This is a genomic window from Kitasatospora sp. UYEF31, from assembly GCF_057291755.1.
The window spans coordinates 1-54371 of the sequence record NZ_JBXAWK010000046.1 but is presented as its reverse complement, the minus strand read 5'-3'; the positions used below and the strand labels follow the sequence as shown (position 1 = coordinate 54371).

General features: G+C 68.6%; 44 protein-coding genes. 26 read left to right on the top strand and 18 right to left on the bottom strand.

The genetic code is table 11. The features are described 5' to 3' along the window. Nucleotides 1-267: 267 nt before the first annotated feature. On the bottom strand, nucleotides 268-1515 hold the full coding sequence (locus AC0Z36_RS21620) for a L,D-transpeptidase (protein ID WP_485464643.1): 1248 nt from the start codon (nucleotides 1513-1515) through the stop codon (nucleotides 268-270). Between the two features lie 238 nt (nucleotides 1516-1753). Continuing rightward, nucleotides 1754-2176, bottom strand: a complete 423-nt coding sequence (locus AC0Z36_RS21615) for an SDR family oxidoreductase (protein ID WP_485464642.1) — start codon at nucleotides 2174-2176, stop codon at nucleotides 1754-1756. 646 nt (nucleotides 2177-2822) lie between these two features. On the opposite strand from AC0Z36_RS21615, the gene AC0Z36_RS21610 reads away from it, so the two are divergent. The 3 genes from AC0Z36_RS21610 (at nucleotide 2823) to AC0Z36_RS21600 (ending at nucleotide 6680) form a co-directional block, all read left to right on the top strand. Further along, nucleotides 2823-3164 carry a hypothetical protein gene (locus AC0Z36_RS21610; protein ID WP_485464641.1) on the top strand — a complete coding sequence of 114 codons (342 nt, stop codon included), beginning with the start codon at nucleotides 2823-2825 and terminating at the stop codon, nucleotides 3162-3164. Nucleotides 3165-3470: 306 nt separating this feature from the next. Next, the gene (gene glgX / locus AC0Z36_RS21605) at nucleotides 3471-5627 is read left to right on the top strand and encodes a glycogen debranching protein GlgX (RefSeq protein ID WP_485464640.1); all 2157 of its coding nucleotides are present in this window, start codon (nucleotides 3471-3473) and stop codon (nucleotides 5625-5627) included. Nucleotides 5628-5867: 240 nt separating this feature from the next. Continuing rightward, the gene (locus tag AC0Z36_RS21600) at nucleotides 5868-6680 is read left to right on the top strand and encodes a tyrosine-protein phosphatase (RefSeq protein WP_485464639.1); all 813 of its coding nucleotides are present in this window, start codon (nucleotides 5868-5870) and stop codon (nucleotides 6678-6680) included. A gap of 67 nt (nucleotides 6681-6747) precedes the next feature. Here the strand turns inward: AC0Z36_RS21600 and AC0Z36_RS21595 are convergent, their stop codons facing one another. Next, a complete protein-coding gene (locus AC0Z36_RS21595; RefSeq protein WP_485464638.1) occupies nucleotides 6748-7284 on the bottom strand; it encodes a hypothetical protein in 537 nt (178 codons plus the stop codon). Between the two features lie 238 nt (nucleotides 7285-7522). Between AC0Z36_RS21595 and AC0Z36_RS21590 the strand changes: the two genes are divergently transcribed. After that, the gene (locus AC0Z36_RS21590) at nucleotides 7523-9055 is read left to right on the top strand and encodes a M28 family peptidase (protein WP_485464637.1); all 1533 of its coding nucleotides are present in this window, start codon (nucleotides 7523-7525) and stop codon (nucleotides 9053-9055) included. A gap of 124 nt (nucleotides 9056-9179) precedes the next feature. Then, a complete protein-coding gene (locus AC0Z36_RS21585) occupies nucleotides 9180-10757 on the top strand; it encodes a M28 family peptidase (RefSeq protein WP_485464636.1) in 1578 nt (525 codons plus the stop codon). A gap of 90 nt (nucleotides 10758-10847) precedes the next feature. On the opposite strand, the gene glgP is transcribed toward AC0Z36_RS21585, so the two are convergent. Next, the gene (gene glgP / locus AC0Z36_RS21580) at nucleotides 10848-13460 is read right to left on the bottom strand and encodes an alpha-glucan family phosphorylase (protein WP_485464635.1); all 2613 of its coding nucleotides are present in this window, start codon (nucleotides 13458-13460) and stop codon (nucleotides 10848-10850) included. A 375-nt stretch (nucleotides 13461-13835) separates the two neighbouring features. On the opposite strand from glgP, the gene AC0Z36_RS21575 reads away from it, so the two are divergent. The 8 genes from AC0Z36_RS21575 (at nucleotide 13836) to AC0Z36_RS21540 (ending at nucleotide 23156) form a co-directional block, all read left to right on the top strand. Next, the gene (locus AC0Z36_RS21575) at nucleotides 13836-15821 is read left to right on the top strand and encodes an alpha-1,4-glucan--maltose-1-phosphate maltosyltransferase (protein WP_485464645.1); all 1986 of its coding nucleotides are present in this window, start codon (nucleotides 13836-13838) and stop codon (nucleotides 15819-15821) included. Beyond that, nucleotides 15818-17527, top strand: a complete 1710-nt coding sequence (gene treS / locus AC0Z36_RS21570; RefSeq protein ID WP_485464634.1) for a maltose alpha-D-glucosyltransferase — start codon at nucleotides 15818-15820, stop codon at nucleotides 17525-17527. The genes AC0Z36_RS21575 and treS overlap by 4 nt, the downstream gene beginning before the upstream one ends. Further along, complete coding sequence (locus AC0Z36_RS21565) at nucleotides 17524-19131, top strand: maltokinase N-terminal cap-like domain-containing protein (protein ID WP_485464633.1); 1608 nt, start codon at nucleotides 17524-17526, stop codon at nucleotides 19129-19131. The genes treS and AC0Z36_RS21565 overlap by 4 nt, the downstream gene beginning before the upstream one ends. A gap of 35 nt (nucleotides 19132-19166) precedes the next feature. Further along, nucleotides 19167-21533 carry a 1,4-alpha-glucan branching protein GlgB gene (glgB, locus tag AC0Z36_RS21560; protein WP_485464632.1) on the top strand — a complete coding sequence of 789 codons (2367 nt, stop codon included), beginning with the start codon at nucleotides 19167-19169 and terminating at the stop codon, nucleotides 21531-21533. 165 nt (nucleotides 21534-21698) lie between these two features. Beyond that, on the top strand, nucleotides 21699-21989 hold the full coding sequence (locus tag AC0Z36_RS21555) for a type II toxin-antitoxin system Phd/YefM family antitoxin (protein ID WP_485464631.1): 291 nt from the start codon (nucleotides 21699-21701) through the stop codon (nucleotides 21987-21989). After that, nucleotides 21986-22270, top strand: coding sequence for a type II toxin-antitoxin system RelE family toxin (locus AC0Z36_RS21550; protein WP_485464630.1), 285 nt, complete (start codon nucleotides 21986-21988; stop codon nucleotides 22268-22270). Before AC0Z36_RS21555 ends, AC0Z36_RS21550 begins: the two co-directional genes overlap by 4 nt. Beyond that, on the top strand, nucleotides 22267-22443 hold the full coding sequence (locus tag AC0Z36_RS21545; protein WP_485464629.1) for a hypothetical protein: 177 nt from the start codon (nucleotides 22267-22269) through the stop codon (nucleotides 22441-22443). The genes AC0Z36_RS21550 and AC0Z36_RS21545 overlap by 4 nt, the downstream gene beginning before the upstream one ends. A 122-nt stretch (nucleotides 22444-22565) precedes the next feature. Next, complete coding sequence (locus AC0Z36_RS21540) at nucleotides 22566-23156, top strand: Uma2 family endonuclease (protein WP_485464628.1); 591 nt, start codon at nucleotides 22566-22568, stop codon at nucleotides 23154-23156. 305 nt (nucleotides 23157-23461) lie between these two features. On the opposite strand, the gene AC0Z36_RS21535 is transcribed toward AC0Z36_RS21540, so the two are convergent. The 4 genes from AC0Z36_RS21535 to AC0Z36_RS21520 all read right to left on the bottom strand — a co-directional run bounded on the left by AC0Z36_RS21535 (nucleotide 23462) and on the right by AC0Z36_RS21520 (nucleotide 28204). Then, on the bottom strand, nucleotides 23462-25501 hold the full coding sequence (locus tag AC0Z36_RS21535; protein WP_485464627.1) for a DUF6114 domain-containing protein: 2040 nt from the start codon (nucleotides 25499-25501) through the stop codon (nucleotides 23462-23464). Nucleotides 25502-25606: 105 nt separating this feature from the next. Further along, on the bottom strand, nucleotides 25607-26323 hold the full coding sequence (locus AC0Z36_RS21530; RefSeq protein WP_485464626.1) for a DUF6230 family protein: 717 nt from the start codon (nucleotides 26321-26323) through the stop codon (nucleotides 25607-25609). A gap of 575 nt (nucleotides 26324-26898) precedes the next feature. Then, nucleotides 26899-27138, bottom strand: coding sequence for a ribbon-helix-helix domain-containing protein (locus tag AC0Z36_RS21525; protein WP_485464625.1), 240 nt, complete (start codon nucleotides 27136-27138; stop codon nucleotides 26899-26901). A 112-nt stretch (nucleotides 27139-27250) separates the two neighbouring features. Continuing rightward, nucleotides 27251-28204 carry a tetratricopeptide repeat protein gene (locus AC0Z36_RS21520; protein ID WP_485464624.1) on the bottom strand — a complete coding sequence of 318 codons (954 nt, stop codon included), beginning with the start codon at nucleotides 28202-28204 and terminating at the stop codon, nucleotides 27251-27253. Nucleotides 28205-28702: 498 nt separating this feature from the next. On the opposite strand from AC0Z36_RS21520, the gene AC0Z36_RS21515 reads away from it, so the two are divergent. Continuing rightward, complete coding sequence (locus AC0Z36_RS21515; protein WP_485464644.1) at nucleotides 28703-29371, top strand: TetR/AcrR family transcriptional regulator; 669 nt, start codon at nucleotides 28703-28705, stop codon at nucleotides 29369-29371. 143 nt (nucleotides 29372-29514) lie between these two features. On the opposite strand, the gene AC0Z36_RS21510 is transcribed toward AC0Z36_RS21515, so the two are convergent. From AC0Z36_RS21510 to AC0Z36_RS21490, 5 genes are all read right to left on the bottom strand, one after another. Continuing rightward, complete coding sequence (locus AC0Z36_RS21510) at nucleotides 29515-29835, bottom strand: DUF3817 domain-containing protein (protein ID WP_485464623.1); 321 nt, start codon at nucleotides 29833-29835, stop codon at nucleotides 29515-29517. A gap of 38 nt (nucleotides 29836-29873) precedes the next feature. Beyond that, on the bottom strand, nucleotides 29874-30212 hold the full coding sequence (locus tag AC0Z36_RS21505) for a DUF3817 domain-containing protein (protein WP_485464622.1): 339 nt from the start codon (nucleotides 30210-30212) through the stop codon (nucleotides 29874-29876). Between the two features lie 76 nt (nucleotides 30213-30288). Continuing rightward, a complete protein-coding gene (locus AC0Z36_RS21500) occupies nucleotides 30289-30855 on the bottom strand; it encodes a MarR family winged helix-turn-helix transcriptional regulator (RefSeq protein ID WP_485464621.1) in 567 nt (188 codons plus the stop codon). Nucleotides 30856-31119: 264 nt separating this feature from the next. Further along, nucleotides 31120-31413 carry an MTH1187 family thiamine-binding protein gene (locus tag AC0Z36_RS21495; RefSeq protein WP_485464620.1) on the bottom strand — a complete coding sequence of 98 codons (294 nt, stop codon included), beginning with the start codon at nucleotides 31411-31413 and terminating at the stop codon, nucleotides 31120-31122. Between the two features lie 19 nt (nucleotides 31414-31432). Further along, nucleotides 31433-32137, bottom strand: a complete 705-nt coding sequence (locus tag AC0Z36_RS21490; protein ID WP_485464619.1) for an alpha/beta fold hydrolase — start codon at nucleotides 32135-32137, stop codon at nucleotides 31433-31435. 179 nt (nucleotides 32138-32316) lie between these two features. Between AC0Z36_RS21490 and AC0Z36_RS21485 the strand changes: the two genes are divergently transcribed. Then, the gene (locus tag AC0Z36_RS21485) at nucleotides 32317-32802 is read left to right on the top strand and encodes a MarR family winged helix-turn-helix transcriptional regulator (RefSeq protein ID WP_485464618.1); all 486 of its coding nucleotides are present in this window, start codon (nucleotides 32317-32319) and stop codon (nucleotides 32800-32802) included. 64 nt (nucleotides 32803-32866) lie between these two features. On the opposite strand, the gene AC0Z36_RS21480 is transcribed toward AC0Z36_RS21485, so the two are convergent. From AC0Z36_RS21480 to AC0Z36_RS21470, 3 genes are all read right to left on the bottom strand, one after another. Next, complete coding sequence (locus tag AC0Z36_RS21480) at nucleotides 32867-33844, bottom strand: tyrosine-protein phosphatase (protein WP_485464617.1); 978 nt, start codon at nucleotides 33842-33844, stop codon at nucleotides 32867-32869. A gap of 345 nt (nucleotides 33845-34189) precedes the next feature. Further along, complete coding sequence (gene meaB, locus AC0Z36_RS21475) at nucleotides 34190-35194, bottom strand: methylmalonyl Co-A mutase-associated GTPase MeaB (RefSeq protein ID WP_485464616.1); 1005 nt, start codon at nucleotides 35192-35194, stop codon at nucleotides 34190-34192. Nucleotides 35195-35262: 68 nt separating this feature from the next. Then, a complete protein-coding gene (locus tag AC0Z36_RS21470; protein WP_485464615.1) occupies nucleotides 35263-36453 on the bottom strand; it encodes an acetyl-CoA C-acetyltransferase in 1191 nt (396 codons plus the stop codon). 221 nt (nucleotides 36454-36674) lie between these two features. Between AC0Z36_RS21470 and mce the strand changes: the two genes are divergently transcribed. The 5 genes from mce to AC0Z36_RS21445 all read left to right on the top strand — a co-directional run bounded on the left by mce (nucleotide 36675) and on the right by AC0Z36_RS21445 (nucleotide 44834). Then, entirely contained in the window at nucleotides 36675-37175 is a 501-nt protein-coding gene (mce, locus tag AC0Z36_RS21465) for a methylmalonyl-CoA epimerase (RefSeq protein WP_485464614.1), read from the top strand. 323 nt (nucleotides 37176-37498) lie between these two features. Then, entirely contained in the window at nucleotides 37499-38836 is a 1338-nt protein-coding gene (ccrA, locus tag AC0Z36_RS21460; protein ID WP_485464613.1) for a crotonyl-CoA carboxylase/reductase, read from the top strand. 269 nt (nucleotides 38837-39105) lie between these two features. Beyond that, nucleotides 39106-43308 (top strand): hypothetical protein, encoded by a 4203-nt coding sequence (locus AC0Z36_RS21455; RefSeq protein WP_485464612.1) that lies wholly within the window; start codon nucleotides 39106-39108, stop codon nucleotides 43306-43308. Between the two features lie 111 nt (nucleotides 43309-43419). Further along, nucleotides 43420-44364 carry a cellulose-binding protein gene (locus AC0Z36_RS21450; protein WP_485464611.1) on the top strand — a complete coding sequence of 315 codons (945 nt, stop codon included), beginning with the start codon at nucleotides 43420-43422 and terminating at the stop codon, nucleotides 44362-44364. Between the two features lie 212 nt (nucleotides 44365-44576). Next, a complete protein-coding gene (locus AC0Z36_RS21445; protein ID WP_485464610.1) occupies nucleotides 44577-44834 on the top strand; it encodes an AI-2E family transporter in 258 nt (85 codons plus the stop codon). A 90-nt stretch (nucleotides 44835-44924) separates the two neighbouring features. Here AC0Z36_RS21445 and AC0Z36_RS21440 read toward each other — a convergent pair whose 3' ends face one another. Then, nucleotides 44925-45611, bottom strand: coding sequence for an ester cyclase (locus AC0Z36_RS21440; protein ID WP_485464609.1), 687 nt, complete (start codon nucleotides 45609-45611; stop codon nucleotides 44925-44927). 502 nt (nucleotides 45612-46113) lie between these two features. Here AC0Z36_RS21440 and AC0Z36_RS21435 point away from each other — a divergent pair. The 6 genes from AC0Z36_RS21435 (at nucleotide 46114) to AC0Z36_RS21410 (ending at nucleotide 51295) form a co-directional block, all read left to right on the top strand. After that, on the top strand, nucleotides 46114-47175 hold the full coding sequence (locus tag AC0Z36_RS21435; protein WP_485464608.1) for an ABC transporter ATP-binding protein: 1062 nt from the start codon (nucleotides 46114-46116) through the stop codon (nucleotides 47173-47175). Between the two features lies 1 nt (nucleotide 47176). Further along, a complete protein-coding gene (locus AC0Z36_RS21430) occupies nucleotides 47177-48037 on the top strand; it encodes an ABC transporter permease (protein ID WP_485464607.1) in 861 nt (286 codons plus the stop codon). 352 nt (nucleotides 48038-48389) lie between these two features. Continuing rightward, nucleotides 48390-49823, top strand: a complete 1434-nt coding sequence (locus AC0Z36_RS21425; RefSeq protein WP_485464606.1) for a sensor histidine kinase — start codon at nucleotides 48390-48392, stop codon at nucleotides 49821-49823. Then, nucleotides 49820-50341, top strand: a complete 522-nt coding sequence (locus AC0Z36_RS21420) for a roadblock/LC7 domain-containing protein (protein WP_485464605.1) — start codon at nucleotides 49820-49822, stop codon at nucleotides 50339-50341. The genes AC0Z36_RS21425 and AC0Z36_RS21420 overlap by 4 nt, the downstream gene beginning before the upstream one ends. Then, complete coding sequence (locus tag AC0Z36_RS21415) at nucleotides 50338-50679, top strand: DUF742 domain-containing protein (protein ID WP_485464604.1); 342 nt, start codon at nucleotides 50338-50340, stop codon at nucleotides 50677-50679. The genes AC0Z36_RS21420 and AC0Z36_RS21415 overlap by 4 nt, the downstream gene beginning before the upstream one ends. Then, a complete protein-coding gene (locus tag AC0Z36_RS21410; RefSeq protein WP_485464603.1) occupies nucleotides 50660-51295 on the top strand; it encodes a GTP-binding protein in 636 nt (211 codons plus the stop codon). The genes AC0Z36_RS21415 and AC0Z36_RS21410 overlap by 20 nt, the downstream gene beginning before the upstream one ends. Nucleotides 51296-51327: 32 nt before the next feature. Here the strand turns inward: AC0Z36_RS21410 and AC0Z36_RS21405 are convergent, their stop codons facing one another. Then, complete coding sequence (locus tag AC0Z36_RS21405) at nucleotides 51328-54066, bottom strand: ATP-binding protein (RefSeq protein WP_485464602.1); 2739 nt, start codon at nucleotides 54064-54066, stop codon at nucleotides 51328-51330. Nucleotides 54067-54371: the final 305 nt, after the last annotated feature.

The following is a 54371-nucleotide window of genomic DNA, read 5'->3' as shown; positions in this document are numbered from 1 at the left end:
CCGAGCGCGCCCGGAGGGCGCGGCCTGACCGGGCGACGCGCGGGCGCCGAACAGCCCCGGAGCGAAGCGACGGGGATGTGAGGAAGACGCCCGCGAGGCGAAGGCGCGCAGCGTCCCGAGCGCGCCCGGAGGGCGCGGCCTGACCGGGCGACGCGCGGGCGCCGAACAGCCCCGGAGCGAAGCGACGGGGATGTGAGGAAGACGCCCGCGCTTGGAGCCCGGCATAAGCACAGCCCGCGCTTGGAGCCCGGCATAAGCACAGCCCGGCTAAGAAACAGCCGTCCACTGGTCCCACGTGAGGTTCCAGTCACCGAAGCCGTTGTCGGAGCTCACCACGCGCTCCTTAGTGTTGACCACCTCGACGATGTCACCGGGGTTCGCCGCGTTGTCGTAGAACCACTTCGCGTTGTCCGGGGTCATCGAGATGCAGCCGTGACTGGCGTTCTGGCTGCCGAACACAGTCGTCGGGGACCAGTAGTTGCCGTGCACGAACGTGCCGGACGTGGTGATGCGGACCGCCCACGGCACGTCGTCGATGTCGTACTCGCTGCCCAGGCCCACGGTCTGCGAGTTCATCCGGGTCTTGGGGTACTTCTCCTGGACGACCATCTTGCCGCCCCAGGTTGAGTACTTCGGGTCCTCACCGGTGGTCACCGGGATCGTCTTGACCAGCGCGTCGTTCTTGTAGACCTTCATCGTGTGCGCTTTGGCGTCCACGACGGTGACGTTCTTGGCGTCGGCGACCTTGAAGTTGAAGGTCTTGTACTGGGTGGACATCGCGCCGCCACCCAGGTCCGTGCCGCGCAGGTTGAGGCCCACCTTCACCGTGCTGCCGGTCTTCCAGTACCCCTTGGGCCGGTAGTCGACCCGTTGGTTGCCGAACCAGTGCCACACTCCCGGCTGCGCCGGGGTGGCTTCGACGGTGAGCGCCTTGACCACGGCGTCCTTGTTCTTCACCGGCGCGTCGAACCTTATGGACACGGGCTGTCCTACGCCGACGGTCTGGTTGTCGTTCGGGAAGAAGCTCGCGGTGATCTTCTTGTCCGGGGAGAGCGTGGCGAACTTCGCCACCGCGGTGGTGGGGGCGTTGGCCTCGTTCACCGCGACGGCTGTGACGGTGTACTTCCCGCCCAGGCTGAACGGCTGCTTCGGCTTCCACGTCTTGCCGTCGCCGTCGAGCGTGCCGTCGACCGCCTCATTGCCGGCGTTGACCACCTTGACCTCGGTGATCTTGCCGCCCCGGACCACGACGTTGACCGGCGCGAGCACGTCCACGCCGGTCGCGCCGTCCGCCGGGGTGAGCGTGACCTCGGCGGGGTCCGGCTGCTTCGGGCCGCTTCCGGCACCTCCGCCGCCGGGAGTGCCGCTGCCGCCCACCGTCCCGCCCTTGGCGTCGTCCTTGCCACCGTCGGAACTACAGGAGGTGACCAGGAGGAGGGCGCCGAGCATCAGCACCAACAGTGCGCGCCATCGCTTTCCCGGTCGTTTACGGCGCAGCATCCGTCCTCCGGACATGGGTAGGCTCCCCTTCGAAGATGATCTAAGAACTCTTGGGGCACACGGCGGTCGGCCGCACACTCAGTGGACGTCCCAGCAGGTCACGCGGTTCCCGGCGCACTTTGCCGAAAAGATGTCCGACAGTGATCCGACAGCACGTCAAAACCATTGTCCCGTACCGCATTTCCCAATATGCCCGTGGTAGGGCCATCTGTGCGGCGCGCTTACCCGGTAAGGGCGGTCAGCAGACGGGCAGTCAGCGTCGGCGGTCGGCTTCCAGGAGCGCTGCCAGTACGCCCGGGTCTGCGATCGGGTCTGCGTTTTCCGCACACCCGTCGACGACGATCAGTTCACAGGACCCGGGATCGGGGTGGGCCGCTCCCGGCGGCAGCACGGTGACGATCCGGCGCAGCCCCGTGTCCTCGGCAGCTTCGAGCAGCCACTGCCAGGTGTCGGCGGGGTCGTCGAGGTGGATGACGGTGTACGCGCCCTCCAGGACCGCGCCCAGGCGCAGCGGGTCGGAGAGGTCGCCGACCGCGACGGGCACGCCGAGTTCCCGTAGCGGGGCGGCGCCGGCCGGGGTGCGCACGGTAGCGCGGACTTCGTGCCCCTGACCGACGAGGGCGAGTACGGCTGACCTGCCGAGCGGCTGGTCGGCTCCGGTGACGACGACGGGCATACGGCCCACCCTACGGGGCTTGCACCGGTTGGCGGGAGCGCGGTTTTCCGTGCGCCGGGTACCCCCTGTTGCCGTAGTCCGGCACACCTGTCCGGGTGTACGGCCTTACTCGCGCGGAGCAGCACACACCCTTCTGCGGGGGTGACCGTTATGCAGGGCATAGCCGGATTGCGAATGTTAATCGTTTCTTCGCCTGCATATCAGAACCCTCTCCCAACAGGACGTTTTCTTTCCTCGCCACCCCAACGGGGCAACGTCTCGTAACTCCCGGAAGGGCGCGCACGAAATTCCGCACGCCCCCATCGTTGACTTGTAGTGAAATTCAGCGCTCCCCCATCCGTGATTACTCACCCATTCGATGGACCGAGTAGCCAGAACGGGCGAAATCCCGGGAAACAGCAGGAATCCCGAGCCAAACCCGCAACCGGAAGCAGGGGCGCTCGTTAGGGGGGATAGAGCTTCTGTGTCACTCGCCAGAGCGAAGTAGTCCCTCCGAGTTGGCTTTTTGGTCACCCAGTGCGACATCTTGGTAACACGACGTCGTCAACGCCGACAGCCGGGTGGCCAGCCTGCTGCGGCAACGCACTGCCCACGACCACATCCCGGGTTCCGGCCCGCAACCGGACCCGTTTCGGAGGAAACACCCATGAAGCGCATCATCAGCACGCTCGCCATCGCCCCCCTCACCGCCGGCCTGCTTGTCCTCGCCGGTGGCACCGCGTTCGCCGACAACGAAGCGGGTGCCGCGAACGGCTCCACCGCCTCCTCGGCCTCCTCGACCAACGGCGCGATGAACAGCAACAGCGGAACGGGCCAGGGCAACAACGGCTCCACCCAGCAGACCGCGACCGGCTCGGGCGCCTCGAACCAGTCCAACACCGCCGGCGTGAACAACGACGGTGGCGTCGTGGTCGTCGGTCAGCACAACGACAACACCACCACGAACAACACCTCGTGGAGTGACTACCTGGGCTTCGGCTGGTTCTGATGAACCCACTCGGCGCCCCTTGAGCCGGGGCGCCGGGCCTTCTTCTCCAGTCCCGTCCCGGTATCAGGGCAATTGACCGGGTCGTCGGACAACGGAGTAGCGCAGTAGTGCACGCAGTGATCTGTAGTGCAAGCAACAACCTGAGGCCCGGTCGGCGCCACAAGCGCCGGCCGGGCCGCTGTGTTTCCCGCCCGCTGTCCGCCCGTGTCCGCCGCCCCGCGTTTCCCGCGGCGGGATGCGGGTGCAGCCGTACACAGGCATGGGAACACCCTGTTCACCGGACGCAGGGTGAAAACAGGGGGTTCTATGGGGTGGGATCCGCAGGCGCCGACGGCCTGGCCGGGGCGGCGACTGCCCCTTGGTGCCAGATATGACGGCGCGGGGACGAACTTCGCCCTGTGGGCGGGCGGCGCGCGGGCCGTCGAGCTGTGCCTGTTCGACGAGCGGTCGGCGGAGACCCGGGTCCCACTGCGGGAGCAGACCTTCCAGGTCTGGCACGGATACCTCCCAGGCGTCGAGCCGGGGCAACGGTACGGCTACCGGGTCCACGGGCCGTGGGATCCGTGGCGGGGGGCCCGGTGGAATCCGGCCAAGCTGCTGCTCGACCCGTACGCCCGGGCGATCGACGGGCTGTTCGTCCTGGACGACGCGGTCTTCGGCCACGTCAAAGGGCGGGACGACACTGTCCGCGACGACCGTGACTCCGCTCCGTACGTCCCACGCTCCGTTGTCGTCCATGACGACTTCGACTGGTCGGACGACCGGCGGCCGAAGATCCCGTGGGCCGAGACGGTCATCTACGAGCTGAACATCAAGGGTTTCACCGCGCTGCACCCGAAGATCCCCGCGCACCTGCGCGGCACGTACGCCGGGCTGGCCCACCCCGCGGCGGTCGAACACCTGGTCAGGCTCGGGGTTACTGCGGTCGAGCTGCTGCCCGTCCACGAATTCGTCACCGAGGAGCACCTGCTGCGGGGCCGCGGTTCCAACTACTGGGGCTACAACTCCGTCGGCTACTTCGCCCCGCACGGCGCGTACAGCTCCGCGGGCAGCCGGGGTGGGCAGGTCCACGAGTTCCGGCAGATGGTGCGCGATCTGCACGCGGCCGGGCTCGAAGTGATCCTCGACGTCGTCTACAACCACACCGGCGAAGGGGGCCCGGCCGGGCCGACGCTGTGTTTCCGCGGCATCGACAACGCCGGGTACTACCGCCTCGCCCAGGGCGGGCGCGGCTACCGCGACTACACCGGCTGCGGCAACACCCTCAACGTCCAGCAGCCGCAGGTGCTCCAGCTGATCACCGACTCGCTGCGCTACTGGGTGCTCGAAATGGGTGTGGACGGCTTCCGGTTCGATCTGGCCGCCGCGCTGGCCCGGTCGATGCACGACGTGGACAAGCTGTCCGCCTTCCTGACCGTGATCCAACAGGACCCCGTGCTCAGCAGGGTGAAACTGATCGCCGAGCCCTGGGACATCGGCGAAGGCGGCTACCAGGTGGGGGCGTTCCCCCCGCTGTGGACCGAGTGGAACGACAAATACCGGGACACCGTACGGGACTTCTGGCGCGGCGCGCGGCCCGATGTGCGGGACCTGGCCTACCGGCTCTCGGGTTCCTCCGACCTCTACCAACAGGACGGCCGCCACCCGTACGCCTCGGTCAACTTCGTCACCGCCCATGACGGTTTCACGCTGCGCGACCTGACCACGTATGAGCGCAAGCACAACGAGACCAACGGCGAGGACAACCGGGACGGGACGAACGACAACCGCGCGTGGAACTGCGGCTACGAGGGCGAGACGGTGGATGCGCAGGTCACCGGACTGCGCCGGCGGCAGATCCGCAACATGATGACGACCATGCTGCTGTCCACCGGCGTACCGATGATCACCTCGGGCGATGAGATGGGGCGGACCCAGCGGGGCAACAACAACGCCTACTGCCAGGACAACGAGATCAGCTGGCTGGACTGGTCGGCGCTCGATGATCCGGTGTGGCGGCCGCTGCTCGACCTGACCGCGAAGTTGATCAGACTGCGCCGGTCGCACCCCGTGCTGTGCCGCCGGGCCTTCTTCTCCGGGCGTCCCTCCTTCCCGGACGGGCTGCGCGACCTGGCCTGGTTCACCCCGTCGGGCCGCGAGATGACCGACCGGGACTGGTTCTCGCCCACCGCGACGCTCGGCATGTACCTCTCCGGGCTCGACATCCACCAGCGCGGGCCACGCGGGGAGCGGATCGTCGACGACAGTTTCCTGCTCCTGCTGCACGCCTCGTCGCAGCCGATGCGCTGCACCGTGCCGGGGGAACCGTGGGCACACTCGTACGAGATCGTGCTGGACACCGCGCTGGAGGCGGACCCGCTCGGCCGTTTCGGCGAGAACGTCCCCGGCGGGGGCGCGCTGACGCTTACCGGCAGGTCCGCGATGCTGTTGCGGGTCGAGCACGCGGTTTGGGCGCCGACGTGAGGGATCCGGGGGTCCGGGGGTCGTCCCCCGGCAGACTCTGTGGCGATGCTGTTGCGGGTCGAGCACGCGGTATGGGCGCCGACGTGACCGTGCTCCCAGCTGACGGTGCGCTGAGCAGGGCAGTACTCCTAACTGACCATGCGCCGGAATGAGAACGCCCCCACCTATGTCACTCTGGTAAGAAGCACCTTCCGTACGCATGCGTACGGAAAACCTCGCCGAAACGGAGACCCGGGAACGATGACCACTGCCCCCACCGCGCCTGCCGGTACCGCCACCACTGGTACGTCGCTGCTGGTCACGGCCCCCAACTTCCGGGAAGCCGGCGGCCACGCGACCGCCGACGGGCGTACCGTCCGCACTGGCCTGGTCTACCGCGCCGACAGCCTCGGCACCGTCGACGCCGACGACATGGCCACCCTGATCCGCCTCGGCCTCGGCCTGTCCATCGACCTGCGCTCGGAGACCGAGCGGACCGCCGAGCCCGACGTCCTGCCCGCGGACTGCGACCTGCTTATCGCCGACGTCATGGGCAAGCAGAACGACGAGATGTTCGGCGAGATCTTCGCCGAGCCCACCCAGGCCGGGGCCAAGATCGCCGACGGCGCCGGAAAGCGCCTGATGACCGAGGTCTACCGCCGCTTCATCACCACGGAGATGGCCCGCACCGAATACCGCAAGGTGTTCGCCGCGATGGCCGCCGCCGACCGGCCACTGGTCTTCCACTGCTCGCAGGGCAAGGACCGCACCGGCTGGACCTCCGCCGTGCTGCTCACCCTGCTCGGTGTCCCGCGCGACGTGATCATGGCCGATTACCTGTCGAGCATGGGCTACCTCAAGGCCAAGAACGAGACCATCCTGGAGAAGATCGCCGTCCGCGGCCTCGACCCCGAGGTCCTGCGTCCGATGTTCGACGTGTTCCCGGAGTACCTCACCACCGCTTTCGACACGGCCGAGGAGCACTACGGCTCGGTCGAGGGCTACGTACGCGACGGTCTCGGCATCACGGACGGGCAGATCGCGCAGCTGCGCGCCCGGCTGCTGAGCGACTGAGAACCCGTGTCCTGAACACGTGCCCGCCACCCGGGGGTGACCCGGCTGGCGGGCACGTGCTGTTTTCCTAGATCTTCTTCCAGTCCCGTACGGGCAGCTCCACGGTCATCAGCGGCTGGTCCTTCGCCGCGAGCCGCAACGCGGCCGGTTTTGTCCCCACCGGGATGTCGAACCACAGGTCGTACGTCATCGTGTTCCTCGCGCCCAGGTCCAGACCCGGCAGCTGCCGCTTGATCTGCATGCTCTCGTCGTCCGGCGGCAGTTCCGCGCCGCCGTCGAGCACCAGGCGCTGCGCGGTGTTGTCCACCACCGCCCCCGACAACGAATCGACGTAGGCGCTGAGCCGGATCCGGCAGGCCTGCCCCTTTGCCTCGTGCTCCGCGTGCGTCCCGGTGATGAAGGACCAGCCGCACTGGATCCCGGTCACGTCGAAGACGACCGTGCCGCTGCGCACCGGCTCGGTGTGGACCGCCACCTCGCCTTTGCGGAGCCCTGGGCCGCTGTCGGTTTCCGGCCACAGTGCGGCCGCCGTCCCGGCGGCGATGCCCGCGCCGACGAGTGCCGCGAGCAGGACGGTCACCAGGGTGCCCGGTCTGTCCACCATGTCCGCACGCCTCTCCCCCGCAGTCGGCCGCCCGTTTATGGGACACCTTCGACCTCCCCGCACACAAGCGGTTTCGGTCGTGAGCAGACTTTTGCGTCAACTTGGCGAACACCTGTCCAAGTAACGGCTGTTCAGGCTAGGTTGCCGCGCAGCGCCACTCTCGCCGCATGTGCCCCACCCGTAACCCGGGTACTTCGGCACCTGGTGATTTGCCAGTTTCCTTCCGGAGAGGAACCGTATGCGTACGCCTTCCCGACGCTCGTTGACCGTGGCGGTGACCGGGGCGGCCATCACCGCCCTGCTGTCCACCGGCACCGCCTCGGCGCATCCGCACAACGACGCAACCCTCGGCGACGACCTCGCCAAGAAGGTCACCGCCGAGAACATCAACAAGCATCTGAAGGTCCTCCAGAAGATCGCCGACAAGAACGGCGGCACCCGGATGGCCGGGACGTCGGGCCATGAACGGTCGACGGAGTACGTGTACAACGAGCTGAAGAAGATCCGCGGGCTGAACGTGGAGTACGAGGACTTCCAGTTCCTCTACAGCGTCCCGATCTCCCTCAAGCTGACGACCTCCGTGCCGGATATGCCCAATGTGGCGATCGCGAGCATGACGTACAGCAAGTCCACCCCGGTCGGCGGCATCACCGCGGCACTGGTCCCGGTGCCCGTGAACGCGGCCGGAACCGGCTGTCTCGCCAGCGACAGCTACAAGGGCCTGGACGTCAAGGGCAAGATCGCGCTGGTCAAACGGGGCGGCTGTACGTTCGCGGAGAAGCAGCAGGCCGCCGCGGCGGCGGGTGCCGCCGCCGCGGTCATCTACGACCACACCCCCAACCGCAAGCAGAAGCCGCTGAGCGGCACGCTCGGCGACCCGGCGAACGTGACCATCCCGACCGGCGGCATCACCCTGGAGGCCGGCGAGAAGCTGGCCGCCGCCGCCGCCGCGGGTCCGCTGACGGTCACCCTCGACCTGCGGATGTTCGAGGAGATGCGGACGACGTCCAACGTCGTCGCGGAGACCAAGTTCGGCGACAAGGACAACCAGGTCGTTATCGGCTCGCACCTCGACTCGGTGTTCGAGGGCCCCGGCATCAACGACAACGGCTCGGGCAGCGCCACGCTCCTGGAGACGGCCGTCCAGTTCAGCAAGCTGGAGGACCGCCCGAAGAACCAGCTGAAGTTCATCTGGTTCTCCGGCGAGGAGGAGGGCCTGCTCGGCTCCGAGGCCTACGTCGCGGCCCGGACGCCCGACGAGCGCAAGAAGATCGCCCTGATGATGGACTTCGACATGCTCGCGTCGCCGAACTGGGTCCAGTTCGTCTACGACGGTGACAACTCCGAGCATCTGCCGGGCGGTAACGCCGGGGCTCCCGGGTCCGGTGCCGTCGAGGCTGCGTTCACCGGCTACCTCGCCAAGCGCGGGCTGCCTTTCCGGCCGACGGCTGTGAACAACCGCTCGGACTACGAGGCATTCAACACCGCGGGTATCCCCACCGGCGGCACGAACACCGGGGCCGAGGGCCTGAAGACCGCCGGGGAAGCCGCGGTCTGGGGCGGCAAGGCCGGTGAGCAGTACGACGACTGCTACCACGAGAAGTGCGACGACATCAAGAACATCAACATGACCGCCCTTGAGCAGAGCTCCGACATCGTCGCGTACACCGTCGGGATGTTCGCCAACGACACCAGCAAGGTGAACGGCGACCGCAAGGGCAACCCGGGCCCGCCCCCGGAAACCCCCCTGACGCCCACCGCCACACGCTGAACGCCCGAGCACTCCAGGGCCATATGAAGTCAGCGCCCGCGTACGTCTGAACTCGTGTCAGAAGTACGCGGGCGCTGTCCGTACCGCTGCCAGAAACCTCTTCCCGTCTCCGGAAAGGATCGGTATGCACCTGAAGTCCCGCAAGCGCGTGCTCACCGCCGCGATAGCCGGCATAGCAGCCACCGGGCTGCTCGCCACCGGCACCGCGTCCGCACATCCGCACAACGACGCGACCCTGGGCGACGACGTCGCCCGGCAGGTCACCAATGACAACGTGATGAAGCACCTGCGGGTGCTGCAGAAGATCGCCGACCAGAACGGCGGCAACCGCGTCGCGGGATCGCCGGGACATGAGAAGTCCAGCGAGTACGTCTACAACACGCTCAAGAAGATCCGCGGCATGAACGTCGAGTACGAGGACTTCCAGTTCCGGTACGTCGGCCCGCTGTCCTGGAAACTGAAGACCGACGTCGCCGGACAGGCCGACGTGCCGGTCAACGCCCTGTCGTTCAGCCCGAACACCACAGCCGCCGGAATCACCGGACAGGTCGTACCCGTTCCGCTGGACACCGTGGACGGCACCCACGGCTGCACCGCTGGCGACTACACGAATGTCAGCGTCGCGGGCAAGATCGCGCTGATCAAGCGCGGCGGCTGCTCCTTCGCGCAGAAGCAGCTCAGCGCGTTCGCGGCGGGCGCCGTCGCGGTGGTCATCGACAACAACGCTCCGACGCGGCACAACAACCCGCCGAGCAACACCACCCTGGGCAGTGCGGAGAACGCGAAGATCCCGACCGGGATCATCACCGATGTCACGGGTGCCGCACTCCGGGCCGCGGCGGCGGGCGGCCAGCCGGTCAAGGTGACGCTGGACCTGCGCACCGTGGACGAAATCCGTACGACGTCCAATGTCGTCGCCGAGACCAAGTTCGGCGACAAGGACAACCAGGTCGTCATCGGCTCGCACCTCGACTCGCGGTTCGAAGGCCCCGGCATCAACGACAACGGTTCCGGCAGCGCCACGCTCCTGGAGACGGCCATCCAGTTCAGCAAGCTGGAGGACCGCCCGAAGAACCAGCTGAAGTTCATCTGGTTCTCCGGCGAGGAGGAGGGCCTGCTCGGCTCTGCGGCGTACGTCGCCGCCCGGACGCCGGAGGAGCGCAGGCAGGTCGCGCTCATGATGGACTTCGACATGATGGCCGGCCCGAACTGGGGCATGTTCGTCTACGACGGTGACAACTCGAAGTTCCCGGCGAGTGGTTCGGTCGCGGCCGGGCCGCCCGGATCGGGCGCGGTGGAGAAGATGTTGACCAACGTGCTCGGCAAGCGCAACGTCCCGGTCAAGGAGACGGCGTTCGACGGCCGTTCCGACTACGGTCCTTTCATCGAGTTCGGCATTCCCGCCAGCGGGACCGCGACCGGCGCCGAGGGCATCAAAACCCAGGAAGAAGTCGCCCTGTGGGGTGGTGTCGCCGGTGAGCAGTACGACCCGTGTTACCACGAGAAGTGCGACGACATCACGAACATCGCGCCGTTCCCGCTGGACGTGAACGGTGACGTGATCGGCTACGCGGTGGGCGTGTTCGCCAACGACACCTCGTCGGTGAACGGCGACCGCAAGGGCAATGCGGGTCCGCCGCCGGCTCCGGCCGGTCTGCGGGCCGCCAAGGCTCCGGCCGCGGCCGCGGGCATCGCTTCTTAAGGCTCACAACACCGGCAGACCCTCAACACCGAAGACCGCGTACGGACGGCCCCCGGCAGCGCGCCGGGGGCCGTCCGTGTCTCCGGGCGATCAGCGCAGCGGTGCGAGCGCCGCGACCATCTCCAGCTCTTCCTGCGGAACCGCGATCAGCCCCAACTCCGCGCCGGTGGCCAGCAGTTCATGGGACGGGAGGACCCGTACGGTGTAACCGAAAGGACCCGTGCGGTCGAGCGCCAGCGCGCCTTCGTAGAACCAGCGCCCCTGCCCGTCCTGCCGGACCGGCTTGAGCGGGGCCCGGTCACCCCCGACGATCCGGTCACCCTCGTCCACCCGACCGTGGACCACCTGCACTTCGACGTCCGTGGGCCGCAGCTCGCCGAGGGTGACGTAGACCCTGATGGTCAGCGTGTTGCCGATCTCGGGGGCGTCCCCTATCCCCGCGGACTCGACGTGGTCGACCGCGACCTGCGGCCACGCGGCCCGCAGCATGCCCTTCCACTGGGCCAGCGTGCGCGCGGGCTGGTGGTTGTCACGGGCGAGGGTGCGCGCCGACCGGGCGGCGGGCGCGTAGAGCAGGTTGACGTAGTCCCGGACCATGCGCGAGGCCAGGACCTTCGGGCCCAGCGTCACGAGGGTGTGCTTGACCATCTCCAGCCAGCGGGCGGGGAGTCCTCCATCGCCCGCGCGGTCGTAGAACCGGGCCGCGACATTGTTCTCCACCAGGTCGTACAGCGCCGCCGATTCGAGGTCGTCACGCCGGTCGTCGCTGACGCCCTCCGCCGTCGGGATCGCCCAGCCGTTCGATCCGTCGTACCACTCGTCCCACCAGCCGTCGAGGATCGACAGGTTGAGGCAGCCGTTGAGCGCCGCCTTCATGCCCGAAGTGCCGCACGCCTCAAGGGGCCGCAGGGGGTTGTTCAGCCACACGTCGCACCCGGGGTACAGGTGCTGGGCCATCCCGATGTCGTAGTCCGGCAGGAAGACGATGCGGTGCCGGACGTCCTCCCGGTCGGCGAACCGGACCAGCTCCTGGATCAGTCGCTTGCCGCCCTCGTCGGCGGGGTGCGCCTTGCCTGCGATGACGATCTGGACCGGCCGTTCGGGGTGCAGCAGCATCGACCGCAGCCGGTCCTGGTCGCGCAGCATCAAGGTCAGGCGTTTGTACGAGGGGACCCGGCGCGCGAAGCCGATCGTGAGCACGTCGGGGTCAAGGGCGTTGTCGATCCAGCCCAGTTCGGCGTCACCAGCGCCGCGCTGCCGCCATGAGGCGCGCAGCCGCTGCCGGGCTTCGACGACGAGCTTGGCCCGCAGTGTGCGCCGCAGGGCCCACAGGGCGCCCGGGTCGAGCCGGTCGAGGCCGCCCCACGCCCGCGCCTCGTCGATCCCGTCCACCAGCGCCGGGCCACCGGCGAGCGCGGTGACGTCCGGGTCCACCCACGTGGGGGCGTGCACACCGTTGGTGATCGAGGTGATGGGCACCTCGGCACCGTCGAATCCCGGCCACAGACCGGCGAACATGCCCCGGGAGACCTCCCCGTGCAGCTTGCTCACACCGTTGGCCCGCTGGGCCAGACGCAGGCCCATCAACGCCATGTTGAAGATGTTCGGGTCGCCCTCGGCGTACGTCTCCGCGCCGAGTTTCAGCACCCGGTCCACGGGGACGCCGGGGACCTGGTTGTCCTCGCCGAAGTGCCGCAGCATCAACTGCCGGTCGAACCGGTCGATCCCGGCCGGGACGGGGGTGTGGGTGGTGAACACCGTGCCCGCCCGGGTGGCTTCGAGGGCGCTGTCGAAGTCCAGCTTGTCGCTCTCGGTGAACTCGCGGATCCGTTCCAGGCCGAGGAACCCGGCGTGGCCTTCGTTGGTGTGGAACACCTCGGGGGCCGGGTGTCCGGTGATCGCGCAGAACTCCCGGACGGCCCGCACCCCGCCGACGCCGAGCAGCATCTCCTGGTGCAGCCGGTGCTCCGAAGAGCCGCCGTACAAGCGGTCGGTGACTTCGCGTTCGAGGGGTTCGTTCTCCTCGATGTCGGAGTCGAGCAGGAGCAGCGGGACCCGCCCCACCTGCGCCTTCCAGATGTTGGCGTGCAGTTCGCGGTCGTCGGGCAGGCCGATGGTGATCCGCGCGGGCCGCCCGTCGGCACCGCGGACGTGGGTCAGCGGCATGCCGTCGGGGTCGAGCACGGGGTAGTGCTCCTGCTGCCAGCCGTCGCGGGACAGCGACTGCTTGAAGTAACCGTGCCGGTAGAGCAGGCCGACACCGATGACCGGCACGCCCAGGTCGCTCGCGGCCTTGAGGTGGTCGCCGGCGAGGATGCCCAGACCCCCGCTGTACTGCGGGAGGGCGGCGGTGATGCCGAACTCCGGTGAGAAGTAGGCGATCGCGGTCGGCCGGTCACTCTCGTCAAGCTCCTGGAACCAGCGGGATCCGGTCAGATATTCGGTCAGTTCGTCGGCGGCCAGGTGCAGCCGCAACAGGAAGTCGCGGTCCTGCGCCAGTGCGGCCAGGCGTTCGGTGGGTACGGCGCCCAGGAGGCGCACCGGATCCTGGGCGACCGCCGCCCAGACGACCGGATCGATGGAGGCGAACAAGTCCCTGGTCTCGGCGTGCCAGGACCAGCGGAGGTTCATCGCCAGGTCGCCCAGCGGAGCGAGTGGCGCGGGCAGCACCGTGCGGACGGTGAATCTGCGGATAGCTCTCACGCACTCGACACTAGCCGGAACTCACCGGAACTTGCGACAGTGGATGCGTAGTCCTTGCATGGGTGGCAAAATCTTGCACACGGTCAGGTCCCGTGCCGGACAGGCGAGTTCATCCGTACGGAATGACCTTCCAGCCGTGTCCTGCACCAGATCCTGCTCGTTGGAACACCGTGACACCCATGTCTTTTTCGCAGCACTGGCCCCTTGCGCAGTTGTTTCCCGGCGTGTTGACCATGCACGGTTCTTTCGAACATGGGTAGGAGCGCTGTCATGTCGACACCGATCGGAAAGACGGCCGCACCGAAGCAGTCCGCAACGAAGAGGGCTGTCGCGAAGAAGACGACTACGCCGAAGCGTTCGGAGCGTACAAAGCACATGATCGGTCGGATTCCCATCCTGGACGTCACCCCGCTCGTGGACGGCGGCGCGCGTCCCGTCCGCGCCGTCACCGGGGAGTCCGTCCCCATCGGCGCGACCGTGTTCCGCGAGGGTCACGACGCCGTCAACGCCAATGTCGTCCTGCGGGACTCCCGCGGCAGACAGGGTCCGTGGACGCCGATGCGTCCCGGCGCGCCGGGGACGGACCGCTGGTCGGCGGAGGTCACCCCGACCTCCGAGGGCAAGTGGTCGTACGCGGTGGAGGCCTGGAGCGATCCGGTGGCCACCTGGCGGCACACCGCGGAGATCAAGATCCCGGCGGGCATCGACGTGCCCCTGGTGCTCGAAGAGGGCGCGCAGCTCCTCGAACGCGCCGCGGAGGGCGTGCCGAAGAAGAGCGGCCGGCAGATCGTGCTCGACGCGGTGGACGCGCTGCGCGACACCGTCCGGCCGCCCGCCGCCAGGATGCGCGCCGCGCTGGACAGCGCGGTGACCTACCTCCTCGACAAGTACCCCCTGCGCGAACTGGTCACGTGCAGCGAGCGCTACCCCCTGCGGGTCGAGCGCCAGCGTGCCCTGTTCGGGTCCTGGTACGAATTCTTCCCGCGCTCCGAGGGCGCGGTCATCGACCCCGAGGGGAAGGTGCCGCCGCAGTCGGGCACCTTCAAGACCGCCGCCCAGCGGCTGCCCGCCATCGCGGCGATGGGCTTCGACGTCGTGTACCTGCCGCCGGTCCACCCGATCGGCTACGCCTACCGCAAGGGCCCGAACAACTCCCTGACGGCGGGCCCGTACGACCCCGGCTGCCCGTGGGCGATCGGCTCCCAGGAGGGCGGGCACGACGCGGTCCATCCGGACCTGGGCACGCTGGACGACTTCGACGCGTTCGTGGCCAGGGCGCGCGAGCTGCGACTCGAAGTCGCCCTGGACTTCGCCCTCCAGTGCTCCCCCGACCACCCGTGGGTCGAGAAGCACCCGGAATGGTTCAACCGCCGCGTCGACGGCACGATCGCGTACGCGGAGAACCCGCCGAAGAAGTACCAGGACATCTACCCGGTCGCGTTCGACGCGGACTACCCCGGGATCCTCCGCGAGACGCTGCGGGTCCTGCGGCACTGGATGAAGCACGGCGTGCGGATCTTCCGGGTGGACAACCCGCACACCAAGCCGGTGATGTTCTGGGAGAAGGTCATCGCCGAGATCAACGCCAAGGACCCCGATGTCATCTTCCTGGCCGAGGCGTTCACCCGCCCGGCGATGATGCACACCCTGGGGAAGGCCGGCTTCCAGCAGTCCTACACGTACTTCACCTGGCGTAACGGCAAGGCCGAACTCGAGGAGTACCTCACCGAAATCAGTGGTGAGTCCGCCGCGTACATGCGGCCGAACTTCTTCGTCAACACTCCGGACATCCTGCACGCCTACCTTCAGTACGGCGGGCCCGCGGCCTTCAAGATCCGCGCCGCACTGGCCGGAACGCTGTCGCCGACGTGGGGGGTCTACGCCGGTTTCGAGCTGTACGAGCACGTGCCCGCGAAACCGGGCGGTGAGGAGTACCTCGACTCCGAGAAGTACCAGTACAAACCGAGGGACTGGGCGGCCGCGGAGCGCGAAGGCCGGTCCCTCGCGCCCTACCTCACGACGCTCAACCGGCTGCGTCGGCGCCACCCCGCGCTGCAGCAGCTCCGGAACGTGCATTTCCACCATGTCGACAACGACGCGCTCATCGCGTATTCCAAACGCACGCGTGTCGGAGAGGCCGACGACATCGTTCTCGTGGTGGTGAACCTCGATCCGCAGAACGCGCACGAGGGCACCGTCTCGCTGGACCTGCCTGCGCTGGGGATGGACTGGCAGGACGGCTTCCCGGTACACGACGAAGTTACCGGGGCCGTCTTCCACTGGGGTCAGAAGAACTACGTGCGACTGGACCCCGCCCACGAACCGGCGCATCTCTTCTCGGTGCGGAGGCACTCCCCGTGATCGGCAACGCTGCGTCAGTCAACCAGCCCGTACGCGACACCTTCGAGGACACGCCGCCCCGGGACCGCGATCCCCTGTGGTTCAAGCGCGCCGTCTTCTACGAAGTCCTGGTCCGGTCGTTCCAGGACAGCAACGGCGACGGCACCGGCGACCTCAAGGGCCTGACCCAGAAACTGGACTACCTCCAGTGGCTCGGCGTGGACTGCCTGTGGCTGCCGCCGTTCTTCGCCTCGCCGCTGCGCGACGGCGGTTACGACGTGTCCGACTACACCGCCGTCCTCCCGGAGTTCGGCGACCTCGCCGACTTCGTGGAGTTCACCGACGCCACGCACAAGCGCGGCATGCGGGTGGTGATCGACTTCGTCATGAACCACACCAGCGACCAGCACATGTGGTTCCAGGAGTCGCGCAAGAACCCCGACGGCCCGTACGGCGACTACTACATGTGGGCCGACGACGACAAGAGCTACGACGACGCCCGGATCATCTTCGTCGACACCGAGACGTCCAACTGGACGTACGACCCGGTCCGCAAGCAGTACTTCTTCCACCGCTTCTTCAGCCACCAGCCGGATCTCAACTACGAGAACCCGCGGGTGCAGGAGGAGATGATGGCCGGCCTGCGGTTCTGGCTCGACCTCGGCATCGACGGCTTCCGGCTGGACGCGGTGCCCTACCTGTTCGCGCAGGAGGGCACCAACTGCGAGAACCTCCCCGCCACCCACGAGTTCCTGAAAAGGGTCCGCAAGGAGGTCGACGACCAGTACCCGGACACGGTGCTGCTCGCCGAGGCCAACCAGTGGCCGGAAGACGTCGTCGACTACTTCGGCGACGGCGACGAGTGCCACATGGCATTTCACTTCCCGGTGATGCCGCGCATCTTCATGGCGGTGCGGCGCGAGTCGCGCTACCCGATCTCGGAGATCCTCACCAACACCCCGTCCATCCCCGGCAACTGCCAGTGGGGCATCTTCCTGCGCAACCACGACGAGCTGACGCTCGAAATGGTGACGGACGAAGAGCGCGACTACATGTACGCGGAGTACGCCAAGGACCCCCGGATGCGCGCCAACGTCGGCATCCGCCGGCGGCTCGCCCCGCTACTCGACAACGACCGCAACCAGATCGAGCTCTTCACCGCGCTGCTGCTGTCGCTGCCCGGATCACCCGTCCTGTACTACGGCGACGAGATCGGGATGGGCGACAACATCTGGCTCGGCGACCGGGACGGCGTGCGGACACCCATGCAGTGGACGCCGGACCGGAACGCCGGTTTCTCCACGTGCGACCCGGGCAGGCTCAACCTGCCGGCCATCATGGACCCGGTCTACGGCTACCAGGTCACCAACGTCGAAGCGCAGATGGCGAACGCGAGTTCGCTGCTCCACTGGACCCGCCGGATGATCGAAGTGCGCAAGCAGAACCCGGCGTTCGGGCTCGGCACCTACACCGAGCTGCAGTCCAGCAACCCGAGCGTGCTGGCCTTCTGGCGGGAGTACCAGGACGACATCGTCCTGTGTGTGCACAACTTCTCCCGGTTCGCGCAGCCGACGGAACTTGATCTGCGCCAGTTCGAAACGCACGTACCGGTCGAGCTACTCGGCGGGGTCTCCTTCCCGCCGATCGGCGAACTGCCGTACCTCCTGACCCTCGCGGGACATGGTTTCTACTGGTTCCGCCTCACCCGAGGAGAGAACACGTTGTGACGGAATCCACCCGTCCCCTTCAGCTCGGCCTCGATCTTGATCTCGCGGCCGTCGACACCCTGCTCAGCGACTGGCTGCCACAGCAGAGATGGTTCGCGGGCAAGGGCAGGCCGCTGGAGGGGGTCGAGGTGGCACACGCCGTCGAACTCGTACCGGGTGAGCCGGGGATGGTCCACCTGCTCGCCCGGTCCCGGCACCTGGACGGTACGCGGGAGTTGTACCAACTCCTGCTCGGCATCCGCGCGGAACCACTGGACCGGCTCACTCATGCGACTATCGGCCTGTTAGCGGACGGTCGGGTCCTGTACGACGCCGCCCACGACTCCGAGTTGACCCGCTGGCTGCTGGAACGGTTCCTCGAACAGCGGTCCAAGGAACCGAACAGCGTCGGGACGATAGGTTTCCACCGGCGTCCGGGCACCCGGGTGAGCCCCGGTCTCACCGGCCTGGCCATCGGCGCCGAACAGTCCAACACCTCAATCGTCTTCGGCGACGAGGTGATCCTGAAACTGTTCCGCCGGATCCTCCCCGGCACCAACCCCGACCTCGAAGTCTCCCTCGCCCTGGCCGACGCCGGCTCACAGTTCATCCCGGCGCCGGTGGGGTGGTTCGAGATGCCAGTCTCACTTGCGATGGGCGCGGAGCGTCCCGGAGCGCGTCCGGAGGACGCGGCCCGCCGCGGAGCGGCTGTGGTGCACAGTCCGGCGACGCGTGGACGCCGAGTGGATCCGGAGCGAAGCGACGGGGACATTCGGAAAACGCCCGTGCTTGGAGCCGTCATGACCAGCCAGAACACCACCCTCGGCATGCTCCAGGAGTTCCTGCGCACCGGGACCGACGGCTGGGACCTGGCCAAGGCCTCCGTGCGCGACCTGTACGCCGACGCCGGAGCACTCGGCTACGAGGTCACCGCCTCGGCCGCCGGGGGTGACTTCGCGGCGGAGTCCTACCGGCTCGGCACCGCCACCGCCGAGGTGCACGCCGACCTCGCCCGGTCACTGCCGACCGCACTGGCCGGAGCCGATGAACTGGCTGCTGTGGCCGCCGCCATGACTGAGCGTCTGGCCGACGCGTCGGTCGCCGTCCCGGCCCTGTCACCGTACGCCGACCGGCTGCGGACCGCGTACGCCGATCTCGAAATGCTCGGCCGCGACGGGCAGACCGTGCCCGTGCAGCGCATCCACGGGGACTTCCACCTCGGCCAGGTGATGCGCACGACACGCCGCTGGGTGCTCATCGACTTCGAAGGCGAGCCGTCGAAGCCGCTCAGCGACCGCCGGGCGCTGCACTCGCCGTTGCGCGATGTCGCCGCGATGCTCCGGTCGTTCGACTACGCCGCCCGGCACCTGCTCGCCGACCTCCGGCACGGTCCGGACGACCCGCCCGCCTACCTGGTCCGCCGGGCCGAGGAGTGGGCCGACCGCAACCGCGAGGCGTTCTGCGCCGGTTACGCGAAGGCGGGCGGCGTCGACCCGCGGGCGGAACCCGTACTGCTGCGCGCCTTCGAGACCGACAAGGCGGTGTACGAGGTCGTCTACGAGCACGACAACCGCCCGTCCTGGCTCCCGGTCCCGCTGGACGCCGTCCGCAGGTTGGCCCGCTGACTTTTCCGCACACCCAGCCGAAAGGAGCCCCCGAGGTGACAACCTCGAACAGGAACGGCAAACCGAAGAAGTCCGCTGCACGGAAGACTCCCGCGCGGAAGACCGCAGTACAGCAGGACCCGGTACAGCAGGACCCGGTACAGCAGGACCCGGTACAGCAGGACCCAGCGCAGGAGCCCACCGTACGAAAGGCCGTTCCGCGCGCCCGCACGGCGAAGAAGCCACCCGTCGTGCCGGCCACCACGGCTCCCCTCGATCCCGCGGACCTGAGCCGACTGGTCGGCGGGTCGCACCACGACCCGCACGCCCTGCTCGGCGCGCATCCTGCCGAAGGCGGCGTAGTCGTACGGGTGTTGAAGCCGTGGGCGACCGCTGCGACCGTCCTGGTGGGCGATACGCGGATCCCCCTGGCGCTGGAGTCCGACGGCCTGTTCAGCGGGCTGGTCCCCGGTGAGGAGAAAGTCCCCGACTACCGGCTTGAAATCGCGTACGAGGATTCCAAGGTCGAATCAGACGACCCGTACCGTTTCCTGCCCACGGTCAGCGACTTCGACCAGCACCTGATCGGCGAGGGCCGGCACGAGCGCCTGTGGGACGCGCTCGGCGCGCACGTCCGGTCGATGATCACCTCAAGCGGCCCGGTGACCGGAACGTCCTTCGCGGTCTGGGCGCCCAACGCCCGGGGCGTGCGGGTCATAGGGGACTTCAACTACTGGGACGGCGCGGCGCACCCTATGCGCACGCTCGGGTCAAGTGGCGTGTGGGAACTGTTCGTTCCCGGAGTGGGCGACGGCACGAAGTACAAATACGAGGTCCTCGGCCGCGACGGTGTATGGCGGCAGAAGGCCGACCCGATGGCCTTCGCCACCGAAATCCCGCCGTCCACCGCGTCCCTCGTGCACACCTCCGACTACATCTGGGGCGACGACGAATGGCTGCGCAAGCGGAGTGAGTCCGTGCCGGTCCGCGAAGCCATAAGCGTGTACGAGGTCCACCTCGGTTCGTGGCGACCCGGCCTGTCCTTTGTCGAGCTGGCCGAGCAACTCCCCACGTACGTCAGCGATCTCGGCTTCACCCACGTCGAGTTGCTGCCGGTGGCTGAACACCCGTACGGCGGCTCCTGGGGTTACCAGGTCTCGTCCTACTACGCCCCGACCGCGCGCTTCGGCACCCCCGACGAGTTCAAGCTCCTGGTCGACGCGCTGCACCGGGCCGGGATCGGCGTGATGATCGACTGGGTTCCCGCGCACTTCCCGAAGGACGCGTGGGCGCTGGCCCGCTTCGACGGCACGCCGCTGTACGAGCACCCCGACCCGCGGCGCGGCGAACACCCGGACTGGGGAACACTGGTCTTCGACTACGGGCGTCACGAGGTGCGCAACTTCCTGGTGGCCAACGCGGTGTTCTGGTGCGAGGAGTTCCACATTGACGCGCTGCGGGTCGACGCGGTGGCTTCGATGTTGTATTTGGACTACTCCCGCGAGCACGGCGATTGGGCGCCCAATGAGCACGGCGGCCGGGAGAACCTGGACGCGGTGAAGTTCCTCCAGGAGATGAACGCGACGCTCTACCGCCGGGTCCCGGGCGCGATCACCATCGCCGAGGAGTCGACGGCGTGGGCGGGCGTGACCCAGCCGACCTCAACGGGCGGCCTGGGCTTCGGGTTCAAGTGGAACATGGGCTGGATGCACGACTCGCTGGAGTACATCGCCAACGAGCCGATACACCGTCAGTACCACCACAACGAGATCACGTTCTCACTGATGTACGCGTGGAGCGAGAACTACATACTGCCGATCAGCCACGACGAGGTCGTGCACGGCAAAAAGTCACTGCTGCACAAGATGCCCGGCGACCGCTGGCAGCAGATGGCGAACGTACGGGCCTACCTGGCCTTCATGTGGGCGCACCCCGGTAAGCAACTCCTTTTCATGGGAACGGAGTTCGCCCAGGACTCGGAGTGGTCCGAGGTGCGCGGCCTGGACTGGTGGCTGCTTGAGCACGCCGAACACCAGGGTGTGCAGAAGCTGGTCCGCGACCTGAACGCCGGCTACCGCGCCTCACCCGCACTGTGGGAGTTGGACACCTCCCCGGAGGGCTTCAGCTGGATCGACGGCGGCAACGCGGCCGACAACGTGCTGTCGTTCATCCGGCGCGGGGATTCCACACAGCTGGCGTGCGTGGCGAACTTCTCGCCCGTACTGCGCAGCGGCTTCCGGGTCGGCCTTCCCGCGGTCGGCCGCTGGCGTGAGGCGCTGAACACCGACGCCGAGACGTATGGCGGCTCGAACGCGGGCAACTGCGGCGTAGTGGTGGCGGAGGCTGTGCCGTGGCACGGGCAGCCGGCGTCGGCGGTGCTGACGCTGCCGCCGCTGGGGGTGTTGTGGCTGGTGCCTGAGTGACTCCCGTCGGCGCCCTCGTACGGCAAGTCCGCACGAGGGCGCCGACGCGCTTCAGGGAGCGAGAGCCGCCCAGCTCCACGCTCCGGCCCCAAAACCTTTCGATGACTAGAATTAAGGCAGAATTAGAGCTAGAATAAGGTCATGACTCTTCCTACGATATTGCCTATGGCCGAAGTCAAAGCCAAGTTCTCGGAGTACATCACCGAGGTGCAGACCACCCGTGAGCGCATCGTTCTCACCCGCAACGGGCGTGCGGCCGCGATGTTGATCTCTGTCGAGGACTTCGAGTCGATGCAGGAAACCATCGAGATCCTGTCCGACCCGGAGCAGATGGCCCGCATCCGTGAGGCAGAGGCAGAAGCTGCCCGCGGCGAGTACCACACCCAGGCGGAGATCGACGACCTGCTCGCCGAACGACTGCGTACCTCCCGGGAGAAGAGCGGTAAGAACGCGTGACTGACCAGGGGGGGCTGTACAAGATCGAAGCCCGGCCCGCCGCGCGGCGGGCGCTCACCGAGCGCCTGCCCCAGGCCGTTGCGGTCAGCGCGTGGGAGTTCATTACCGGCGCCCTGGCCCAAGACCCCCACAGAGTCGGCAAGCCGCTGGAAAACGAACTCGCCGGTTACTGGTCCGCCCGACGCGGCGAATACCGCATCATCTACCAGATCAAGGACCACATCGTCACCGTGGTCGTCATCGATATCTCGCACCGCCGCGATATCTACCGCCGCCGGTGAGTGGGGGAGAACGTAATGGGGATGATCCCCAGCAGGTTCCCCTTGAGGCTTTCCGCTCGGACGCGGGCAACTGCGGCGTAGTGGTGGCGGCGGCTGTGCCGTGGCACGGGCAGCTGGCGTCGGCGGTGCTGACGCTGCCGCCGCTGGGGGTGTTGTGGCTGGTGCCTGAGTGAGTGGAACTCCCCGGTGCCGCGCTCCCTTCCGAGTGCGGCACCGGGGAGTTTTGCGCATTTTCAACCCACCACGCCCATACTGGACGCAGACGTATGTATTGGCCGCAGAGGAGGAGCACGCCATGACCGAGGTGCTACCCGACTGGCTCTACCCGGCACCGATAGGGGGCTGGACGGTCGACGACCTCGCCCGTATCCCCCGTGACGCGCCGCGGACAGAGCTCCTGGAGGGGTCCCTCATCATGATGTCGCCGCAGAGCCAGTTCCACTCCCGGGTGATGAGGCGACTGGCCAATGCTTTGGACCTCCAGATGCCGGACGGCGTTATCGTCGAGACCGAGATGGCGGTCCGTCTCTCCCGGAAGAGCGCTCCCGAGCCGGACATCCTCGTCTACCGCGACGACTACGAAGACGAAGAGTCCCTGATCAGTCCGGAAGACGTGCTCCTGGCGATCGAAATCGTCTCGGCGGAGTCCGAGGAGCGCGACCGGATCAGCAAGCCGTTCCGTTACCAGAACGCGGGCATCCCCAATTTCTGGCGCGTTGAGAAGTACAAGGACGACAGCGGGCGGCTCCGGGCCGAGATCCACGTCTTCCGCCTCGATACGGTCACGAGCGTCTATGTGGAGGCACCGGTGGGTGGTGTGCGTGGAGAACTCGCTCTCAGCAGCCCGTTCCCCCTGCGTATCGATGTTGCGGAGCTGTATCCGTGACGGCGGGGAGAAGGCCGCAGCCACCGAGGTCATCGGAGACCGTTGAGATCCTCGCTGACCTCGGGCAGATGACGCGTATCCGCGAGTCACAGGCCGAAGGCACACGCGGGGAGTTCCACTCCCAGGAAGAGGTCTCGGCTCTCCTCATGGAGAGGTCGCGGATTTCCGGGGACGCCGTGTGAGCTGATGGTTTCTGTCCGCGAACACAGCAGTGCCCTCGTGCGGAGTGATCCGTGCGAGGGCACTGTCGTTGTGCGGTTTGCTGCTGGGCTGTGCCTTGCTTGAGCACAACGACTACCCGAAGGCTAGCCGTTGATGAGCGCCTTGTTGATGCCGTAGCCGGGGATGTGCAGCACACCACCGAACTGTCCCCACAGTGTCGCCTCCACATTGGTGAAGAACGCCACGGGCACGTTGGGTGGCTGGAAGCTCGGGGAGAACGTGATGGGGATGATCCCCAGCAGGTTTCCTTTGAGGCTTTCCGCGTACATCGTGGTCTTGGCGCCGGGTGTCTTCCAGATCGAGTCCATGTAGGACTTGCTGCCCTTGTCGGACACGATCTCGACCGGCCTCCCGAACGGATCCTTGACGACCATGCTCAGGTTCCAGATGTCGAGACCGCCCGACACCTCGAACTTCATGACCTTCTTCTCTTCGCCCTTGAGGGTCTTGACTGTCACCACACCCTTGTAGTCCATGCCCGCCATGGCGAGCAGGGACGACTTGAGCTTGAACGGCTCGGCGTTGACGAAGACTCCGCCGTCGCCGGGCTGGATCGTCGGCGGACCTTCCACCGGGCACGGGAAGCGTGGCTTGGCCGAACCCGACTCAGACTTCGAGGCCGAGGCCGAGGCCGACGGTGATGCGGACTTTGACGGCGATGCCGTGGACGTCTTCTCAGTCGACTTCGGGGTGCCGGTGGCCGTGCCCGTAGCCGCGGAGGGTTCCCCCACGGCCTTCGGCGTCCCCTGCGTTGCCGGCGTCTCATCGGCCTTCGGCGTGCCGCTGGTCGCCGTGGCGACCGGCGGTTGGAGCAGCTTCGTGATGTCGGTCAGGCCCTGCTGGATCGGACCGGGAGTCTGAGACTCCATCGTAGGCGTCCCGGATTTCGGATCCGGCTTCAGCACACCCGAAGTCTGTGCCGATCCAGGCGCCGGAACGAAGTTCGGCAGCGGATTCCGCGTCGCACTGTTCGGTGCGGATGCCGAAGATGCCGCCGACGTCGCCGAACTCGGAGTCGCAGTAGCCGACTTCGAGGCGGAAGCCGACGTGGACGGTGAGGCCGAGACACACGGCCCCTCCGCGTACGGAACCGAAGGCATCGGGATGTCCGGCTGCCCGGACCCCGGGGCCGCCGAAGCGAGCCCCACTGTGCCGACCACACCGGCGACAGCCAGCGTGATCGCGGCCAGCGCGCGGCCCGGCGAGGTGCCACCGGAGACTGCGTGCCGCCCCGGCCTGGCCTGGCCGCCACGCTGGACGCCGAAGGTCTGTACGACCGGAGCCGTCAGCTTGGCTCCGGGCGCCCTGTCGGCGCCGAACATCCCATCGGCTTCGGCCGTCCGCTTGGCCAGGAGGTCACCGGACCGGTCAGCCTCACCCTTGGGGCGGGTTTCCGGGCCGGCGTCGAGTTCCCCCAGGCGGCCGTCCTCATGCGCTGTGTCCTGATGCGCTGTGTCCTGATGCGCTGTGTCCTGATGCGCTGTGTCCTGATGCGCTGTGTCCCGCGGCTCGTCCCCAGTCGCCGGGAACTGTCCGGTGTCACCGTTCTGACGCCCGAACAGGTCGCCGAGGCCGGTCTCGCCTTCGCCGCCGTCACCGAAGTGGTCCGGCTCGGGCGGTTGCGATTCGCCGTCGGCATCGGGGTCGTACGCCCAGGCCGTGGCCAGTGCACCACCGATCACCGCGAGGAGTGTGCCGACGAAGAAGCCGCCGAAGGTCGCCGCGATGACGGCCACCAGACCGAGCACCATTGCCGCGACACCGCAGAAGATCCGCAGTGCCGGCTGGAACCACAAGGTCAACCCGAGGCCGATCATCGCCATGGAGATGAAGATCGCGGCGGTTCCGCTGCCGCTCTGGATCCGTACGGTGACCTGACCCGTGCTCAGTTCGTTGTACGGCGCCCACAAGATCGGTACCGCCGCCAGCATGACCAGGAACCCGGCCCAGAACGGCCGCCGCTTGCGCCATTGCTTGAAAGCCGTGCGATTCCGCTTGAATCCGCCCTCAGCGCGCTTCGCCGCCGCGTGGGACTGTCGACCGTCGTCCGCCCGCTGTTCCCCTGTTCCGTCAGCCCCCATCAGCACTTCCGGCTGGGCCGGTATCGGCTGTTCAGCGGTCACCTGTTCTCCCTGATCTTCCCTACCTGCGCTGCTGACTGCCATGGGCGCGGAACGCCCTCGGCCGGGCCGGGCGAACCGTGGTCCGCCCGACCCGGCCGAGACTGCTTACTTCTTCACGCCGCATTCTTCGCCGTTGGGCTCCAACGAGAGGTTGAGGCCCTTCAGGTAGAACTTGTCGGCCTGCGCGGAGTAGGCAACCTGCACGCCGTTGTCCAGGACCATCCGGGTGGACTGCTGGCCGAACATGCCGGGGATGCCCGAGCCGTTCTTCTGCGGTCCCTTGCCGACGGGGTTGACTGCCCCGTTCGGACCAGGCACGGGCTGGCCGTTCGGGCCCAGCTTCACGTTCGGGTCGATGGTGCCGCCCTTCATCAGCGACGCGTCGATACCGATGTCGATGTTCTCGAAGGTCGCGTCACCGCTGAGGGACTCAAGGGCGACGACCAGGTTCTCGGCCTTGGCCGGCTTTCCAGCCTCCTGACCGGCCTTCACCTTGAGGATGATCATCGGCAGACCCAGCATCGACGGCACCTTGACCGACTGACACAGGTTGGTGATCTCCGCGGAGCTGAAGGCTGCGTTCGCGACCGCGTGCGGCTTGCCGTCGATGGTGTACGCGACACTTCCGTACTGGCTGAAGTCCTTGCCGTCGAGCTTGTCCATGCTCATCCGGAAGGTGCCACCGGCCACGGTCATCGAGACCGGCACAGCACCCGAGGCCACACCGGCACCCATCGCGCCGAGCGCGACAACGGCCGGGATCATCACAACGCCGAAGCGCTTCCAACGCGTACCGCCGGAAGCGGTCATTTTCTTGTCCACGGTCCTCCTCAGGGACGGACCTCCGCGCCGGACCCGGGCTGGGGCGCCGGGCGCGCGGGAGGTCGAGACACGCACATGCGGGTCGTGCCTGCCGAGGGGATGGACGCTGGCGAGGATCTTGCACCTGCCGCAGCGTTTCTCCGGAGCGGGCACGGCCCTGGATGGGGATGTCCGCGTTCTCGTTTCGACCCCGGCCGGCTGCCGGGGGAGAAGGGGAATTACGGACCGAGCGGCCCTGATCGTCGTCCAGTCCCGGGCTTCGCACAAGGGCTCTAGTTACTCGCTGGTACGCATGAACTTTCATGCATCCCACACGATGTGACCCGGCGATGACTCAGCGTCCGAATGGGTCAGTTGAGGCGATTCAGTACGTGCGATTTAGCAGGTAATGCCCGTTTCATCCGGACACGCAGCGTGCCGTTCCCACCTTGAGTCAAAAGAAGGCAAAGTTTGCTGGTCATCAGCATGAATCCGGAGACGTGCATCACCTTGTCGACAAGGCGGCACAGGTCGGGATCGCGCCTGAGAACCCACGGAGCGGGGATGGTTCAGATCAGCGACGACGGCGCCAGGAATCAATCCTGCTCGGATCCACCGCGTTCCTCGGCGAGGATCTCGTCCACACGGTTCGCGAACGTTGGGTCACCACTGACGAACGTGGGGATGTCCATCGGCTCGGCCCAACGACGCGCCCGCAAGGCCGCGAGGTGGATGCCCTCCCGGATAATTTCAGCCTCGGAAACGCCGTCGCGCGCGGCGGCTTCCTTGATGACCGCAAGATCAGCAGGGTCGGCGTGGACCATGGTTCGTTTCAAAGCCCTAAAGGTATGCCGCCTGCCTCACACCATGATCTCCAATCTTTGACGCTGGTCGCCCGGAACGCAGAAACGGCCCCCGAAGGAGCCGTTCCCATGAAGCAGTCGTCGCTCAGAACAGCACGCTCGTCAGCGACGCCCGCGCCTTCGCCACCCGCGGGTCGTCCGTACCCGTGACCTCGAAGAGCTCAAGCAGGTGCAGACGCGCCTTCGTGCGATCGTCACCGGCCGTCACCCGGACGGTGTCGATCAGGCGGAGGAAGGCGTCCTCCACGTGACCGCCGATCAGGTCCACGTCGGCGGCCAGGGTCTGGGCGTCGACGTCCTTCGGGCGCTCGGCGGCGTCCGCGCGGACCTTGGTCAAGTCGACGTCCTGCGTACGGATCATCAGCTCGACCTGGGCGAGCGCGAGTTTCGCTTCGGTGTGCGCCGGGTTGTCGGCGAGGACGTTGCGGTACGCCTGCGCGGCACCGTCCAGGTCGCCGGCGTCCAGGGCCTCTTCGGCCGGGGCGAGGAGCGGGTCGCCGGCGGGCTCCTCGTCCTCCGCCGCGGCCTCAGGAACGGCGGCGGCACCGTCCATGACCACGCCGTTCAGGCCGAAGCGCTCCTGGCCGAGCTGGATGATCTGGTCGAGGGTCTGCCGGAGTTCCGGCTCCCCCACCGCGCCCTGGAACAGCGGCGCGGGCTGCCCGGCGAGCACGGCGAAGACCGCCGGGATGCTCTGGATGCCGAACATCTGCACAAGACGGGGGTTGGCATCGGCGTCGACCTTGGCCAGGATGAAGCGCCCGGCGTATTCGACGGCGAGCTTTTCCAGGATCGGGCCGAGCTGCTTGCAGGGCTCGCACCACTCGGCCCAGAAGTCGAGGATGACCGGGGCCTGCTCGGACAGAGCGAAGACTTCGGCCTCGAAGGTTTCTTCGGAGACGTTGATGATCACGTTGACGGCGGTGGCGTCGCCTGCCTCACCGGCAGGGGTCGCGGCGCGTTGGGCGGCCGCCTCGGATGCGGCCTTGACGGCCCCGAGGTCGACGACTCCGCGCATAGACATGTTCCGTGGCTGCATGGGGCTATCTTCCCCCGAACCTCCGCACGCGTGTGCACCGGTTCGGCGGATAGGCAGATACGCCGACAGCGGATCCCCCTGGACGCGCCGGGAACCAACCTCATCCGCCGTCCGCCGGTATGCGGACGCTTGAATGAACAGTTGGTTCCGGGCAGTGGCTTCACAAGGCGCTCTTAGATCCCCATCCAGGCACCGTGATTCGCTACGGCCCGTAGCGTAACTGCAACCACCCATTGAGCGCCACCGCCACCCCTCGTCTCGCAGTACACCGTACGAGCGGGTAACGTGACGCGCCGTACGTGGTGGACCGGAAGATTTTCCGTTGCTGTCCGGACAATCAGGGACAGTTCAGACGTGGTTTCCGGGCATTTTTCGGCGAGTTCGTTCGCTCACGGCTGGACACCGGATCAATGAAGACGGGACGGATCCGTGACGGAGACCACACCCGGGGACCGTGCGCTGGACCTCGCGAACAGCGCACCAGGCCTCATTCCGGGCATCTCGCCAAGCCGGACCTCCGCTGTCCCTCCGACTCCCACCCCGACTCCCGCTGTCTCTCCGGCTCCCGCCCGCCCACAGGGTCGGCCGCGCAGCGTCCGCGCCGACGACGCGATCCTCGTCGCCACCCGCGAGCTCCTGGCTGAGCGCGGTTGGGCGGACCTGACCATGGGCGACGTCGCGGCCCGCGCGAACGTGGCCAAAACCACCCTCTACCGCCGCTGGCCGTCGAAACAGGAACTCGCGATGGCCGCCGTCGCGGACATGCTCGGCGCCCTCGCGCTGCCCGACGAGGGAGACCTGCGCTCCGTCATCGAGTCAGTCGTACGGCAGTTCACCGATCTGCTGACCCGCCCCGAGATGCAGACCGCCCTGATGGGTCTGGTCGCCGACTCGACACGTGATCCCGCGCTGCGCAACCGGGTCAGGGAGACGATCGTGGAGCCGCAGAAGATCCTCGTCGTCCGGGGCCGCGAACGCGCGCTGGCCCGCGGCGAGATCCACGCGCCCGCCCAGATCGACGTGGACCTGGTCTTCGACATCATCGCGGGCACCGTCGTCCAGCACATGCTGATCAGCGACGGCCCGGCGGCCGAGGAGTGGATCGGACGCTTCGTACGGTTCGTGTCGACTGGCCTGGGTGTGCCACAGCGTCTCCCCGGGGACTGAACCCGCAGCGGCTGACGCCGTGGGCCCCGGCCTCCGGACCCCGAAAGTCCAGAATCGAGTACGGGTCGCCACCTCGCGAGGTGGCGACCCGTACTCGATTCTGGCTTTTCTGCTTCTGACAGAACGTCAGGCTGTCTACGGCGTCAGGCAGTCTGAGTGGCCTGCTCACCCTGCGGCCGCATCTTGTCCTTCATCTTCGCGTCGAAGACGAACGGGCCGAACGGCAGGACCGAGGCCAGGAACGCCAGCCCGGTGGTCTTGTTGTCCCAGTTGAGCTTGATCTTCATCTCGACGGCCAGCGCCAGGTAGGCGATGAACAGCACGCCGTGCACCAGACCCATCACCGGGACGGCGTTGAAGTCGGTCGTGCGCTTGAGCACCGAGCAGATCAGCAGCAGCAGGTAGGAACAGCCTTCGAGCTTGGAGACCAGCAGGAAGCGCGGCACAGGGTTGGACGTCAGCACGGATTCACCTCGGGAAGGCAGCTACGGAGATTGGGGGTTCAGACGGTCACGGGTGCCGGGGTCTCCAGAACACCGGATGCCTGGACCTCCTCGACGGCCTTGCGCTCGGCGAAGAACGACGCGAGCGGGATCGTGCCGGCCAGCATCAGGACGATCATGCGTGTGTGCGGCCAGCGCATCTTCTGCGCGAGGTCGAAGGTCACGCCCAGGTAGATCATGTAGAGCAGGCCGTGGATCTGGGCGACGGCCATGCTCAGGCCCGCCGAGACGTTCACGCCGAAGACGTACTTGACCACCATCTCGACGCAGAACAGCAGCAGCCAGACGCCGGTGACATAAGCCATCGCTCGGTAGCGGGTGAGTACGGCAGGCTTCACGGCGGACACCTTCGATCGCGGGCGGCGCGCTCGAACCGTGGTCCCGCGCGACTGTTTTCACAATGGCGCAAGCAGTTTACGTCGCCGCTGGCGGTGCTCCGGCACTCGCCCCCGGCGCATCACCGGACGTCGGCTCGGCCGCTTGGAAGTCCCCCGCGTCCACCCGCAGGACGCGCAGCAGCCGGAAGATCTCCGCGCACTGCGCGGCGTCGTACACCCCGAGTCCGAAGTCGTCGGCCATGAGTTCGGCGGTGGCGCGTTCGACCACGTCGCGTCCGGTGGCGGTGATCACGGCGAGTACGCCGCGCCCGTCGCGCGGGTTGGGCCGCCGGTCGACGAAGCCCGCGGCCTTCAGCCGGTCGATGGTGTTGGTGACGCTCGTCGGATGGACCATCAGCCGCTCGCCGATCTTCGACAGCGGGAGCTGTCCGTGACGGCTGAAGGTGAGCAGGACGAGTGCCTCGTAGCGGGCGAAGGTCAGTCCGTGCGGTTTGAGGACCGCGTCCGCGCCGGCGAGGAGGATCTGCTGGGCCCGCATGACCGACGTGATGGCTGCCATCGGTGGGTGCTCGCCCCACCGCGCCGCCCAGGAGTCCGCAGCGCGTTCGATCGGATCGAAGGGGAGGTTCAGCGGCTTGGGCACGGGACCACCGTAACGGGGGCCGCGGTTCGCCCCGCACCTTGGTCGCGCGCCGGTCGGCGAGTGAAGCATGCACAGGGACCGGACCGGGCCGGAAATGCCACCTTGACCAAACCTTGCCAAAATCAAGACATGAACCCGGACGGCGCAGCCGCCGGACTCCCTACGGTCGCCGAGTCGAAGCGGTCGGCCTGTGGATCCTCAAGCGCTGGGCCGAGTACCTGACCGTGGTGGCCCCGGCCGCCACCTGAGGCCGCCCACCGGCCGTTACTCCGCGAGGAGGCGTTCGACGGTCTCCAGTTTGGCCGTCATGCCGTCGGTGACGCCGGCCCGGATGTCGGCCTTCAGGACCAGGCTGACGCGTCCGGCGCGGGCCTCGACGGCCTGGACGGCGCGCTTGACGACGTCCATGACCTCGTCCCAGTCGCCTTCGAGGGTGGTGAACATGGAGTCCGTACGGTTGGGGAGGCCGCTTTCGCGGACCACCTTCACGGCTTCCGCGACGTACGAGCCGACCTCTTCGCCGACGCCGACGGGGCTGACGGAGAACGCGACGATCATGTGATGCCTTCCAGCAGGGCTACCCGGCGGCGATCTCGTCCAGCAGGTCGGCCACCGCGCGGGGCGCGGACAGCGGGGCCTCATGGCCCGTGTCGATCATCTCGTACGGAATGCCCTCGGCCTCAAGCCGCTGCCTGGTGAAGGTCGCCGGATACGAGGCCGGGGTGCGACTGCAGAAGATGTACGTACGGGGAACCCGCAGTGCCTCGGGCTCGGTCAGGAGCAGCTTGTCGTAGGCGGGCCGGGCCGGGGAGGGCACCAGGCGGGCGCTGGCCCACGCGGCGGTCTGTGCGTCGAGGCCGTCCCCGGCGGTGAGCGCCACCGGGTTCAGCCAGGCCGCGGGCCGGGGTGGCCCCAGCTGGCGGCGCAGCGCCTCGGGCACGGTGTCGGCCACGCTCTGGCCGGGCGGCGGCACCGGGGCGTCGAGGTAGACGGTCTCGCGCACCCGCCCGGCGGCGTACTGAGTGACGGCCGCGGCGACGACCCCGCCCTGACTGTGGCCGACGAGGATGACGTCCGTGAGGTCGTGGTAGCGCAGCAGGTCGGCGATGTCGGTGGTCCAGGTGGCCAGACTGACGGGCCGGTCGGCGAGGTGCGCGCGGTCGCCGGCGCCGGTGAGGCTGGGAGTCCAGACCTGGTGTCCGTAGCGTTCGAGGAGTGGTCGCACGCGGACCCAGGACCAGCCGCCCCGGAACGCGCCGTGGATGAGCACAAAAACGGCCATGAACCACCCCCCTGTGGGCGATCACCGTACTGTGCGGCGAACGGTCCCCACCAGACCTGTCACCGGCGGCCCGCAACGTGCAACCTGTCCCTTGTGGACAACCGCGTGCGGACGGTGGCGCGCGGCGCGGCCCGTACGAAATATTCTTGAATGGTCAACTAAAGCGGTAGGCTGGTGCCATGAGCGAACAGGGACAGCAGGAACCGCGTTGGCTGAGCGCCGCGGACCAGTGCACATGGCGCAAGTTCACCGCGGTCATGAACATGCTGCCCCAGCAGCTTGAGCGGGAGCTCCAGCAGCAGCACGGGCTGACAATGCACGACTACGAGATCCTCGTCCGGCTGTCCGAAGCCGGGGACCGGCGACTGCGGCTGAGCGACCTGGCCGAGCGCAGTTGCCAGTCCAAGAGCCGCCTCTCGCACCAGATGTCGCGGTTGGAGAACGCCGGGCTCGTGGCCCGGGAGTCCTGCCCCACCGACCGGCGCGGGGCGTTCGCCGTGCTGACCGAAAAGGGCTGGGAAGTCCTGCGCGCCGCCGCCCCCGACCACGTCGAGAGCGTACGGCGGCACTTCATGGACCTCGTCACCGATGAGCAGAAGAAGGTCCTGAACGAGGTGTTCGGCACGGTGTACCGGCACCTTGAGCCGGACGGCGAAGCGTGCTGAACCCGGCTCGCTGAGGCTGGGCCCGGCCCACCTGAGACCGGGCTCAGCTCACCTGAGACCGGGCTCAGCCGAGCAGCTTGGTCTTCAGCTTGTCGACCGTCGGCTGGTCGATGCCCAGCCCCTTGGCCAGGTAGCCCTGGACCGATCCGTACTGCTTGACGGCCTCGGCGATCCCGGTCTGGAGGTAACGCTCCTCAACGCCCTGTACGGGGGTGAGGAGCTCCGGGTTCTGCATCAGGCCGCCCTGCTTGAGCATGTCGCGCTGCGCGGTGTCCGCCTGCTTGCGGAAGTCGTTGGTCGCCAGGTAGTCGGCCTTGACCGTGTCCTGGTCGACGCCGACCGCGGTGAGCAGGAGCATGCTCAGCCAGCCGGTGCGGTCCTTGCCCGACGTGCAGTGGTAGAGCACCGCGCCGTCGGTGTCGGCGATCTTGTGGATCGCTTCGGCGAAGTTCTTGCGGGCGGCCTCGTCGGTGACGAACTTGACGTACGCGCCGTCCATCAGCGCGCGGCCCTTGTCGCCGCCCAGCGCCGCTTCCTGCTTGGCCGGGTCGCCGGCGGTGACGGCCCCGATGAGGGCCGCGCTCGCGCCGCCGTCGCCGACGGGCAGGCGGGTCGCGGTCAGCCCCGGCGGGAGCTTGTCGGGGGCGCCGAGGGGTGGCTGGAGTTCGGCGTCGGTGCGCAGGTCGATGGCGAGTTTGATGCCGTACGTCGCCAGCTTGGCGGTGTCCGTGTCGGTCAGCTTGCCGAGCGAGTCGCTGCGGAACAGCACGCCGGGCCGGACCGTCTTCCCGTCCGTTGTGCGGTAGCCGCCGGCGTCGCGGGCGTTGGGCGCGGTGGACAGGCCCAGCGAGCGCTTGATGTCGGTGGCCGACGAGAACGTGAGCGGGATGGTGGTCGCCGCGGCGGTGGCCGGCGCGCTGGGCGCGCTCTTGTCCGAGTTCTTGTCGTCGGACCCGCAGGCGGACAGTCCGAAGACGAGGACGGCCACCGCCGCGCCGGCGACGGCGCGCTTGACGGGGCTGGCAGAGATGAGCGGGCTCACAGCGGGCCTTTCGACGTGGTGCGCTTCTTGTCCGGGTTCTGAAGGTGCGGGTTCCGGAAGGTGCGGAAGGCAGAGCTTCCGCTCCCAGCGGGTCGTACAAGATCCTGATGTGCGCGGAGCAGACCAAGAAAAGCGACAAAGGTCAATGCTCTGGACAATATTCAGTACGCATGCGTATGGCAGGCGACCGGGAGGTGTCCGGCATGCGTATGTCCGGCGGAAATCACCCGCCCCGTCAGGCGCTCTCCACCATCACGCGCTTCGCAGCACGGTCTCCGCAGCACACGCATCCTTCAACGGCTCGCACCACCTGCCCGCACCACCTGCCCGCACCACCCGCCCACGTCAGCCGGCGACCACTCCGTCGACGAGCGCGTCCGCCGCCGCGTACGGGTCGATCGATCCGCCCAGCACCTTCTCCGCCAGTTCGTCCAGCCGCCGGCCGCCCCGCAAGTCCCCGATCCGGGAGCGCAGTTCGGTCAACGCGATGGCTTCGATCTCGGCTGCCGCCCGACGACGGCGGCGCTGTCCGAGCGTGCCGTTGGCGCGCATCCACGCGTAGTGCTTCTCCAGCGCCTCGACCATGTCGTCCACGCCTTCCCCCCGGGAGGCCACCGTCTTGACGATGGGCGGACGCCAGTCCCCCGGCTTGCGGGCCTCGGCCAGCGCCAGCATGTGGTTGATCTCCCGGGCGGTGGCGTGCGCGCCGTCCCGGTCGGCTTTGTTCACCACGAACACGTCGCCGACTTCGAGGATCCCGGCCTTCGCGGCCTGGACGCCGTCTCCCATGCCCGGGGCCAGGAGGACCGCGGTGGTGTCGGCGAGGGAGGCCACTTCGATCTCCGACTGCCCCACGCCGACGGTCTCGACCAGGACCACGTCGCACCCGGCCGCGCCCAGGACCCGCAGCGCCTGCGGGGTGGACCAGGCGAGCCCGCCCAGGTGTCCGCGGGAGGCCATCGAGCGGATGAACACCCCCGGATCACCGGCGTGTTCGTGCATCCGGATGCGGTCGCCGAGCAGCGCTCCCCCGCTGAACGGCGAGGACGGGTCGACCGCGAGGACGCCCACCTTCCGGCCGAGCCCGCGGTAGGCGGTCACCAGCGCTGAGGTCGTCGTCGACTTGCCCACGCCCGGCGAACCGGTCAGGCCGATGACGTACGCGTCCCCCGCGTACGGGGCCAGTGCGGCCATCACTTCACGCAGCAGCGGGGAGGCGTCTTCGACCAGCGAGATCAGCCGGGCGACCGCGCGCGGCTGCCCGGCGCGGGCCTGCTCGACGAGCTCGGGGACGTTGTTGCGGCGCATCTTGCTCCCAGGGCTGCGACGTCTGACTACGACGTCGATCATGTACAAATCACCCTCCTGGACCTCACCAAGGGGTGTTTTGTACATGATCGACGCAGCTGAGGCGGGTGTCAGCTCTGCGCGGGCACCTTGATGATCAGGGCGTCGCCCTGGCCGCCGCCACCGCACAGCGCCGCCGCACCCGTGCCGCCGCCGCGGCGCTGGAGTTCCAGCGCCAGGTGCAGCACAACGCGCGCCCCCGACATACCGATCGGGTGGCCGAGCGCGATCGCGCCGCCGTTCACGTTCACCTTGTCGGTGTTGACACCCAGGTCCTTCATGGACTGGATGGCGACCGACGCGAAGGCCTCGTTGATCTCGATGAGGTCGAGGTCGTCAACACCGATGCCCTCCTTGGCCAGCGCGTGGTTGATCGCGTTGGACGGCTGCGACTGCAGCGAGTTGTCCGGGCCCGCCACGTTGCCGTGCGCGCCGATCTCGGCGAGCCACTCGATGCCGAGCTCCTCGGCCTTCGCCTTGGACATCACGACGACCACGGCTGCGCCGTCGGAGATCTGCGAGGCCGAACCGGCGGTGATGGTCCCGCCCTTGGCGAACGCAGGGCGCAGCTTGCCGAGGGACTCCGCGGTGGTCTCCGCGCGGATGCCCTCGTCGGTGGAGAACACCACCGGGTCGCCCTTGCGCTGCGGGACGTCGACGGGGACGATCTCCGCGTCGAAGACGCCGTTCTTCTGTGCGGCGGCGGCCCGCTGGTGGGACAGCGCCGAGATCTTGTCCTGCTCCTCGCGGGAGATGCCGAGCCTGGCGTTGTGCGTCTCGGTCGACTCACCCATCGGGATGTTCTCGAAGGCGTCGGTGAGGCCGTCGTACGCCATCGCGTCGAGCATCTCGATCGCGCCGTACTTGAACCCCTCGCGGGACTTCGGCAGCAGGTGCGGCGCGTTGGTCATGGACTCCATGCCGCCGGCGACGATGATGTCGAACTCGCCCGCGCGGATGAGCTGGTCGGCCAGCGCGATCGCGTCGAGGCCGGACAGGCAGACCTTGTTGACGGTGAGCGACGGGACGTTCATCGGAATGCCGCCCTTGACCGCGGCCTGGCGGGCGGGCATCTGCCCGGCGCCTGCCTGGAGCACCTGGCCGAGGATGACGTACTGGACCTGGTCGCCGGAGATGCCGGCCCGCTCCAGGGCGCCCTTGATGGCAAAGCCACCCAGGTCGGTCGCGCTGAAGCCCTTGAGGGAACCGAGCAGCCGACCCATGGGGGTGCGGGCGCCGGCGACGATGACGGACGTGGCCATGAGGGTGGCCTCCAAATCGAGGGATGGGGCGACCCGCTACAGGTCGCTCCGGACGGCTTGAGAGGGAACTTACCTGGGTGGCGGTATCCGTGCGGAGAGGGTTCGCTGTGACGGATTGCACTGCCCTGAAGGAGGGTCCGGGGTGCGGGCTCGTCCATAGTGTCGCGTAGCGGCGAGGGTATCTACTAGCGGGTAACCCTCAATGACCCGGGAGGACCACCGTGCTCACGCGCATCGACCACATCGGCATCGCCTGCCACAACCTCGACGAGACCGTAGCGTTCTACCGCGAGACCTACGGCTTCGAGGTGTTCCACTCCGAGGTGAACGAGGAGCAGGGCGTACGCGAGGCCATGCTCAAGATCAACGAGACCAGCGACGGCGGTGCCTCGTACCTCCAGCTCCTGGAGCCGACCCGGGAGGACTCCACGGTCGCCAAGTGGCTGGCCAAGAACGGCGAAGGTGTCCACCACATCGCCTTCGGCACCGAGGACGTCGACGCCGACGCGGCGGCGATCGCCGCCAAGGGCGTACGGAACCTCTACGAGGAGCCCCGTCGCGGCTCGATGGGGTCGAGGATCACCTTCCTGCACCCGAAGGACTGCCACGGGGTGCTGACGGAGCTGGTGACCTCGGCGTCCAAGACCTCAGCGTCCAAGACCCCGGCGTCCAAGACCCCGGCGTCCAAGACCCCGGCACCCGAAGGCGCCGCAGAGCACTGAGCCGTGTCCGACCGCTGAGATCCGCGTACCGAATCTGACAAAAGGTCAAAGACGGGGCGGATTCACTTACGGGTCCACCCCTTATGTTCCGCAGGTCACAGCGCTTAAGGTTACCGACGGGTAATCTCCACGTCAGCGCCCGGCTCCCACCCTCATGAGCCGGGACAGCAGTGCTGCGACACCGCAGCCCGTGGAACACCCGCACTACCGGCAATACAGGCAACACGGGCAACACGGGCAACACAGGCACCACAGACACCACCTGAAGCACCGCTGTAGAAAACCCTCACTCTCAACCCTCAGCCCGACCTTTGGAGGCCGGAATGAAGGAGATCCTGGACGCCATCCTCGCGGGGGACACCCCCAAGGAGGCGTACGCCGCCCTGAAGCTCCCCGAGTCCTATCGCGCGGTCACCGTGCACAAGGACGAAGAGGACATGTTCGAGGGCCTGGACTCCCGCGAGAAGGACCCCCGGCAGTCGCTGCACCTCGACGAGGTGGCGCTGCCGGAGCTCGGCCCCGGCGAGGCCTATGTGGCCGTCATGGCGAGCGCCATCAACTACAACTCCGTGTGGAGCGCGATCTTCGAGCCGGTCTCGACGTTCCGGTTCCTGGAGCGGTACGGAAAACTCTCGCCGCTCAGCAAGCGGCACGACCTCCCGTACCACGTCCTCGGCTCCGACCTGTCCGGCGTCGTGCTGCGCACCGGCGCGGGCGTGAACCGCTGGCAGCCGGGCGACGAGGTCGTCGCGCACTGCCTGTCGGTCGAGCTGGAGTCGGCCGACGGCCACAACGACACGATGCTCGACCCCGAGCAGCGCATCTGGGGCTTCGAAACCAACTTCGGCGGTCTGGCCCACATCGCGCTGGTCAAATCCAACCAGCTGATGCCCAAGCCCGACCATCTGACGTGGGAGGAGGCCGCCTCGCCGGGTCTCGTGAACTCCACCGCCTACCGGCAGCTGGTGTCGCGCAACGGCGCCGGGATGAAGCAGGGCGACAACGTCCTCATCTGGGGTGCCTCCGGTGGCCTGGGCAGTTACGCCACCCAGTTCGCGCTGGCCGGCGGGGCTACGCCCATCTGTGTCGTGTCCAGTGCGGACAAGGCGCAACTGTGCCGCGACATGGGCGCTGAACTGGTCATCGACCGCAAGGCCGAGGGCTACAAGTTCTGGAAGGACGAGCACACCCAGGACCCGCGCGAGTGGCAGCGGCTCGGCAAGCGCATCCGCGAGCTCACCGGCGGCGAGGACGTGGACATCGTCTTCGAGCACCCGGGCCGGGAGACCTTCGGCGCTTCGGTCTACGTCACCCGCAAGGGCGGGACGATCGTCACCTGTGCGTCCACGTCCGGTTTTGTCCACGAGTACGACAACCGGTACCTGTGGATGAGCCTCAAGCGGATCGTCGGATCACATTTCGCCAACTATCGCGAAGCGTGGGAAGCGAACCGTCTGATCGCCAAGGGCAAGATCCATCCGACCCTGTCGAAGACGTACACCCTGGAGGAGACCGGCCAGGCCGCCTTCGACGTCCACCGCAACCTGCACCAGGGCAAGGTGGGCGTACTCTGTCTCGCACCGAAGGAGGGTCTGGGGGTCCGGGACACCGCCATGCGGGAGAAGCACATCGGGGCGATCAACCGGTTCCGCAACGTGTGACCCCCGGCGCTGAACTACCAGTGCCATGGATCTGACACCATTCCTCCTGGCGGGGTTTTCGCGTGCGAGCACGCGGAAGCCCTCCAGGTGTTCGCCGCGGGGTCACGCGCGGCTGCCGCCGGAGCGGTGCTTCGACGGCGGCCGGGCAGGTAGGACCTCCCAGGCACCGCACGACAGACGGCGGCACGTCCAGTGCCGCCGGTTTCGATGAACTGTGGCAGCTACGCGCTGGTAAGGACTGCGGCCAGGGGATGGAGTGGGACCCGACAGTGGACCCCACACAACGGGGCTACAACCGCTACGAGGTTGACGCGCACCTCGAACGCTTCGACGCCGAGGTCAAACGGCTTTCGACGGAGCGGGACGAGTCGATCACGCACGGGGAGGACCTCGGCTACCAGGTCGAGGTCCTCCGCGCGAAGCTGCACGATCTGCGCCGCCAGCTGGCCGTGCCGCGGTTCGACAGCATCGGCGGCCAGGCCGAGCAACTGCTGCGCAGCGCGCAGCAGCAGGCCGAGGCCGTCCGCGCGGACGCCGAGCGCCAGGTCGCACAGTCGCGGGCGGAGACCCAACGGCTCCTGCGGGAGGCCGCCGACCGTTCCGCCCGGATGGACGCGGAGTGGCAGGCCGAGCTGGCCGAGCGCCGTCGTCGTCTCGACGACGAGCTGGCGCGGGCGCGGCAGGCCGCGGAGGCCCAGATCGGCGAGGGCACCGGCTGGGCCGAGCAGGTGCGCGCGCAGGCCGAGCAACTGCGGGTGGAGAACGAGCAGCGCTGCCAGGAGATGGTCGTCGCCGCGCAGGCCGAGGCCGAGCGGCTGATAACTCAGGCCCGCGCCCGCGCCGCGGAGGCGCAGTCCCAGGCGCAGGGTCTGACCGAGGGCACCCGCGCGCAGGCGCAGGACGTCCTCCAGCAGGCCGAGGCACAGGCACAGCAGTTGCTGGCGCAGACCGAAGCGCGGGCCAGGTCGCACGCCGAGCAGGTGGACCAGGTCCGTACGCAGGCCCGCAGTGAGGCCGAGGAGCTTGTCGTCCAGGCCCGGACGGAGGCCGCCCGGGTCCTGGGCGAGGCCCGTACCGAGGCCGGTCGGCTGTCGGTCGAGCTGGCCGAACGCACCCAGGGTTTGTCCGCCGAGGGCGCCCAGCTGATCGAAGCCGCGCGCGCTGAGGCCGTGCGGTTGAAGGCGGAGGCCGCCGCTGAGGCCGAGGCGCGGGGCGCCCAGGCCCAGCAGTCCGCCGCTGAGAGTGAGACACAGGCCGCACAACGGCTCCAGGCGTCTTCCCGTACGGCTGACGACCTGCTGGCAGCCGCCCGTGCGGAGGCCGACCGGGTGCAGGCTGAGGCACGGGCTGAGGCCGACGCGCTGCGGCTGCGGGCGCAAGCCGACAACGAGGCCGCCGAGGCGCGGGTCCGGGAGACCGGCGAACGGCTGACCGGCGAGGCGTCGGCGTTCGCCGAGCAGGTTCGGGCGCGGGCCGCCGAGGAGTCCGCGCAGGCGCTTGAAGAGGCGCGCGCTGAGGCCGCCAAGCTCCGTGAGAAGACCGTGGGCGAGACCGCGCGGATGCGCGATCTGACCCAGCGGCAGCAGGCCGAGGCCGCCGAGACACTGCAGAGCGCCCATCAGGAGGCGGAGCGGCTGCGCACGTCGGCGGTGGCCGAGGCCGACCAGCTGCGGGCCGAGCGTGAGGCCCAGGCCGAGGAGCTCCTGTCCGCGGCGCGGGCCGAGGCTGAGACGCTGCGGGCGCAGGCCGCCGAGACGGCTGGGCGTTCGCACGCCGAGGCTGAGGAACTGCTGGCCAACGCGCAGACCCAGAGCTCCGAGGCCGAGCGGTCGGCCGAGCGCACGTTGATCAAGGCCCGGGAGGACGCCGAGCAGCGCGCCGCGCAGGTGCGCGGTGCCGCCGACGAGCACGCCAGGACTCTGCGGGCCGAAGCCGAGCAGTTGCTGGCCGACGCCGCCGCGCAGACCGCGCAGTTGCGTGAGGAGACCGACGGTTACGCCGCGCAGGTCCGCGCGGAGGCGGACGCGGAGGCGGAGCGTCGGCGCGAGGAACTGGAGACCGAGCTGACCCGGGTCCGCAAGGAGACCCTGGGTTCGCGGGAGAAGGCCGTCCGGATGCTCGTCGAGGCCGAGGCGAAGGCCAAGACGTCGGTGGAGCAGGCGCGCAACGACGCGGGCAAGACGCTGCAGGAAGCCGGTCGTTCGGCACAGCAGCACCTGGCCGAGGCGACCGCGGAAGCCGATCGTGTACGGACGACAGCCGCGGCGGAGGCCGAGCGGCTCCGCGCCGAGGCGGCGGCCGAGACGTCGGAGCTGCGGTCCACCGTGACCGCGGAGGTCGCCCAGCTGCGCGCGGTCGCCGAGGCTGAAACCACCGAACTGCGGAACACCACCGAGCAGGAGGCAGCCCGGCTGCGCGCTGCCGCCGAGGCTGAAACCACCGAACTGCGGAACACCACCGAGCAGGAGGCAGCCCGGCTGCGCGCTGCCGCCGAGGCGGAGACGACCGAACTGCGGTCCGGCACCGAGCAGTACGCGACACAGTTGCGCGCGGTCGCCGAAGCCGAGACCACCGAACTGCGGAACACCACCGAGCGGGAGACGGCCGAGCTGCTCGCCCGTACGCGCTCCGAAGTCGGGCAGTTGCAGTCCGACGCCGAAGCCGAGACCACGGAACTGCGGATGCGCGTCCGCGCGGAGACCGACGGGTTGCGGGACCGGACCCAGGTCGAAGCGGAGGAAATGCTCACGTCGGCGACCGGTGAGGCCGAACGGCTGCGCGCTGAAGCGCAGGCCGCCGCGGCGGAGTCGCGGACGACGGCGCAGGCCCAGGCCGGGCAGCAGCTCGCCGACGCCCGCAGCGAGGCCGAGGGGATGCTGTCGGCGGCCCGTCAGGACGCCGATTCGGTGCGCGCCGAAGCGCAGCGCACCCGGGCGGACGCCGAGCAGGCCGCGCGCACACTGCGCGAGCAGGCCAAGCAGACGTTCCAGGAGGCTCAGTCGGACGCCGCGGACCTCCGCGAGCGTACGCAGGTCAAGGCCAAGGAGCTGATGGAGAAGGCCGATTCCACCGGGCGCGGGCTGGTGGCGAACGCCCAGACGCAGCTCGCCGCCGCCCAGGAGGAGTCCGATCGGCTGCTCACCGAAGCGCGGGCAGAGTCCGCGCGGCTGCTCACCGCCGCCCAGGAGGAGTCGGACCGGCTGCTCACCAACGCGCTGGAGGAGTCGGAGCGCCTGCTCGCCGAGGCGCGCGTCGAGGCCGTCCGCCTCCTCGCCGAGGGCACGGATGAGGCCGAGGCCGTCCGCGCCGCAGTGGTCGGTCTGGAGGACGCCGCCCGCGAGGACGCCGAGCGGCTGCAGGCCGAGGCGGAGCGCGAGCTGACGCGGGCCCGTGACGAGGCGGAGACGCATCTGGTGCGGGCCAGGGCCGAGGCCGAGGCGACGGTGACCGCGGCGCGCAAGCACGCCGAGCGGTTGACCTCCGAGTCGGAGCAGAAGGCCGAAGACGTACGGACGACCTCCACCGAGGCGGCGGCGACGGCCGTCGCGGAGGCCGAGGCCCGGGCGCGCCAGCTGCGCGAGCAGGGCGCGGCCCGGCTCGACAAGGCAGCGAACGAGGCCGAGGATCTCCTGGTCAAGGCCAAGGGGCGGTCCACGGAGATCGTCGCGCAGGCCGAGCGCACGGGCCAGGACAAGATCGCGGCCGGTGCCGCGGAGGCGGACCGCCTTGTCGCTGCGGCGCAGGCCGAGGACGAGCGACTGCGCGCTGAGGCCACCTCGGTCATAGAGAAGGCGCGCAAGGACTCCGACTCGATCCTGATCGAGGCCCGGCGGGACGCGTCGCAGGCCCGGGACCGGGCCGACAAGGACGCCGAAGAGATCGTGGAGAAGGCCCGCCGGCAGGCGTCCGAGTCGCTGAAGCTCTCCGGGAAGCGGATCGACGATCTGGCGGCCGCGGCCGACGAGCAGATGGCCGAGGCGCGTCAGGACGCGGAGAAGCTCAAGGTGGCGGCGGCTGAGAAGGCCGACCTGATCACTGACAAGGCCACGTCCGAGGCGGACAAGGTCCGGCTCGCCGCGGTGAAGAAGGCCGAGATGCTGCTCGGCGAAGCGGACAAACGACTGGCTGACGCCCAGTCAGGTGCTGACGACCTGCGGGCCAAGGTCGCCGAGCAGGTGGCCGCCGCGCAGCGGGAGGCGCAGGCGATCCGGCGCAAGACCGCCGCGGACGCCGACCGGGTGATCGAGGAGGCCCGCCGGGACGCCGACCGGATGCGCTCGGACGCCAAGAGGGACGCCGACCGGTCGCGGAACGACGGCCAGCGGCAGTTGGACGAGCTCACCCGGCGCCGCAAGGACATCACCGCCGAGATGGCACGGGTCCAGGGGGTCCTCGACGCCCTCGCCACTCCGGCCTCAGCGGGCGCGGGCTCCGGCAAAGGCAAGGGCAGTAGCACATCTCCACCCGATTGAGCGATGACTGACACGCATTCTTTGTGACCAGGGTCATTGGCCGGTCTGTTTCATGCCAGGATGAGACTCAGGCACCTCATTCCCACGCACCGGTCATACGACAGGAACCCCATGAGCGACACCAACTCTCCGCACGGCTTCGACATCGTCCGCCGAGGGTACGAGCGTTCGCAGGTCGACGATCGCATCACCAAGCTCGTCTCGGACCGGGACAGTGCGCTGGCGCGGATCTCAGCTCTGGAGAAACGCATCGAGGAGCTGCACCTCGAGACGCAGAACGCCCAGGCCCAGCTGGCCGATGCGGAGCCTTCCTACGCCGGCCTCGGTGCCCGTGTCGAGAAGATCCTCCGTCTCGCCGAGGAGGAGGCCAAGGACCTGCGCGAAGAGGCCCGCCGCGCCGCCGACCAGCACCGCGAGCTGTCGGAGGCCGCCGCCTCCCAGGTGCGCGCCGAAGCCGAGCAGTACAGCAAGGAGCGCAAGGCCAAGGCCGAGGACGACGCCGCCCGCACGCTGGACAAGGCGAAGTCCGACGCGACGCAGCTGCGCGCCGACGCCGCGAAGGACGCCGCGACCAAGCGTGAGGAGGCCGAGGCCCTCTTCGAGGAGACCCGCGCCAAGGCCGCCCAGGCCGCCGCGGACTTCGAGACGAACCTCGCCAAGCGCCGTGAGCAGTCCGAACGTGACCTGGCAGCCCGTCAGGCGAAGGCCGAGAAGCGCCTGTCCGAGGTCGAGCACCGGGCCGAGCAGCTGCGGCTTGAGGCCGAGAAGCTCCGCACCGACGCCGAGCGCCGCTCCCGCCAGACGATCGAGACCTCGCAGCGGCAGGCCGACGACATCGTGGCCGACGCCCGTTCGAAGGCCGACCGGATCCGTTCCGAGTCCGAGCGTGAGCTCGCCGCCCTGACCCACCGTCGGGACAGCATCAACGCCCAGCTCACGAACGTCCGCGAGATGCTCGCGACGCTCACCGGTGCGGCTGTCGCCGCCGTCGGTGTCAGTGTCGGCGACGATGACGACGACAAGCCCCTGGGGGTTCCGGCCCAGCAGGGTCGTTGAAGGTGACGCACCATCTGAAGAGTCAGTTGCGACGCACGCGTTGTTGACAGGTTTTTGAGGATTGCGGCGGGTAGGGATGCGCTTCCGGACCCGCTGACGTGACGTCATCACCCGTCCGGAAAACTCTTTCGGATGAATCCATCGGCAGCTCGGTACAGGATCCCGCGTCCGGCAGGACGCGGGATCCTTCGTTCCCCGCGGTGGTGTCCGCGGTGGCGTTCTTCGACTCCCCGGGGAAGGCACTCGTCTGCATCGTCTTCTATATGGTGTACCGGCAGGTGGAGAACTACCTGATCTACCCGAAGGTGATGCGCCGCGCGGTGGACGTACCGCCGACGATGACCGTGATCGCCGCGTTGCTCGGCGGCGGACTCCTCGGCGTCACGGGGGCGTTGCTCGCCATCCCGATCGCCGCCGCCGTGCTCCTCATCGTCCGCGACGTGGTGCAGCCCCGGCAGGAATCCCTGTGACGCCGCCGGTTGACGCCTGTTGAGCCCACCTCACGCGCCGCGGGGGAGTGTCCGGTGGCCCGTCGGACACTCCCCTGCCGGTAGGCCCGGCTACTTGGCGGTGTGTGCGACCGGGCAGCCGCCGGTCAGCCGGCCCAGGAAGGCGTTCGGGTCGTAGTAGTGCTCGACATCGATCAGCCGCAGGTCGTCGCTGACCGTGGCGACGCTCATGCCGAACATTTCGATCCGCTCGCCGTTCGGCTTGAATCCCTTGTACTCACCGCTGAACGTTCCCCAGTGCCGCCATTTGAAGGCCACGACCGGCGGCGGCGAGAGGACTTCGAGGACCTCCCAGAAGAAACCCTCGGGGAACGACGTGTGGAAGACCTTGTGCGAGGACTCGAAGTCCTCCTCGCCCTTGGGGTAGAAGATGCTGTCGCCGATCAGGATGTTGTAGCTGCCCTGCTCGACGATGTCCTGGGCGTTGGCCCACGGGCCGCCGTTGACGTTCGTCCGGAACTTCTCGGTCACCATCGAGACCCAGGTCGCCGGGTCCTTCTTGTGCGAGACCTCCATCTCGAAGACCTGGACGATGCTCTCGACCACTGACTCCAGGGAGCCGGCCTCGAACGTGTGGGTCCGCTCCGCGGGCATCACCGTGTGGGACAGGTGGTAGTCAGGGGCGTCTTCCCGCCAGTCGCCGGGGGCCGCGGCGGCGACGACGGCGTCGCGGCCCTGGAGCCACAGCGGAGTCTCCTGGGGGTTTTCGTCGACGGTGGTGGTCGGGGAATCTGACACGTCTTCAGTCCTTCGCCGGGAGTTGGAGGCAGCCGGAGAACTACCTCCCGGTAGTAACAGGTGGCGATCCAACTCCACACCGGCGGCGAACCGCAATCCCCGCGTCGGCGGACTCCGTGTGTGGAGCAGCTTTTCCGGCGGGACCTCCTGTCCGGATGCAACGGTCGACAGCACGGACAACGGCTCGTTCAGGACACCGGAGCGATGTATCCGGCGGATGTCAGCCCGGGCGACGTTGGTTTCCAGCCATGTCGCGCCGTACGCGGAATGGGGCCGCGACGTGTCTGGGGTCACAGTCGGGTTGCGTCCTGTGCCGGACCGGAACCACTCAGGGTGCGCGGATCATCCTCAGGTCGGAGAACCCGGTGGCATTCGCTCCCTGGAGTGGAGGGAAGTCCCGCCTCCGGATGGCATCCGCGCTCGTCGGATTTCCATAAAGTGGATTGTTTCGGTCGTCGTCGCACTCGCGCGGTAGGCCTGATTCCGAGCTTGGTGAGGGTGAATGATCGCAGCACAAGGGCTGACCAAACGCTACGGGCAGAAACTGGCGGTTGATCAACTGTCCTTCCAGGTGCGGCCGGGGACGGTGACCGGCTTCCTCGGGCCCAACGGCGCCGGCAAGTCCACGACCATGCGGATGATCCTGGGTCTCGACACCCCAACCGCCGGTTCGGTCACGGTCAACGGCCGTCCGTACGACCGCATCAAAGCTCCGCTGCGCGAGGTCGGCTCGCTGCTCGACGCCAAGGCGATGCACGGCGGACGCACCGCCCACAACCATCTCCTGTGCCTGGCCCAGTCCAACGGCATCCCCAGGCACCGGGTGGACGAGGTGCTCGGCCTGGTCGGCCTGACCGAGGTCGCGAAGAAGCGGGCCAACGGCTTCTCCCTCGGCATGGGCCAGCGGCTCGGCATCGCCTCGGCGCTGCTCGGCGACCCGGGTGTCCTCATGTTCGACGAGCCGATCAACGGGCTCGACCCCGAGGGCATCCTGTGGATCCGCAACCTGATGAAACGTTTGGCCTCAGAGGGCCGTACGATCTTCGTCTCCTCGCACCTGATGAGCGAGATGGAGGTCACCGCCGAGCACCTGATCGTCATCGGCCAGGGACGGCTGATCGCCGACACCTCGATGCGAGGCTTCATCGAGACCAACTCCACGGCGCACACCGTCGTGAAGTCGCCCGAGGCGGAGAAGCTCCAGGCGCTGCTCACGGCCAAGGGCGGCGTGATCGGCCCGGAGCCTGCGGGCGCGTTCCGGGTGACCGGGATCAACCCGGTCGCCATCGGGAACCTGGCCGCTGAGCACAACATCCCGCTGCACGAACTGTCGCCGCGCTTCGCCTCGCTTGAAGAGGTGTACATGCGGATGACGCAGGGCGCGGTCGAGTACCGCGCCGGTGTCCCTGGCATGCCGCCGCCGCAGGGGCCGCCGAACGGGCAGCCCCCGTGGGGCGGTCCGCCGCAACAGGGTGCCCCCTTGGGTGCGCAGCACCCGCATGTGCCCGCGCCGCAGCCGGTCCCCGCTCAGCAGTCGACCAACTTCACGAAGGGCGGTGCGTGACATGTCGCAGCCCACTCCCCCGGCCATGCAGCCGATCGCCATGGCACCGCAGTTCCAGGCGCCCCAGGCCCAGCCCGGCTACACGACCCAGCTTCCGCCGCACGGCGGCGGTGGTTTCGGCCAGATCCTGTTGTCCGAATGGACGAAGATCCGGACCGTACGGTCGACTATCTGGACCCTCGCGGTGATGATCCTGTTGATCGTCGGCCTGTCGCTGATCATCGGTGCGACGGCCAACCGGATCGGCGATGGCGAGTCCAGGCTCGGCATCAGCCTGTTCGGGATGCTCCTGGCCCAGATCGCCGCAGCCACCCTGGGTGTGCTGACGATCTCCGCCGAGTACACCACCGGCATGATCCGCACGACCCTGACCGCGGCCCCGAACCGCTTGACGGTGCTGACCGCCAAGGCGTTGGTGTTCGCCGGGCTGATGTTCGTGATCGGCCTGATCGCCTCGGTCCTCGCGTACGCGCTCGGCGGATCGATGCTCACCGGCGGCAGGGACCCGAACAACGCCGAACTGGTGAAGTCGCTGATCGGCGGCCCGCTCTACCTTTCCGCAATCGGTCTGCTCGGCCTAGGCCTGGGCGTCCTGCTCCGGCACTCGGCCGGCGCGATCAGCGCGGCGCTCGGCATAATCCTGCTCCCGGTGATCATCGGGCCGATCATCCTCAGCACGGTGAACGAGGGCTTCGGCAGAGGGATCATCGAGTACAGCCCGATGAATACGCTGACCCTGCTGGTCCTCGACGACGGCGCGGCCAACGGAATCAAGCCGTGGCCGTCCCTGCTGCTCGTCGCGGCCTACGCGCTGGCCGCTCTGGTGGCTGGCGGGTTCCGGCTGAAGACGCGCGACGTCTGACGTCTCAGGGGGATGTGGATGTCCCAGGGCGACTGATGTCACAGGGCAACCGATGTCACACGCCATCAGATATCACGCGACGCCCCTTGTCGCACGACACCTAACGTAGCGTCACAATCGCTGACAACAGCGGGCCATGGGATCAACCCCATGGCCCGCTGTTCCGTTGTCGGCCAAAGAGAAGACCGAAAGTCGCCGCACGCCTTCCCCCGCTCGAACTCACACACGGTTAAGATCCATGGCCATGGTGCGGCTGGGACAAGACGCGAGCAACGATGACGAAAGCACGTCCATAGCGCCGCCCGGAGCGTCGCCTGGAACAGGAGGGGAAGTGGGCCCGGGAGCGGCCGCTGTGGGGCTGCTCAGTTCGGCGGCGACGCTCGGGCTGGCCGGGGTCACGATGGCGGTGCAACTCCTGCGGCACAGCGGTGAGACGACTGACGCGGTGGTGGTGGCCCTCATGCTGGTGCCCGCACTGACCCTCGCGGTGCTGGGCGTGGGGTGCTGGACCCGCCGTACGCAGGCCCGAATAGACGCGCTGGCGCGGGCCGCCGCCGACCGGGACCGGATCGCTGAGGAACTGACGGCTCTCACCACCGCTCACGAAGAACTCGCCGCCGTCCAGCAGAACCTGACCCGGCAGCAGGCACTGCTGCGCGACCGCTCGCACGAGGGCCTGGTCAACCTGTCGATGCGTACGCTCACCCTGGTCGAACGCCAGCTTGCCCTCTTGGAGAAGCTCGAACTCGGCGAACAGGATTCGGCCCGGCTCGCCGATCTGTTCCACCTCGACCACCTGGCCACCCGGATGCGGCGGCACAGTGAGAACCTCCTGGTCGTCGCGGACTCGGACAACAGGCACGCGCACCACCGGCCGCCGGTCGCGCTGCTCGACGTGATCCGCGCCGGGGTCTCCGAGATCGAACGGTACGAACGGGTGGACATCGCCCCGCTGCCGTCGGCCCGGGTGTCCGGACAGGCCGCCGACGACCTCAGCCACCTGCTCGCCGAACTCCTGGAGAACGCGACCTCCTACTCCCCGCCGGAGTCCCGGGTGGCGGTGGCCTGCTGGGCCCTTGAAGGCGGCGGCGTGGTGCTGAGCGTGGACGACGACGGCATCGGCATCCCCGGGGAGCGGCTCGTCGAGATCAACGAGCAGATCGCCGGGCGGCAGTCCGAAGACGCCGCCACGGCGGCCGGCGGCCTGGGTGTGTTCGTGGTCGGACGGCTCGCCGAACGTCATGGCGTACGGGTCCAGTTGCGCATCCGGGCGACCGGCGGGATGAGCGCGGTCGTCTCGGTGCCCGCACCGCTGCTCGACGGGACGACCGTGCCCGAGGCGTACGTGGGCGGGGCCGGCCAGGAGTCGAGCCGGGTGCGGCCCGCGCTCACTGCGTCCGCCCGTGAGACGCCCCCCGCCGAGCCCCCCGCAGTGGACGTGCCCGACGGGCCCGCTGAGGCCGTGGAGGCCCTCCCCGCCCCCGGCATGGACGCCCCCGCGCTCCCCGTCGGCCGTACGGCCAAAGGACTTCCCAAGCGCCTGGCCGGGGACACCCCGCTCCGCGGCGTCGACACCTCCGCGCTGCGTACCGTCGCAGTCTCCGGGCAGAACACCGGACCGGTGGACGCCGAGGAACTGCGGCGGCGACTGTCCGGCTTCCAGGCCGGTCTCGCCGCCGGACGGCACGACGGAGCGGAGCCGGTGGCCACCAACGGCCGCGGGACACCGCCACCCGGAACCGTGGTCGTGCCCGAAACCGAACCAGCCGGCGGGGAGCCCCGATGAGCGACACCCAGAGCAGCACCACACATGCCGACACCAAGCAGTCCGACACCAAGCAGTCCGACACCAAGCAGTCCGACACCAAGCAGTCCGACACCAAGCAGTCCGACGCCGCGCACAATCTGCGCTGGCTGATCTCCCGGCTCGCCGACGAGGTGCCGGGCGTCCGCCAGGTCGTGCTGGTCTCGTCCGACGGGCTGATGCTCACCTCGGCCGGCCCCGACACGGACCGGGCCGGGGACCTCGCCGCCGTGGTCAGCGGCATGATCGCGCTGTGCCGCGGGGCGGCCGACCTGCTGGAGACCGGCCCGGTCCGGCAGGAGATCATCGCCATGACGCACGGTCACCTCGTGGCGATGTCCATCAGTGACGGGTCCTGTCTGGGCGTGCACACCGGCGCACAGGCCGATCTGGGCGTGGTGGCCTACCAGATGGCACAGCTGGTGCGCCGGGCCGGCCACGTCCTGACCCCGGCACTGCGCGCCCGGCTCCACGAGGAGCGTTCGGACGTGGCGTCGTGAGCGGGACCTCCCGCTCGGGCCGGGTACGGGCCTACACACTCACCGGCGGACGCACCCGCACACACTTCCTGCTCCAGGTCGAAACCCTGGTCACGGCGCTCGACCGGCCGCGTGACCAGGAGGTTCCGGAGGTGCGGCTGATACTCGAACTCGTTCAGGGCGTACGCTCCATCGCGGAGATCTCCGCGCTCCTGCACGTCCCGCTTGGTGTCGTTCGGGTGTTGGTGAGTGATCTCGCCGAGCAGGGACGCATCAGCGTCTACCAGGACGACGACGGCGCCGAACGGCCCGACCGCGCAACGTTGGAGAAGGTTCTCGGTGGACTCCGCAAGCTTTGAGCACACGCATGCACCACCCGAGGACGTCCCCGCGCTGCGCCCGCCCGCCGGGCTGCGCGCGGCAGGACGCGCCCCCATCACCTCTACGAAGATCGTGATCTCCGGCGGCTTCGGCGTCGGCAAGACCACCATGGTCGCCGCCGTGTCCGAGATCCGGCCGCTGACGACCGAGTCCGTGATGACGGTCATGAGCGAGGACCTGGACGATCTGTCCGGACTGCCGGACAAGACCACCACCACGGTGGCGATGGACTTCGGCCGGATCACGCTGGACCCGAACCTCGTGCTCTACCTGTTCGGCACGCCCGGACAGCACCGTTTCTGGTTCATGTGGGACGACCTCGTCCGGGGTGCCGTCGGGGCGGTCGTGCTGGTGGACACCCGCCGTCTGGAGGACAGTTTCGCCGCTGTGGACTACTTCGAGCGGGCGGCGATCCCGTTCATCGTCGCGGTGAACCGTTTCCCTGGCGCGCCCGAGTATCCGCTGGACGATCTGCGTGACGCCCTGTCACTGCACCCGGCGATCCCGATGATGCACTGCGACGCCCGCGACCGGCGCAGCGCGATCGACGCGCTCGTGATGCTGACGTCGCATGCGATGAACCTGACTGTTTAGACTCCCCGCTCAGGCCGGCTCGGATTTGTGGTTCAGGCCGGCGGCCCGCCCGCCGCCGCCAGTTCCCGGCGGGCCCGTTCGGTGAGTCCGTCCGCGCCGCACGCCGCAGCGAGGGTGACGGCGAGCGCCAGCCGCTTGCGCGCCTTTGGCAGCAGGCCCGCCTCGCGCAGCATCGTGCCGTAGTCCACCAGCACGGCGGCGTACACATGCCGGGCCGGGGACGGCTCCAGCCACATCAGGGCCTCCTCGAGCAGCCGTATGCCTTCCGCGCCGGGGGTCAGCACGCCGAGCACCCGCAGGGTGAAGCCGAGGGCGGAGGGCGCCCCGAAGCGGTACGCGTGGTCGACGGCCTTCCGGGCCAGGCGGCGGGCCTGATCGGGGTCACTGTCGGCGATGGCCAGCGCGAGGTGTGAACGCCACTGGCACCACGCGGGGTTGACCTCCTGCCGGGCGTCGAGCTGCGCGCCGACCTCGGTCAGTTCGCCGACCGCCTCGGGGAGGCGCCCCTGGGCGAGGTGGAGTTCGCCGCACACCGCCTGCGGGATGGGGAACACCAGCACCTGTGGGAAGGGCGCGTGGAAGTCGTACAGTGTGGCGAGTTTGTCTGCTTCGGTGAGCTTGCCGCGGGCGATGAGGACGCGCAGCAGGATGCTGACCGCGTAGCACCGGGCCGGGGCCATGGGGCCGAGCCGGTCGGCGAGGGTCAGGGCGAGCCGGCCGTCGCCCTCCGCGTCGGGCAGTTGCCCGCGGTGCAGGCGGATCTGGGCGCGGGTGGAGTAGCCGAGCGACAGGTGCGTGCCACGCCAGCCGTGCGACTCCAGGTCCTTGATGCCCGCTTCGAAGAGTTCTTCGGACTTCTCGGGCTGGTCGCCGTACGAAAAGGAGAGGGCCGTCAGGACGGGGATCTCGAAGGTCCAGTCGCTGTCGGTCCAGGAGATCGGGTCGACGACGGCCCGCTTGGCGTAGTCCAGGACGTGCACCGCGGGGTCGCCGCGGAGGATGCCGTACCAGGCCCGCATGCCCATCAGGGCGCGTTCGGTGCGGTCGGTGCCGTTGAGCCGGGAGACCAGGTTGCGCAGCCTGCGGGAGCGTTCGGCGGTGGCCGTGTCGTCGTACCAGAACAGCGCCCACATGAAGTGCTCGGCCTGGAGCCGCAGGCGGGCCCGGGAGACCGCGGTGGCCTCGGCTTCCTTCTCCAGGAGGTGCACGGCGTCGGCGACCCGGTCGTCGTGGGCCAGGGATTTGGCCAGCCGGATGACTATCGCTTCGCGCAGGGCCTTGTCGTCGACGCCGCCGCCGTCGCACAGTTCCCGCGCGGCGCTCAGGTGTTTGATGGCCGTACGCGGATCGTCGACGAAGGCGGCCAGCCCCAGTTCGAAGAGGATCACCGCGCGCTGCGGCTGCTCGGGTGGTTCCCGCAGGGCCCGTTCGAGGTGGCGGCGGGCGGCCTCGGGGGCTCCGGCGCGCAGTGCCTGGTCGGCGGCGCGGCGCAGCAGGGCGACCACCCACGGGTCGGAGCAGGGGCGGACGGGCTGGAGGTGCCCGGCTGCCGCGGCGAGGTCCACGTCGCGTTCGATGAGGTGGTGGGCCGCTTCGAGGTGCAGGGCGTTGCGGAGTTCGGGCGCGGTGCCCTGGTAGACGGCGGTGGCCACGGTGGGGTGCTGGAACTCCAGCTCGCCAGACGGCTCAGCGGTCTTCTGGGCGAGGATGCGGGCGTCCCGCAGAAGCCCTTCGGCGGCTGCTGCGGCGTCCGAAGTGAGGCCTGCCAGGGCGGCGGTGTGGGCGGGTCGCGCATCGGCGCCCAGGACGGCTGCGGCACGGGCCAGCGCGGTGGCGTCCCGGCCGAGGCGGCCGAGGCGGTCCACGACGCCGTGTCCGATGACGGTGGAGGCCAGCGCGCTGAGGCCGAGCGCGCCGTCGGCGGTGGGCAGGAGGCCGTCGTGCCCGGCCGCCGCGATCACCTCGCGGACGACGAACGGGACACCGTCGGTGACCTGGCGGAAGCGGGTGCAGAACACCTGCTCGGCGTCCGCGCCCAGGCGGTCGCGGACCAGCAGGGTGACCGCGCTCTCGGACAGCGGCGCGAGGTTGAGGCGGCGGCCGTGCGCGGTGTGTGCGAGGCGGTCGTGCAAGGACCGGTCAGGTACGGGTTCCTCGGGCCGGCGGGCGAGCACCACCAGGACCGGTTTCCCGGTGCCTGCCTGGGTGAAGCTCTCCAGCCAGGTCAGGGACTCCCGGTCGGCCCAGTGCGCGTCGTCCACCAGGAGGACGGTCGGTCCGCGCTGGGCGGTGAGAGTGTCTATCAGGCAGTGCAGGCCGTCGTGGACACCGTGCGGGTCGGGCGGGGTGTCCTGCTGGGCGGGGGCCAGACCGACCGCGGGGGACACCACTTCGCGCCACGCGCCGAGCAGTGCGGCGCGGTCGGCTTCGGAGCAGCTGAGCAGGAGCGGCCGGAAGAGCTGCCGGACGACGTGGAAGTGTCGTTCACGCTCGCGTTCACCGCCGACTGCGGACAGCACGATCAGGCCGTGGTCCTCGCCGAGCTGGGCGATCTCCGCGACCAGGGTGGTCTTGCCGAGCCCCGCGTTGCCGTCGAGCAGCAGGAAGCGGTCGAGGGTGCCGACGGGGGCTGCCTTGCCGCGTTTGGGCCTGGCTTCGGCGGCGAGCCCGGCCACCGCGGCGCGGGCGACGGCGAGTTCGGTCTCGCGTTCGAGGATCCGCGGATTCGGGGGTCGTCCACCCCCGTTCCGCCGTGTCGTCCGTGCTGCCACGCGCTCCACCTCCCCCACCGGGACGGACTGCGGCAGCCCGCTGACCGGACGGGGGTTGGACTGTCACTGCGACCTGCAGTCTTCCTACTACGCCGGGCGTCTCCGCGTCCACGTTTTCGCATTTTCCACGCAGGTCGGGGCCGGTTCGGAGCAGAATGGGACGGGTCTGTCCGACAGCTGTTGCGGAAGCGACTTCAGGGACTGCCCCAGCCGCAGTTTCCGGAGCTCTACCACCCGCGGCTCCAGTCGCTGTCTCACCCGCAGTTTCCGGAGCTCTACCACCCGCGGCTCCAGTCGCTGTCTCA

Coding starts and splice junctions, on each gene's coding strand:
- AC0Z36_RS21620 (WP_485464643.1), bottom strand. CDS start 1,515: ATGTCCGGAGGACGGATGCTGCGCCGTAAACGACCGGGAAAGCGATGG.
- AC0Z36_RS21615 (WP_485464642.1), bottom strand. CDS start 2,176: ATGCCCGTCGTCGTCACCGGAGCCGACCAGCCGCTCGGCAGGTCAGCC.
- AC0Z36_RS21610 (WP_485464641.1), top strand. CDS start 2,823: ATGAAGCGCATCATCAGCACGCTCGCCATCGCCCCCCTCACCGCCGGC.
- glgX (WP_485464640.1), top strand. CDS start 3,471: ATGGGGTGGGATCCGCAGGCGCCGACGGCCTGGCCGGGGCGGCGACTG.
- AC0Z36_RS21600 (WP_485464639.1), top strand. CDS start 5,868: ATGACCACTGCCCCCACCGCGCCTGCCGGTACCGCCACCACTGGTACG.
- AC0Z36_RS21595 (WP_485464638.1), bottom strand. CDS start 7,284: ATGGTGGACAGACCGGGCACCCTGGTGACCGTCCTGCTCGCGGCACTC.
- AC0Z36_RS21590 (WP_485464637.1), top strand. CDS start 7,523: ATGCGTACGCCTTCCCGACGCTCGTTGACCGTGGCGGTGACCGGGGCG.
- AC0Z36_RS21585 (WP_485464636.1), top strand. CDS start 9,180: ATGCACCTGAAGTCCCGCAAGCGCGTGCTCACCGCCGCGATAGCCGGC.
- AC0Z36_RS21575 (WP_485464645.1), top strand. CDS start 13,836: ATGATCGGTCGGATTCCCATCCTGGACGTCACCCCGCTCGTGGACGGC.
- AC0Z36_RS21555 (WP_485464631.1), top strand. CDS start 21,699: ATGGCCGAAGTCAAAGCCAAGTTCTCGGAGTACATCACCGAGGTGCAG.
- AC0Z36_RS21540 (WP_485464628.1), top strand. CDS start 22,566: ATGACCGAGGTGCTACCCGACTGGCTCTACCCGGCACCGATAGGGGGC.
- AC0Z36_RS21520 (WP_485464624.1), bottom strand. CDS start 28,204: ATGCAGCCACGGAACATGTCTATGCGCGGAGTCGTCGACCTCGGGGCC.
- AC0Z36_RS21495 (WP_485464620.1), bottom strand. CDS start 31,413: ATGATCGTCGCGTTCTCCGTCAGCCCCGTCGGCGTCGGCGAAGAGGTC.
- AC0Z36_RS21490 (WP_485464619.1), bottom strand. CDS start 32,137: ATGGCCGTTTTTGTGCTCATCCACGGCGCGTTCCGGGGCGGCTGGTCC.
- AC0Z36_RS21485 (WP_485464618.1), top strand. CDS start 32,317: ATGAGCGAACAGGGACAGCAGGAACCGCGTTGGCTGAGCGCCGCGGAC.
- meaB (WP_485464616.1), bottom strand. CDS start 35,194: ATGATCGACGTCGTAGTCAGACGTCGCAGCCCTGGGAGCAAGATGCGC.
- AC0Z36_RS21470 (WP_485464615.1), bottom strand. CDS start 36,453: ATGGCCACGTCCGTCATCGTCGCCGGCGCCCGCACCCCCATGGGTCGG.
- ccrA (WP_485464613.1), top strand. CDS start 37,499: ATGAAGGAGATCCTGGACGCCATCCTCGCGGGGGACACCCCCAAGGAG.
- AC0Z36_RS21450 (WP_485464611.1), top strand. CDS start 43,420: ATGAGCGACACCAACTCTCCGCACGGCTTCGACATCGTCCGCCGAGGG.
- AC0Z36_RS21435 (WP_485464608.1), top strand. CDS start 46,114: ATGATCGCAGCACAAGGGCTGACCAAACGCTACGGGCAGAAACTGGCG.
- AC0Z36_RS21430 (WP_485464607.1), top strand. CDS start 47,177: ATGTCGCAGCCCACTCCCCCGGCCATGCAGCCGATCGCCATGGCACCG.
- AC0Z36_RS21420 (WP_485464605.1), top strand. CDS start 49,820: ATGAGCGACACCCAGAGCAGCACCACACATGCCGACACCAAGCAGTCC.